Source organism: Amycolatopsis sp. NPDC004772, assembly GCF_053601215.1.
The window spans coordinates 1-57292 of record NZ_JBSGBK010000044.1; the positions used below are offsets into that span (position 1 = coordinate 1).

The following is a 57292-nucleotide window of genomic DNA, read 5'->3' on the forward strand; positions in this document are numbered from 1 at the left end:
GTGCGTCAGACGCACCGAACGCCACATTGGGTGCGTTGGACGCACCCAACGCCACATTGGGGCGCTTGAGGTGACCACATGAAAACGGCGGGTGCTCCGAGGAGCACCCGCCGTCCCAAACTTCGCGTCAGCGTCAGCCGCGAACGACCTTGCCCGCCTTGATGCACGAGGTGCACACGTTCAGGCGCTTGCGCTGGGACACACCCACCTTGGCGTGGACGGTCTGGATGTTCGGGTTCCACCGGCGGTTGGTACGGCGGTGGGAGTGCGAGACCGCCTTGCCGAAGCCCGGTCCCTTGCCACAGACGTCGCACACGGCAGCCACGTCGAACTCCTTTGGATCTGGGTCATAGAAATGAGCCCAGATGCACTGGGCAACTCGACCATAGTAACTACTGCGTTCCGGGCCCCCGGCACCGGGTCGATACGCTGCCCGGGGACCGGTCAGGAGGTTACGGGGTGCGGGTGCTGGACGCGGCGGCGGTGTCGGCCTGGGCGGCGGGCTGTGTGCACAGCCTCGCGAGCCTGCGGCCGGCCATCGACGAGATCAACGTCTACCCCGTCGCCGATTCCGACACCGGCTCCAACATGCTCTTCACGATGACCGGCGCCGCCCGCGAACTTTCCGGAGCCGTCCCGGAAACCGCCGCCGAGGCGCTGAAGATCCTCGCGCGGGGCGCGGTCGCCTCCGCCAAGGGCAACTCCGGCGTGATCCTCTCCCAGGTCGTGCGCGGGCTGGCCGACCGCGCCGAAGGCGACCTGGACGGCCCGTGGCTGGCGGACGCGCTCGGGCACGCCGACGAGGTCGCCACCGGAGCCGTCAGCCGCCCGGTCGCCGGGACCATCCTGACCGTCCTGCACGCCGTCGCCCTCGCCGTGCGCGGGGACACGAGCCCGCTGCCCGAAATCGCCGCGAAAGCCGCGAAAGAGGCCGCGCACGCCTTGGAGAAGACGCCCGAGCAGCTGCCCGCGCTGGCCAGGGCCGGGGTCGTCGACGCCGGTGCCCGCGGCCTGGTCGCCGTACTCGACGCGCTGGTCGGCGTGCTCACCGGCGCCCCCGTCGAGCAGGACCACGCCCTCGAGGCCCCCGCGCACGCCGAGGCCTACGCCTGGGAGGTCATGTACCTCCTGGACGGCGTCGAGGAAGCGAGCCTGCCGACCCTGCGCAAGGAGCTGAGCGGCCTCGGCGACAGCGTCACCGTGGCCGGCGACGGCGCGGGCAGTCACGCCGTGCACGTCCACTGCGCCGACATCGGCGCCGCCATCGAGGCCGGGCTGGCGCTGGGCCGCCCGCGCAGGATCCGGGTCGAGCCCCTGCTCACGCCGACGCCGATCGAGCCGGGCGGCGGCATCGACCGCACCGTCGTCGCCGTCGTCCACGGCGGGGCGCTGGCCGAGCTGCTGCGCGCCGAAAGCATCCCGGTGCTGGCCGTGCCCGACGGCGGGACGCCGAGCGTCGAGGACATGATCGGCCTGCTCAACGAGGCCGCCGGGCAGCAGGTGACCGTGCTGCCGGGCAGCGTCGCCCTCACCGCCGCGGCCGACACCGCGGCCGGGCACGCGATGGCCGCCGGCCGGGACGTCGTCGTCATCCCGTGCGCCTCGCCGGTGCAGGTGCTGGCCGCCCTCGCCGTGCACGACGCCGGGCGCCGCACCAACGACGACGTCGTCGCGATGGCCGAAGCGGCCGCCGCCACCAGGCGTGGCGAACTGCGGATCGCCCAGGAGGAGTCGCTAACCTGGGTGGGCCGGGCCCAGTCCGGTGACGTGGTCGGCCTGGTCGACGACGAGGTGGTGCTGATCGAGCCCGCGCCCGCGTCCGAGACGAACCTGGTCGCGGCCGCGATGAAGGTGCTGAACCGGATGCTGGCGCTCGGCGGGGAGCTGGTGACGGTGCTGAGCGGGGCGGCGGCCCCGCCCGGGGTCGCCGGGGAACTCGCGGAGCAGCTGCGGGTGGAGCACCCGGAGGTGGAACTGACCAGCTACGCCAGCGGCCAGGCGGACGCCGTGCTGCTGATGGGAGTCGAATAGCGGATGGCCGGACTGCGCGACAAGCTGCCGTTGCTGCTGGGCGCCAAGACGGCGAAGGCGCTCGCCACGTCGCTGGACATCGAGACGGTCAGCGACCTGCTGCGCCACTACCCGCGCCGCTACGCCGAGCGCGGCGAGCTCACCGACATCCACGGCCTCGAGCTGGGCGAGCACGCCACCGTGCTGGCGCGCATCGAAAAGGTGAGCAAGCGGCGGATGAAGGCCCGCAACGGCACCATCCTCGACATGGTCATCACCGACGGAAAACGGCGACTGACCTGCGCGTTCTTCAACCAGGCCTGGCGGGAGAAGGACCTCGTGCCGGGCAAGACCGGCCTGTTCGCCGGCAAGGTGTCGGCCTTCCGCGACACGCTGCAGCTGACCAACCCCGAGTACGAGCTGTTCGACGCCGAGAACGAAGCCGAGGCGATGGACAACTTCCTCGCCGCGATCATCCCGGTCTACCCGGCGGCGCAGGGCATGCCGACCTGGTCGATCGCCAAGTGCGTGCGGCAGGTCCTCGACGTCCTCGAGGTCGGCGACGACCCGATGCCCGCCGAGCTGCGGCGGCTGCACAAGCTGGCCGACCTCGACAACGCGCTGCGCGGCATCCACCGCCCCGAGAACTGGGCGCACCTGGAGGCGTCTCGCAAACGCCTGAAGTGGGACGAAGCGATGGCCGTCCAGCTGATCTTCGCGCAGCGGCGCCACTCGGCCATCTCGCGCCCGGCGAAGGCGAACCCGCACGTCAGCGGCGGCCTGATGGACGCCTTCGACAAGCGGCTGCCCTTCGACCTGACCGCGGGCCAGCGGGCGATCGGCGACGAGATCGCCGCGGACCTGGCGTCCGAGCACCCGATGAACCGGCTGCTCCAAGGCGAGGTCGGCTCGGGCAAGACGGTCGTCGCGCTGCGGGCGATGCTGCAGGTCGTCGACAACGGGCGGCAGGCCGCGATGCTGGCGCCGACCGAAGTCCTCGCCGCCCAGCACGCGCGATCGCTGCGGGAGATGCTCGGCGACCTCGGCCAGGCCGGCGAGCTGGGTGCGGCGGAGAACGCGACGAAGGTCACGCTGCTCACCGGGTCGATGGGCGCGAAGGAGCGCAAGAAGTCACTGCTGGAGATCGTCAGCGGCGAAGCGGGCATCGTCGTCGGCACGCACGCGCTGATCCAGGACCACGTCGAGTTCGCCGACCTCGGCCTCGCCGTCGTCGACGAGCAGCACCGCTTCGGCGTCGAGCAGCGGGACGCGCTGCGCACCCGCGGGGCCGGCGACACCAGCCCGCACGTCCTCGTCATGACCGCGACACCGATCCCGCGCACGGTCGCGATGACCGTGTACGGCGACCTGGAAGTGTCGGCGCTGCGCGAGATGCCGGTCGGGCGGTCGCCGATCGCCACCACGGTCGTGCCGGTCGCGGAGAAGCCCGCCTGGTTCGAGCGGATCTGGCAGCGCGTGCGCGAAGAGGTCGGCAAGGGGCACCAGGCGTACGTCGTGTGCCCGCGGATCGGCGACGAGCCGCCGTCGGACAAGAGCGACAAGCGGCCGCCGCTGGCGGTCCTCGAAGTCGCGCCCGAGCTGGAACACGGGCCGCTGCAGGGCCTGAAGATCGGCGTCCTGCACGGCCGGATGCCGCCCGACGACAAGGACGCCGTGATGCGCGCGTTCTCGGCGGCCCAGCTGGACGTCCTGGTGGCCACCACGGTGATCGAGGTCGGCGTGAACGTGCCGAACGCGACCGCGATGGTGATCATGGACGCCGACCGGTTCGGCGTCAGCCAGCTGCACCAGCTGCGCGGCCGCGTCGGCCGGGGCAGCGTGCCGGGGCTGTGCCTGCTGGTCACGGAGACCTTGGACGGCACGGCGACCCGCGAGCGGCTGGCGGCGGTCGAGTCCACGACGGACGGTTTCGAGCTGTCCCGCCTCGACCTGGAGCTGCGCCGCGAAGGCGACATCCTCGGCGCCGCGCAGTCCGGGAAGCGGTCCACGCTCAAGCTGCTCTCGCTGCTGCGGGACGAGGACGTGATCGCCGCGTCCCGGGCCTTGGCACAGGAGCTCGTCACGAAGGACCCGGAGCTGACGAAGTACCGCGGCCTGGCGCAGATGGTCGCCGACGTCGTCGACGTCGAGCGCGCGGAGTACCTGGAGAAGAGCTGATCCGCGCGGCCACGGCCGCCGACGCCCCGGCGATCGGGCAGGTCCACGTGACGTCGTGGCAAGCGGCGTACGCGGGCCTGCTGCCGGCCGACTTCCTCGCGCGTCTCTCGGCCGGAGAACGGGCGGCGTCCTGGGCGCGGCGCATCGGCGAGGGTGTCGGGCAGGTGCTGGTCATCGAAGAGGACGGCGTCGTCGCGGGCTTCGCCGCCTTCGCGCCTTCGCAGCTGTACGCACTGTACCTGCGGCCGGAGTTCTGGGGCCGGGGTCTCGGCCGCGCGCTGCACGCCCGCGTCGTCGAAGCGATGTCCGGTGACCGCGCGATCCTGTGGGTGCTCGCGACCAACGAGCGGGCGAAGGCCTTCTACCTGCGGCAGGGCTGGGCGGACGACGGCGAGACCGCGACCGAGACCCTAGAAGGCGTCACCCTGGACGTGGTGCGGTTCAGCCGTCCGCTGCCGTGAAGACGCCGGCCTTCGCGGCGGCCGCGGCGGCTTTGGCGGCGAGGTCGGCGTCCCGCGGTGTCACGCCCTCCCGGGAGACGAACAGGCGGTAGAAGACCGGCCCGCAGGCCACGCGCACCGGCTCCACGGGATCGGTGCCGGGCGGGACTTCGCCGCGCTCGATCGCCCGGGTCACGGCGGCTCCGGAACGGGCGTGCCGGTCGACGTAGAACTCGCGCAGGGCGTCGGCCGCGCGCGGGGAGAGGAAGGCCGCCGAGATCGACGCCGTGGGCAGCTCGCGCTCGCCCGGGGTGGTGAAGTAGCGCACCAGCTCCAGGTTGATCGCGCGCAGGTCGCCTTCGAGGGTCCCGGTGTCCGGCACCGCCCACTCCTGCTCGGCGCCCATCAGGAGAGCCGCCGCGACCAGGCCTTCGGCGGACTCCCAGCGGCGGTAGAGCGTCGTCTTGTGCACGCCGGAGCGTTCGGCGACCGCTTCGACGGTGAGTTCCAGGTACCCGCGTTCGCCGAGCAGCTCCAAGGTGGCGTTGAGCGCGGCGAGGCGGGTCCGCTCGGTGCGGCCGCCCGGACGCTTGGTCCCGGAAATCTCGGTTGCCAACTGCTACTCCTGTTGCGTTAGTGTGCCCAGTATGACAGGAACCGTCGCCGTTGCCGAAATCGCCGAGCTGATCGGCGACGCCGAAGTGGTCGCCATCGGTGAGAACAACCATCACATCCGCGAGTTCGGCGTGCTGCGCGACCGCCTCCTGCGTCACCTGGTCACCGAACGCGGGTTCACCGTGCTCGGGTTCGAAGGCGGCTTCGCGGAGGGGCACCTGGTCGACGCGTGGCTGCAGGGCGGTCCGGGCGAGGTCGCCGACATCGCGCGGGACGGGTTCACGTTCGGTCTCGGCGACTCGGCCGAGGTGCACGAGATGCTGACCTGGCTGCGCGGCCGGGGTGTCCGGTTCTCCGGGCTCGACGTGCCGAGCTCGGCGGGCTCGCCGGTGCCGTCGCTGCAGGCGTTGCGCGCGGAGGTCCTGCGCGTGGACCCGGCGAATGTGTCCCTTGTGGACAACGCGCTGGCCGCGTGCGAGCCGTATGCGTCGGTGAGCAGCGCGGTCGCGCCGGGGCGCTACGGTGCCATGAGCGTCGAAGCGCGGGATGCCGCGACGACGGCGTTGACCGTCCTCAAAGGACATGTGGAGTCCCTGGGCTACGGCGAGGTGGCCGCGCACCACGCGGAGGGCGCGCTGCGCGTCGACCTGTACCTGCGGGAGCTCGACGCGCTGATGGCGGGCCGCGCGCCCGAGCCGCAGAGCTCGTCGCGGGACACGTACATGGCGGCCTCCGTCCGCCTGCTGCGGCGGCGGTTCCCGGGCGAGAAGATCGTGCTGATGATCCACAACGGACACCTCCAGCGCGTCCCGTTCTCGCCGATGCCGGGCATGACGGCGCCGTCGGCGGGCACCCACCTGGCCGCGGAGCTGGGGGACCGCTATTTCGCGCTGGCCCTGACCGCCGTCTCGGGGACGACGACCGGCCTGGCCCCCGACCCGGCGTACCCGCTGGGGTTCCGGATGTTCGAGCAGGCTTTGGGCGAGCCGGTTTTCGGGAGTGTCGAGGCGACGCTGGCTCCGCAGGCGCCCTGCGTGGTGGCGCACCCCGCGGCGTCGAGCATCCGGCACGCGCACATGACGCCCGCGGTGGACGTCGCGGCCGCGTGGGACGCCGTCGTCTGCCTGGAGAAGCAGGAAACGATTTTCGCGGGCACTGCCGAATAGGTGCGCCCGTTCGGCTGATTGCCGCAACGCGCGCGAAAGGCGTTTCCTACCGGTATGGCCGGGCGGAGGCGGGCGCTGATCGTCGCCAACGGCGAGTACGACAACGCGGGATTGCAGCGGCTGGGCTCGCCCGCGGCGGACGCCGACGCCCTGGCCGGGGTGCTCGCCGACCGGGCGATCAGCGACTTCGAGGTCTCGGTGGTGCGGAACGAGACCGCACACGTGGTCCAGGCGGAGATCGAGGACCTCTGCCTGGAGGGCAAGCCCGACGACGTCCTCCTGATGCACTTCTCGTGCCACGGCTTGAAGGACGACGCGGGCGGGCTCTACTTCGCGGCCCGCAACACGCGCCCGGACCGCCTCAGGTCGACGGCAGTGCCGGCGGACTTCGTGCAGCAGTGCATCCGGCAGAGCCGGTCGCGCAGCATCGTGCTGTTGCTGGACTGCTGTTACGGAGGGGCGTTCGGCCAGGGCGTGGCGGTCCGCGCGTCGGCCGACGCGAACGTCCTGGACAGCTTCCGCGGCGGCCGCGGGCGCGCGGTGATCACGGCGTCCAATTCGATCGAGTACGCGTTCGAGGGGGCCACGCTGGCCTCGGACCAGCCGGCCCAGCCCTCGGTGTTCACGTCGGCGTTGGTGGAGGGCTTGCGCACGGGCGAAGCGGACCGCGACGAGGACGGCTTGATCGCGCTGGGCGAGTTGTACGAGTACTTGTTCGACCGCGTCCGCGAGCGCAATCCCAAGCAGACGCCGAGCCGCGACATCGAGATGCAGGGCGAGCTGTACCTGGCCAAGAGCCGGCGCCGCCGCATCAAGCCTTCCCCGATCCCCCCGGACCTGGCGTCGGCGATCGCGGCGGAGAACCCGTTCACCAGGCTGGGAGCGGTGGCGGAGCTGCGGAGGCGGTTGTCGAGCCCGAACCTCCCGGTGGCCATGGGGGCATTCGAGGCGCTCAGGGCAATGGCTGCGACGGACATCGAGCACGTGGCAGCGGCGGCTTCGGACGCGCTGTCGTCCGCGGTGGTGCGGGTGGACGTTCAGTCGGTCCGCTTGTCGGCGGCGGCGGAGTCGTCGGCGTCGGGGAAGTTGAGGGTGCTGGGCCCACCGGTGGCGCGAGAGGTGCGGTTCGAGGCGGCGGAGCCGTGGATCGCGGTGCGCGAGGTACCGGGCGGGGCGGAGCTTGCGGTGACGGCGGGGTCGTCGGGGGTCAGGAGTGGGCGGGTGGTGGTGAGCGGGCCGACCGGGGAAGTCGTGGTGGCGGTGGAGATCGAGGCGCTGCCGGTGGTGGAGCCCGCCGACCAGCCGGTCACCGCGGCGAACACTAGCCTTGCGCCGGCGGCACCCGAGCGCCCGCACGCCTCCGAACCGCCCGCTGGGGAGCCTGCTGCCGCGAGGGGCACTCGCCCCGCGGCCGCGCCGGTGGTCGCGGCGGAAGCCGTGCCTGCGCCGGTGGCCGGGAAGGCCGAGCCGCCGCAAGCTTCCGAACCGTCCGCCACCGCGCCGGGCGCCGTGGTCGCGCCGGTGGCGGCCGAAGGAGCCGCGCCTGCGCCGGTGGCCGGAAGGGCCGAGCCCCCGCAAACCTCCGAACCGCCCACCACCCAAGCCGTGGCCGCCGAGCCACCCAGCCAGCCGGGGGCCGTGGATCCCGTCGGCGGGTTCGCCGGGGTGGCGGCCGTCGCCGGCTCGGTGTTCGCCGTGGCCGGGTTGCCGCTCAAGTACCGCTGGGACAGCTACACCCTCGCCGAATACCGCCCCGGCATGGAGTACTACGTGTGGCTCGTGGCCGCCTGTGCCCTGCTCGCCGGGCTGCTCACCCTCGCCCCTCGGACACGAGCGCGGACCGGCCCCGCCCTCCTCACCGGCGTCGGGCTCGCCGCGCTTTTCGGGCTGGCGCGGTTCGTCGGCGAGAGCGTCACCCTGTCCGCGGCCACCGCCGCCGGTTCGCCGGACACCGGGATCACCCTGGTCGCGTTCGTCGCCTCCGACTCTTCGGGCACCGGGCTGAACGCCGGCTTCACCTTCGTCCTCCTCGCGCACGTCGCGTGGGTGCTCGCCGGGGCCTGCGCGCTGGTGGCGCTGCGCCGGAACCGCGCCGTCGCGCTGGGGCCGGTGCGCGGGTGGGCGGGCTGGGCGGCGATCGGGCTCGGCGTGCTGCTCGGCGCCGGGTGGATCGCCCAGCTCGTCGAACTGTCCACCTACGACGCCGACAGCGCCGGCCGCAACGCCGCCTACTACGTGCTCGGCGCCCTGCTGGCCGTCCTCGTTCCCGTCGTCGCCGTGGTGCTGAGCCCGCGTCCGGTCGGCTGCCTGGTGCTGGCGTCGGGCGTCGCCGGCCTGGCCGGGATCCTCGGGCCGACCTTCGCCGTGCTGGTGGACTACTCCTCGCTGACCTACGCGGGCCAGGTGATCGCCGTGTCGGCGCTCGTGCTGCTGGCCGTCGACACCGCCGTCCTCGCGCGGCGGAATCAGCCGAACGGGCGACAGGCCTGAGTTGTCCTCCGGCCCCCACCGGGGTACCACGACGATCATGAGGATGCTTCTCGCGGCGGTGGCCGTGCTCGCCGGGCAGGTCTCGACGGGCGGGATGCAGCCCGATCCGCCCAGCTGGGGGCTCGACCGGATCGACCAGCGGACCGGCCTCGACCACGCCTACCACTACGCGAGCGACGCCTCGGGCGTCACGATCTACGTGATCGACAGCGGCGTCGACGCGAAGCACCCGGACTTCCAGGGCCGCGTCGCGCCCGGGCGGGACTTTCTCAAAGGTGGGTCCGACACGTCCGACCTCAACGGCCACGGCACCCGCCTCGCCGGCGTCGCCGCGGGCAAGGACTACGGCGTCGCGAAGGGCGCGCAAATCGTGCCGGTGCGGGTGCTCGACAAGGACGGCGGCGGCGCGACCGACCAGATCATCGCGGGCATCGACTGGGTCGCGCAGAACGCCCAGCAGCCGGCGGTCGCGGTCCTGGGCATCGGCGGCGTGCCGAACGACCAGCTCGACGCGGCGGTCAAGCGCCTGGCGACGGTGGTCCCGATCGCGGTGCCGGCGGGCAGCGAGACGGCCGACGCGAGCGGCTTCTCGCCGGGCCGGGTGCCGGAGGCCCTGACGGTGGCGGCCGCCGACGCCCAGGACCGCCCGGACAAGACCTCGAACTCGGGCCAGGACGTCGACCTGTACGCCCCGGGCAGCGACATCCCGTCCCCGATCGCGGGCGGAACGAGCGCCGGGCCGGAATCGGGCACCTCGATGGCGGCGGCCTTCGCGGCCGGGGTGGCGGCGGTGTACCGGGCCCAGCACCCGGAGGAGACGCCGGCGCAGGTGGACGAGGCGCTGGTCCGCGCGGCGACGCCGGACGCGCTGAAGGAGGTTCCGGACGGGACGGCCAACCGGCTGCTGTACGCGCCGCCGGGCGGCTGAGGTGCGGGGTCGGCTCCGCCGGCTGAGGTGTGGGTCGGCTCCGACGCTGGCTGGGGCGGGGTTGGCGCCGACCGGTCGGCCGAGACGCCGGCCGGCTGAGGTGTCGGGTTGGCGCCCCGGCTGGCGGGGCTCTGGGTGTGCCCGGCTGGCTGGGCAGGGTTGGCGCCCAGACCGGCCGGGTTACTGGGTTGGCGCCCCGTCTGGCTGAGGTCGCGGGGTTGGCGCCCTCGACCGGCAGAGGCGCAGGGTTTGTGCTCCGGATCGCTGAGGCATAGGGCGCGTGCCACCGGCCGGCTGAGGTGCGGGTCGGCGGCCCGGTCGGCCGAGGCGCCGGTGGGCTGGGGTGCCGGGTTGGCGCGCCCGGCTGGCTGGCTGGGCGCGAGGTTGGCGCCGCCGGCTGGTTCCGGTGCGGGGTTGTCCACAACGCGGCCGAGGTGTGGACGGCATGTCTGACCTGCGGCTTTTGCGGCTTCTGTGTCCGTCGGGCCCGATAGGATGGACACGGGGATGGCCCCCGGGAGGGTGGGCCCCGCTCTGGGGCTGGCTCCTAGCCTGGCTCTGCTCGCGGACGGGCTGCCCGAGGGTTCCGGCGCTGCCCGAGCGTTCCGACGCTGCTCAAGGTTCCGGCGCCGCCCGCGGAAGCCGCCCCGGCCAACCAATTGCGCTACGCGCCGTCTGGCGGCGAAGGCCCGGCTCCGGAAAGCTGAACCCCGAGGAGGTGCGCCATGCCCGGATTCCCGCTCGAACGGCGGCAACCCTCGTTCGACCTGGCCGAGCTCGTGGGCCGGAAAACCGAAGACGCCAAGGCGCGCTGCGAGCGTGACGGCTTCCAGGTGGAGCTCCTCGACCAGCACTCCAAGGTCACCCTGGAGCTCAACCCGAACCGCATCCGCCTCACCGTGCGCCGAGGCCTCGTCGAGGACTGCCACCAGGGGTGACCACCGAACCCCCTGGTCCGCATGATGTCCATCACCCGGGACTGAACTCCCGCAGAGCGGGAAGAACCGGGTAACGTGCGTTGACTTACCGATCCAAGAGGGAAGGACCGGGCATGTTCCGCAAGGTTCTGGTGGCCAACCGCGGGGAGATCGCGATCCGGGCGTTCCGCGCCGGCTACGAACTCGGTGCCGGCACGGTTGCCGTGTTTCCGCACGAAGACCGCAACTCGCTGCACCGCCTGAAGGCCGATGAGGCGTACGAGATCGGCGAACCCGGTCACCCCGTGCGCGCCTACCTCTCGGTCGACGAGATCGTCGCCGCCGCGAAGAAGGCGAAAGCCGATGCCGTCTACCCCGGCTACGGCTTCCTCTCCGAGAACCCCGATCTCGCGCGCGCGTGCGAAGAAGCGGGTATCACCTTCGTGGGCCCGAGCGCCGAGATTCTCGAACTCACCGGTAACAAAGCTCGCGCCGTCAAGGCCGCGCGCGAGGCCGGCGTTCCGGTGCTCGGCTCGTCCGAACCCTCCAGCGACGTCGACGCCCTGGTCGCGGCGGCCGACGAGCTCGGCTTCCCCGTCTTCGTCAAGGCCGTCGCCGGCGGTGGCGGGCGGGGCATGCGCCGGGTCGAGGACCCCGCCCTGCTGCGGGAGTCCATCGAGGCCGCCGCGCGGGAGGCCGAGTCCGCCTTCGGCGATCCGACCGTCTTCCTCGAGAAGGCCGTCGTCGAGCCGCGGCACATCGAGGTGCAGATCCTCGCCGACGGCGAAGGCAACGTCATCCACCTCTTCGAGCGCGACTGCTCCGTGCAGCGGCGCCACCAGAAGGTCGTCGAGCTCGCCCCCGCCCCGAACCTCGACCCCGAGCTGCGCGACCGCATCTGCGCCGACGCCGTCAAGTTCGCCCGGCAGATCGGCTACCGCAACGCCGGCACCGTCGAGTTCCTGCTCGACAAGCACGGCAAGCACGTCTTCATCGAGATGAACCCGCGCATCCAGGTCGAGCACACGGTCACCGAAGAGGTCACCGACGTCGACCTCGTGCAGTCGCAGCTGCGGATCGCCTCCGGCGAGACCCTCGCCGACCTCGGGCTGTCGCAGGACAAGATCTACCTGCGCGGCGCCGCCCTGCAGTGCCGCATCACCACCGAGGACCCGGCCAACGGCTTCCGCCCGGACACCGGCATGATCTCCGCCTACCGCTCGCCGGGCGGCTCCGGCATCCGGCTTGACGGCGGCACCGCCTTCTCCGGCACCGAGATCAGCGCCCACTTCGACTCGCTGCTGGTCAAGCTCACCTGCCGCGGCCGCGACTTCAAGACCGCCGTCGGCCGCGCGCGCCGCGCCGTCGCCGAGTTCCGGATCCGCGGGGTCGCCACGAACATCCCGTTCCTGCAGGCCGTCCTCGACGACCCGGACTTCCGCGCCGGCCGCGTCACGACGTCGTTCATCGAACAGCGCCCGCAGCTGCTCACCGCGCGGCAGTCCGCCGACCGCGGCACGCGGCTGCTGACCTACCTCGCCGACCAGACGGTCAACAAGCCGCACGGCGAGCGCCCCAAGACGCCGGACGCCACGATCAAGCTGCCGAAGCTCCCGAAGGACGCCCAGCCCGCGCCCGGGTCGAAGCAGAAGCTCGCCGAGCTGGGCCCGGCCGGGTTCGCCGAATGGCTGCGGAAGTCGCCGCACATCGGCGTCACCGACACGACCTTCCGCGACGCGCACCAGTCGCTCCTCGCCACCCGCGTCCGGTCGAAGGACCTCCTCGCGGTGGCGCCGGTCGTCGCGAACACGCTTCCCGAACTGCTGTCGCTGGAGTGCTGGGGCGGCGCGACCTACGACGTCGCGCTGCGGTTCCTCGCCGAAGACCCGTGGGAGCGGCTCGCGGCGCTGCGCGAGGCCGTGCCGAACATCTGCCTCCAGATGCTGCTCCGCGGGCGCAACACCGTCGGGTACACCCCGTACCCGACCGAGGTGACCACCGCCTTCGTCCAGGAAGCCACGAAGACCGGCATCGACATCTTCCGGATCTTCGACGCCCTCAACGACGTCGAGCAGATGCGCCCGGCCATCGAAGCCGTGCGCGAGACCGGGACCGCCGTCGCCGAGGTCGCGCTCTGCTACACCTCGGACCTGTCCGACCCGGGCGAAAAGCTCTACACGCTCGACTACTACCTCAAGCTGGCCGAGCAGATCGTCGGCGCCGGGGCGCACGTCCTGGCGATCAAGGACATGGCCGGGCTGCTGCGCGCGCCCGCGGCGACCAAGCTGGTCACCGCGCTGCGCAAGGAGTTCGACCTGCCGGTGCACATCCACACCCACGACACCGCGGGCGGCCAGCTGGCCACCTACCTCGCGGCGATCAACGCGGGTGCGGACGCCGTCGACGGCGCGGTCTCGTCGATGGCGGGCACGACGTCGCAGCCGTCGCTGTCCTCGATCGTGGCGGCCACCGACCACTCGGCCCGCACCACCGGGCTGGACCTGCGGGCGATCGGCGACCTGGAGCCGTACTGGGAGAGCGTGCGCAAGATCTACGCGCCGTTCGAGGCCGGGCTGGCCTCGCCCACCGGGCGCGTCTACGACCACGAAATCCCCGGCGGGCAGCTGTCGAACCTGCGCACCCAGGCCATCGCGCTCGGCCTGGGCGACCGGTTCGAGGACATCGAGGCGATGTACGCCGCCGCGGACAGGATCCTCGGCCACCTGGTGAAGGTGACGCCGTCGTCGAAGGTCGTCGGCGACCTCGCGCTGCACCTGGTCGGCGCGGGCGTCTCGCCGGCCGATTTCGAGGCGGAGCCGAACAAGTTCGACATCCCCGACTCGGTGATCGGCTTCCTGCGCGGCGAGCTCGGCGACCCGCCGGGCGGCTGGCCGGAGCCGTTCCGCACCAAGGCCCTGGAGGGCCGGGCCGCCGCGAAGCCGGTCGTCGAACTGTCCGAAGAGGACCGTGCCGCGCTGGCCGCGGAACCGCGCCGGACGCTCAACCGGCTGCTGTTCCCCGGCCCGACGAAGGAGTTCGAGGCGCACCGCGAGGCCTACGGCGACACGTCGGTGCTGCCCAGCAAGGACTTCTTCTACGGGCTGCGGCCGGGCGAGGAGTACCCGGTCGACCTCGAGCCGGGCGTGCGTCTGCTCATCGAGCTGGAAGCGATCGGCGAGGCCGACGAGCGCGGCGTCCGCACGGTGATGTCGACGCTGAACGGCCAGCTGCGGCCGATCCAGATCCGCGACCGCTCGATCGCCTCGGACGTCCCGGCGACGGAGAAAGCCGAAAAGGGCAACCCGAAGCAGATCGCGGCGCCGTTCGCGGGCGTGGTGACGCTGCAGGTCGCCGAGGGCGACACGGTCGAAGCCGGCGCGACGGTGGCGACGATCGAGGCGATGAAGATGGAGGCTTCGATCACGGCGTCGGCCGGCGGCAAGGTGGCCCGGCGGGCGATCACCGCGGTGCAGCAGGTCGAAGGCGGTGACCTCCTGCTGGTCCTCGAGTGAGCGTTGCGCCGGGCGATACGCTCGGCGGATGCTGATCAACGCGGTACCGCAACGGCAGGGCGCGGCCGGGCCGCGCGCGGCGGAGCTGCCGGACGGCTGTGTGGCCCTCGCGGAGCTGGCCGGGCACGTGCTCGGCCGGCCCGTGCACCACGTCCGGCAGACCCGGGCGGTGTCCGAAGTGGACCGTGGGGTGTTCTCCCGCGCGGTGCTGACCGGCCCGAACCGGGCGGCCCAGCTGGCGGCCCTGGAGGCCCCGGGCGGCCCGGTCCTGACGATCGGCGGCGACTGCGGTGTCGAGCTGGTCCCGATCGGCGTCGCGCGGTTCCGCCACGGTCCCGGGCTGGGCGTCGCCTGGTTCGACGCCCACCCGGACCTGAACACGGCTTCGACGTCACCCTCGGGGGCGTTCCACGGCATGGTGCTGCGGTCGCTGCTCGGCGAGGGCGACCCGGAGTTCGCGGCGGACCCGGCCCTGGAGCCGGGCCGGGTGGCCCTCGCCGGGACACGCGCGTTCGACCCGGAGGAAGAGGCGGCGGTCGGCCGGGGTCTGGCGGTGCGGTCGGTGGCCGCGTTGACGGGCGTGGAGAAGCTGTACGTGCACGTGGACTTGGACGTGCTGGACGCGCGCGAGTTCGCGGGCCTGAACTACCCGGAACCGGACGGCTGGACGATCTCGCGGCTGGTGTCGGAGCTCGACGCCCTGGCCCGGTTCGAGGTGGTCGGGGCGGGGATCACGGAGTGCGTGGGGACGCCGCGCGAGGTGGAGGTCCTGGAGCCGGTGGTCGCCGCGATCGGGCGGCTGCTCGGGGGGTAGGGAGCGGTTTCGCGGCCCGGGAGGGGCGGTGCTCGGGCTGCCTTGGGCCGGGAGGGGCGGCGGGCGGGGCTCAGCGGCCGGGCGGCTGGTGCCGGTTCGGCTCGGCGCTCGCAGGCAAGCGGCCCGGGCCGGGCTGGTGGGCGAGGCTCGGTGTGGCCGGGCGGCTGGTGCCGGTTCGGTTCGGCGCTCGCAGGCAAGCGGCTCGCGCCGGTAGGCGCTTCGGCGCGGCCAGGCGGGCCTCGCCGGGGTGCGGCTCAGTGGCTGGGCGGCCCGTGCCCATGGGCGCGGCTCGGCGGGGCGGCCCATGCCGGGGAGTGCGGCTCAGCGTGGCCAAGCGGCCCGGACAGCCTTCACCGCGGCCTCCTCGTCCGCGCCGAGATCCCGGGCCTGGGCCGCGAACTCCGCGGCCGCCGCGGTCAGCAGGGCCTCGCGGTCGGGGCGGCCCGAGGGGACCGTCACCACCGTGCCGCGGGCGCGGGCCGTGGTCACCCAGCCCGCCGACTCCAGCTCGCGGTATGCCCTCGCCACCGTTCCCGATGCCAGGCCCAGGTCCCGGGCCAGCTGGCGGATCGGCGGCAACCTGGTCCCTTCCGGCAGCGCCCCCGTTGTCGCCGCGCGGATCAGCTGGTCGTGGACCTGCCGCCAGGGCGGTACGCCGTTCTCGGTGTCTACGACGATCTTCACGCCGTCGCCGGCCGGTGTCTTGCCGGGGCCGTCACCGCCAGGAACGCCGCCAAGCCGGCCACGACCGCCAGGAACGAGCCGAAGTCGCCCACCGGCCAGCCGATCGCCGTGCACGCGCCGATGCCCAGGCCGACCGCCACGCGCGCACTGCGGCGGCGCAGCGCCAGGTCGGCCCGCGCCGCGCCCACCGCCGGGCGGCGCACCGCCAGCAGCGTGATCGCCGCGCTGACCAGTGCCGTGCCCGCGGCCACCGCCAGCAGTTTCCACTGGGCCGTCAGCCCCAGGTGCACCAGTGATCCCGCGGCCGCCAGCACGCCCAGCACCAATATCCACGCCGGGACGACCCCGAGCAGCGTCCGTGGCGCCAGGTCGGCCTCGCGGCGCGGGCCGCGGGACGGGCGCTGCGCGAACAGCTCGGCGATCAGGCCGCCCAGCAGCAGCGTCGCCAGGATCGAGCCCGTCGTCGTGTCGTCGAGCAGCGGCGGGATCGCCAGGAACAGCCACGGGTACCAGAGCCGGCGCCGCTTGAGGTAGCGGACGGCGAGGCCGACCTCCCCGGCGTCGGGCTCGGCCACGCCCCACCGCTCCAGCAAGCGCTTACCGTGCTTCTGCCCCGGCCAGAGCACGATCAGGATCGCCAGCCCGAGCACGCCCGTGAACAGGGCGACGGCGAGCACGTTGTCCCACGGCATGCGGTTCCTCCTCGGCTTGTATCAACCACATGATACAAGATTGCGGCGTAACCGCAGCGCGGGCCGGTCGTTGGAGGTTCGTCCGTTCGTACGCACGGCACCGTGCAGTCGGCGGGACACTTGTCAGCCGATCGCAGCCAAGTGGCGAAAAATTGTCACCGCGATGACAACAAATCGGTTTTCCTTCACGGGTGTGACACGTTTGGCGTTAGTTTTTCGATGTGTCGGTTGTCATCCGTGCAACAGGCACGGTTACCCGGCCGTGTGATGCTCGCGGCCGGTGTCCCGGGGCGGAGCGAAGGAGCTGCGATGTCGGTGGAGCGCGGATTCGATCACGCTGCACCGCCGCCCACCGCCGCTCTCCCGCGCAAGCTGGCCGACATCCTGCGGCCGGAACTGGCGAGCCTGGCTGCTGAAATCGTCGAAGAAATCCGCGCGACCATCCCGGCGTACGCGCGTCCGCTCGACGGGCCCTACGGCAAGTCGATCCGGGCCGGCGTCGAATACGCGATCACGTTGTTCGTCGCGCAGATCGCCGACCCGACGGTGTCGAAGGAACAGTCCCATGAGGTGCACCACCGCCTGGGGCAGAACGAAATGCGCGAAGGCCGCAGCCTCGACACGCTGCAGTCGGCCTACCGCGTGGGCGCGCGAGTGTCGTGGCGGCGCATCATGCGCGTCGGGCGGCGCAGCGGCCTCTCCTCGGCGGTGATGTCCCAGCTGGCCGACGCGATGCTGGCGTTCATGGACGAGCTCGCGTCCGTCGCGCTCGACGGCTATCTGGAGGCGAAGGCGCGCACGGCGGGGGCGCTGGACACCTGGCGCCGCAAGCTGCTCCACCTGATCCTCGAGACGCCGCCCGCCTCCCCGAAAGCGATTGCCGAGCTGGCCCAGCTGATCGGCTGGCCGGTCCCGTCCGACGCGACGCCGGTCGCGGTCTGCCCCGCGGGCGGTGTCGCCCCGGCCCGCCGGCACGCGGGACTGGACGCCGACGTCCTCGCCGAACTCGACACGCCGGACCCGAAACTGGTCGTCCCGGGCGAGCTGAGCAGCGCCCGCCTGGCGGCGCTGCAGGTGGCGCTGCCGGACTGCCGCCTGGCGATTGGCCCGTGCGTCCCGCTGGCTTCGGTCGCGGATTCCCTGCGCTGGGCCCGGAACGCGCTGCAGCTGGCCGAGCGCGGCGTCCTGGCGGCGCGCCCGGTGCTGCGCGCGGAGGAGCACCTGGCGACCCTGCTGGTCAACTCGGACACGGGCCTGGTCGGCACGCTGCGGCACCGCTTGTTCGCGCCGCTGGCGGACATGACCGGCAAGCAGCAGGAGCGGCTCCTGGAGACGCTGCGGGCGTGGCTGGACAGCCAGGGCAACGTGGTCGAGATCGCCGAGCGCCTCGGCGTGCACCCCCAGACGGTCCGCTATCGCATGCGCCAGCTGCAAGCCACGTTCGGCGACAGTCTCCGCGACCCGGCGGCGCGGTTCGAGATGGAACTGGCGCTGCGGGCGGGTGCTGCCCCGCTGCCGTTGCGGTACCCGGTGAGCGACCTGCTGCCGTCGCCGCGCGCCGGCGGATCACGTCCACAGTGGACGTCGCAGCAGCCGTGACGGCGGAGTCCTCAGTGGACCCGCGGGAGCCCGTCAGGTCACCGGCAGGTCCGGGGTGAACGCGGTGTTCTGCGCCGGGCTGGTCACCTTCAGGGTGCAGGTCATGACCCACGTCACCCAGGTGTTGCTGGGAGCCCGGTGGAACTGCAGGCCCAAGGAGAACGGCGAGCCCATGCGGAACACGACCGCGCCGGGGGTGCCCGCCGTGAACGACTGGGCGCCGCCGTAGAACTCGATCTGCCCGGTGAGCGGGGGCCAGTACTGGTCGGGGATGACGGCGCCGGTGCTCGAGACCGGCGCGGCGTTCGTCGCGGTCACCGGGATCATCCCGCTGCCGCGGACGCCGTCGTAGCCGAGGACGCGCAGCAGGCTGCGCGCGGTGCTGCCGAGGTAGATCGTCCCGGAGATGCCGGTGATCGAGAAGGTGCTGCCGGCCGCGACGGCGTCCGGGCCGGTGAACTCCTCCACCGCGGTCATCTGCTGGGGCGAGACGCCCGGGAGCGTGCAGTTGTAGAGCACGCCGGGAGGTGAGCTGAACGTCGTGTCCGCCCACGCCGGGGCGGCGGTTCCGGTGAGGACGAGGACCGTCGCGGCGGCCGTCGTCAGGAAACGGCGGATGTTCACGTGCCCCTCCAGGTGTGCCTCAGTTCGGGTGCTTCGCGACCGCCTTGTTCGCCGCCGCCCCGGCCGTGCCCGGCGGGGGCGGGAGGGTGTCGGGCGGGCAATTGGTGTGGTCGGGCTCGGTGCACCCGTTCAGGTTGTAGGTGTCGATGAAGGCCTGGTTGCCCCAGCCCGTGCTCATGCCGCTGAGCAACGGCGTCAGGTCCTGGCCGCCGGCACCGCAATCGCGGAAGGGCGGCAGGTAGAAGCCCTTCTCCGGATCGGTCCGGACGTGACCGGTGGTGAACGGGTCGTAGCGACCGGTGATCTCGAGCGACACCGGCTCCTTCGTCACGCAGTCGGGGCCGACGTCGAGCGGGACGCCGTTGACCTTCGCGCTGCTCAGCCTGCCCATCACCTTCAGCTCGGTGCGCAGGTTCGTGTAGCCCTCGTCGTCGGTGAACAGGCCGCCGCCGACCTCGATCATCTTGCTGTTCTGGTAGTCGACGGGCAGGAACTCGACGGTCGCGGTCACCGGCACGAACCCGAAGCCGAGGAACGTGGTGGTCGCCGGCTTGAACACCGCCGCCCCGGAGACCCGGGACTCGCCGGTGTCGATGTTCACCGTGAAGAACGCGTTGAGCAGGATGGCGGGATCGGCGACGACGGTCGCGCCCAGCCGTGCGACGGTCGACCTCGTCATGACGGTGATGAGGCCGAGCGGCACGGTGTATTCGTTCGGCGGCGGATCGTCCTCCAGCGCGGCCGAGGCGCCGAGAGCGGCCTTCTGCTCGGCACCCGGCTTCGCCGGCGGCTGGACGAGGATCGTGCCCAGCGTCGTCTGCTGGTCGGGGTCGAGGGTGCACGCGATCGGCGGGGCCGGTGGCGCCGCGGGGGCGTCGGGCGTCTCGGGCGTGGCCGTGGCGGGCGCGGCCGCGGCGGGAACGGCGGCCAGCGCGAGCTTCGGCGCGGTGACGTCGAAGGTGACCGAGCCGATGGTGTTGATCGCGATGTCCGGCACGGCGCCGGTGGCGGTGAGGGTGACGTCGCCGGTTTCCGGCAGGGGCGTCGGCGCCACGGCGAGGGCGACCGGGATCTGGTCCGAGCGCTCGCCCTGGTGCACGCCGAGGGCGAGCTGCACGGCGCCCTGCAGCGAACCGGCGGTGGCGCCGGCGGGCAGCAGCGAAAGCGCGACGTCGCGGGGGAGGCTGAACTGCGCGGAGTACTGGCCGATCGTCGCCGAGGTGCCGGTCTTCGCCAGGGTGGGCAACGTCGCCGTCGTCGCGACGGTGAGCTTGCGCGAGCCGAGCGGATCGGCGAAGGGACAGGTCACCGAGACCGACGTCGTCGCCGTCTTCTCCGGCGGTTCCGCGGGGGCGGGAGCGGCCGAACCGACCCCGGTCAGTGCGCCGTTGGCCGCGGAGAGCAGGCCGACGGCCGCCAGCGCGGTCACCGTGACGGAGCGGGGCCGGACTCGACGGGGCATCGGTTTCCCTGGTGTGTTCGGAAGCGGGGACGGGAGAACCCGGTGCGGGCCCGGCGAGGGGCCCGCACCGGGAACCGGCGTCAGGAGACGGTGATGCTCGGGCTGAACGCGGTGTTCTGCGCCGGGTTGGTGACCTTCAGGGTGCAGGTCATCGTCCACGGCGTCCAGGTGTTGTTCGCCTTCTTGTGGAACTGCAGGTTCGCCGTGACGGTGGAGCCCATCGACAGCGTGTCGGTGCCCGGCGTCGCCGGCGCGGTGTAGGACGGGACGCTGGACGTCGCGACCTGCGAGATGTTCACCGTGATCGGGCCGCCGGCCGGGTAGATGGTCTGCGGGATGTCGAGCCCGGTGGCCGCCGGCTGCGACAGGGTGCCCGAAGCCGCCGTCACCGGCACCGTGGCGGTGCCCTGGATGCCGTCGTAGCCGACCGCGGTGAGCAGCGCGTGCACACCGGCGCTGATCGTCGCGGAACCGCCCACGTTGACCGGGGTGAGGGTGCCGCCCGCCGCGACGGTGTCGTCCGCGTCGAGGTGCGAGGTGACGAGGACCGGCTGCGGCGTCACGCCGGGGAAGGTGCAGGTGTAGGTCAGGGGCGTGGTGCCACCGGCGGTGTAGGTGACCGTGGCGGCGGCCGCGGTGCCCGCGGTCAGCACCGCGATGGCGCCGACGGCGGTAGCGGTGGTCGCGATTCCGGCGGACAGCCTGCTGAGTCGGGACATACCCATCTCCTTTGATTCAGTACAGTCTCGGCTTTGGCTGATCGATTGCTCGCCGTCGTAGCTCTGTCGATCACGTTCGCCCGCCCCCATTGCCCCGAGCGGCGGGACGTGAATTCACCGACGTGCGAGGTGGAGGTCCATCTGCCGGGAATGAGGCTACTCGCGAGTTCATTACGGAACAAGACTTTGTGGCATCGTCAGTCCGCCGCCTCGGGGCGGCTCGGGTTTCTTGTTCACCTCCGCGCAGGACCGACGGCGCTTTCATCGGATTTTGACAAAGAACCACCGCGTGGCCGAACGGCCGTAGGAACGGTCTACCATTCACGATCTTGCCGAAGCAATCTGGGATAACGAAACGCGAGAAAGGAGGCTACCGTGCCACTTGCTTCACGTTGTGAACGGGTATCGCTCAGGGGAGCCGCATTGACGGTCTCGGCGGCGCTGGCCGTGTCGCTCTGCGCGTCGCCGGCGTCCGCGGCCACCCCGGGCGGGGTGATCGGCTGGGGGAAGCAGGACTTCGGCGTCGTGGTCCCCCCGGCGGAGGCGCTGACCGGGGTCACCGCCGTGTCGGCGGGCTCCACGACCGTGCTCGCGTTGAAGGGCGGGACGGTCCTCGCGTGGGGCGCGAACAACTGGGGCGCCAACGAAGTGCCGGCCGCGGCGCTGTCCGGGGTCGGCCAGATAGCCTCGGGCTGGGGCCACGAGCTCGCCCTGAAGAACGGCCAGGTGCTGGCCTGGGGCAACGACTGGTACGGCCAGACCGACCTGCCCGCCTCGGTGGCCGGCGGCGTCACCGCGATCGCGACGTCGTACCTGCACAGCCTGGCCCTCAAGCAGAACGGCCAGGTGGTGAGCTGGGGCAGCCGGACCGACGTGCCCGCGGCCGCGCAGTCCGGCGTGACCGCGATCGCCGCCGGCTCCGACCACAACCTGGTCATCAAGAACGGCGGCGTGCTGGCGTGGGGGAACAACTCCTACGGGCAGGCGACCGTGCCGGCCGGCCTGACCTCGGGCGTCACCGCGGTTTCCGCCGGTGCCCAGCACAGCCTGGCGCTGAAGGACGGCCGCGTCTACGCGTGGGGCCGCAACAACTACGGCCAGGTGACCGTCCCCGACGCGGCCCTGTCGGACGTCGTGGCCATCGACGCCGGTGCCAACCACAACCTGGCCGTCAAGGCCAACGGCGACATCGTCGCCTGGGGCTCGAACCTGGTCGAGGAAACGGCCCCGTACCTGCTGCCGTGCGGGCCGATCCTCGCCGTCTCGGCGGGGGAGAACGACAGTTTCGCGCTGAAGGAAAACCCCAGCGCGCCGTGCTGAGCGGGCGGGTGGCGGGCGGGGTGCCCGCCACCCGTGTGTCAGCTCGCCGCGTTGGGCGTCAGGGTGAGGTTGATCTTGTTGCCCGGACCCGAAACCAGCGCGCCGAGCGCGAGGTCGGCGACCCAGCAGTTGGTGAACTCCGGGATCGTGTAGTCGGCCGAAACAGTGATCGGCGAGAAGATGTCGATGTCCTTCGCCACCAGGTTCAGTTCGATCGGGGTCTTCGTCTTGCAGGAGCCCGGCACCGTGGGCAGCGGGATGACCGGCGCGAGCAGGCCGACCCAGATGTTGCTGATCTCCATGTTGGCCTTGGCGTGCGTGGTCAGGGTGGCGTCGGCCAGGGTGCCGGTGGCCGGGCCGAGCGGGATCACCTTCACCGTCGCCTTGATCCTGAACAGGCCGGAAACCAGGGAGATGTTCGCCTGCGACGGCGGCAGGCTCAGGTCCGCGCTCAGGCCGACTTCGCCGGTCTCGTCGTTGACGAGCAGGTTCCCGGCCAGGGTGCCGGGGCCGAGGTTCATGGTGCTGCCGGTCTTCTTCACCACGGTGTTGCCGGTCACCGCGAAGGAGACTGGGAACGGGATGACCTCGGCCGACGCCGGGGTCGCGGTGACCACGGTCATCGCCACGGTCGCCGCCGACGTGAGCACGGCCAGTCTCTTCAGCTTCGTTGCCACGGACATGGGTGTCCTCCTTTTGCGTTTCCCGGCCGTTTCCGGGTGCTCCCGGAAACGGTGACGTGCGGTATTGCGGCGGACCGGGTCAGCGGGGTTCGAGCTCGGTGATGACCCAGCCGCCGGTGGTGTGCTCCGCGGTCACGGAAAGCTGCGCCGCGGCGCTGTCGGTCGCATTGTTGTCGGCCCGGACGGCTGATTGATCGAGAAAGACGAGTAACCGCGCGTGACCATTTTCGAGGGTTTGGACGGCGATGGCCGAAACGCGCGAAGTGAGCACGAGTTTCTGTTCCGGAGCTTTGCGCCTGACTTCGGCGAAGAGCTTGTCGTAGGAATCCTTGGCCGGCCCGCGCAGGACGGCGGCGGCGGCCTTTTCGGTGACGTCGGTCCGGTCGTAGGAATAGGAGAAGATCCGGTTCACGGCGAGGGTGACCGCGGAGGTGACATCGGCGGTGGCCCCGACATCGGTGAGCGCCAGGTTCGCGGCGGCGGGGGTGTTCGCGGCGGAGCGGGCTTCGAGGGTGAACCAGACCCCGGCCCCGGTGAGGACAACGGCGGCGGCGAGGAGGAGCACGGGAAGGCGGCGCCAGCCGGGGCGGGGCTTGACGGGGGCGGCGGCGGTCTCGGCGGCTTCGCGTTCGGCTTCGGCTTCGGCGGGCTCATCGTCGGCGGTGGCGGCGGGCTCGCCGTCGAGGGTGGCGGCGCTGCCGGGCTCGGTCGCTTCGCCGTCTGCGGTGGCGGCACTGTCGGGTCCGGTGGGCGGCTCGCCCGCGGTCGCGCGAGTCGCCTCGGCGGCCGGTGGGCCGTCGGCGGTGCCGCCGACGGCCCACCGGCCGTCTGCGGTGGCCGAAATGCTCTCTTCGGCCGCGGCGGCGGGACCATCGGCAGCCCCACCCGCGCCGGTCCCACCCGCGTCGGTCCCGATCGCGCCGGACCCGATCGCGCCGGACCCGATGGCACCGGACCCGATCGCGCCGGGTCCGATCGCGCCGGATCCGATCGCGCCGGACCCGATGGCACCGGGCCTGCTCTCAGCCGTGTTCGCGCTAACGGCCCCAGACTCCGCCGCCGACTCCTCCGCGGCCGTCCTCGTGCGGCTCATCGGGCACCCACCGGCAGCTGGTCGAGCGCGCTCAGCTTCCACCCCTCCGGCGTCCTGCTCAGCGCTGCCGCGAAGCGGTTGCGCTTGACCGCCGGGGCCGTTCCCTGCTTGGCCATCGTGATCTCCACCGAGGCCAGCAGCTTCGCCGTGCCCGCGTGTTCGTCCAGTTCGCTCAGGCCGGCGTCCAGCACGCGGCCCGTGGCCACCGTGGCGTTCGCCGCCAAGGTCTTCTTCGTCGTCTCGTCCGTGCGGGCCAGCTGGTCGTGCAGCGGGCCCGTCGAGGCCGCCAGCCACTTGCCCAGGCCGCCGTCGACGTCGTGGTAGTCCAGCGTGTTCAACTCCGCCACCAGCGTGCGGCCGGCGGTCAGCGCCTCGTCGCGGGCCGTCCCGTACGTCACCGAGGACGCGTGGGCCGCCGCGTACCACGAATAGCCCGACCAGCCCGCGAACACGGCCGCCGACGCGGCCAGCACCACCGCCGCCACCTTCACCGCAGCCACAGCATCTCCTCCAGGCTCGTCGCCGTCGCCTGCGTTCCGAGCCCCAGCGGGCCGGTCAGCCCGCCCGGCAGCACCGCGGCCGGGACCGGCGGGTGCGGCGCGTTCTGCGAGCCGCGCACCGAGCTCGGGTTGCCGTACGGCAACGTGCAGGCCGCGTCGGTGTTGAACGGCATCGGCGAGAGGTCGTTGCTCGGCCGGCGCGGGGTCTTCTCGTAGCCCTGGGTGCACGGCGGCGGGTCGTTGAAGTTCAGCACCAGGCCCATCCGCAGCTGGTCGCCGCGGTCGTTCAACGCCGACCCGACCGTCGCGACCGCGCGGGGCACGTCCGACAGCAGCTGCTCCTCCGCCGCGGTGCGGGTGCCGAACACCCGGGCCGTGGTCAGCAGGTTGGCCAGCAGGATCGGCAGGCCCGGGTCGTTCTCCTTCAGCAGGCCGCCGAGCTCGGACGCCGCCGGCGGGGCGGCCGCGATCAGCCGCCGCAGGTCGCCGTCGGAGCTCGCCAGCTGCTGGGCGAACACCTTGGCGTTGCTGCTGAACGACCGCCACTGCGCGGAGGAGTCGAGCTGCGTCCGCAGCACCGTCGCGCCGTCGCCGATCAGCTTCGACGTCTGCGGCAGGTGGCTGCTCGCCTCCTGGGTGAACGTCGTCGCCGAGTCCATCAGCGTCTGCAGGTCCGGGCCCGCGCCGCGCAGGGCGTCGTCGAGCTCGTTCACCACCGTGCGCAGGTCCTGCGTCGGCACCGACGCGGTGAACGAGTCCAGGTCGGTCAGCAGGCTGTTCACCGGCAGCGGCAGCGTCGTCGACTCGCGCCGGATGACCGAATTGCCGTCGAGGTAGGGCGCGTCCGCCGTGCGCGGTTGCAGGTCGACGTACTGCTCGCCGACCGCCGAGCGGTTCGCGACCACGGCCCGCGAGTCCGCCGGGATGGGCGGGGCGTCGTCGTCGATCAGCAGGTCCGCCTCCGTGCCGGTGACGGTGAGCCGCAGCTCGCCGACCCGGCCGACGGCGACGCCGCGGTAGGTCACCTCGCCGTTGGTGAACAGCCCGCCGCCCTCGGCGAGCTCGAGCTTCACCGTGTAGCTGCCGGACCCGAACAGCCGGCCCAGCCCGGCGTAGTTCGCGCCGACGAACGCGGTCGTGGCCAGCGCGATCACGACGAACAGGACGACCTGGACGCGGACTCTGGTGCTCAGCATCAGCGGCCTCCGGTGGCGACCGGGGTGGTGCTGCTCGGCAGCGGGAAGACGGGCAGGCCCGGCGGGACACCCTCGCCGAGCGGGGGCAGCGGCACGCCGGGCGCCGGGATCATCGACGCGTAGGCGTTGACGTAGTCGCCCTTGATCGCGCCCAGCACCGAGTCCGGGAACGGGAACGTCGGCAGCATCTGCAGCGACTGCGGCAGGTCCTTCCCGGCGTCGGCCAGCTGCTGCAGGATCGGCGCCAGCGCGCGCAGGTCGGCCACCATGTCGGCGCGGCTGCGGTCGACGACGTCGGTGGCCACCGTGCCGAGCCGGTCCAGCGCCTGCAGCATCGACACGAGCTGGGTGCGCTGGTCGGTGAGCGTTTTCAGGCCCGGCGTCAGGTCGGTCAGCGCGCCGGAGATCTGCTCGTGCCGGTTGGCCAGGGTGCCCGAGAGCCGGTTCAGCCCGTCGAGCGCTTCGGTGATGTCCGAGCGGTGCGCGTCCAGGTCGGTCATCAGGGTGTTCACCCCGGAGAGGAACGACCGGATCTGGTCTTCGTTGCCGTCCATCACCTTCGACAGTTCACGGTTGATCGTCTGCAGCTGCCCGATCCCGCCGCCGTTGAGCAGCAGGGAAAGCGCGCCGAAGATCTCTTCGAACTCGGGGTTGCGGTTGGTGCGGTCCAGGGTGATGGTGGCGCCGTTCGCCAGCCGCCCGGTGCCGGCGGTCTTCGTGTCACCGTCCGGCGGGGCCAGCTCGACGAACTTCTCGCCCAGCAGACTGGACTGGCGCAGCCGCGCGACCGCGTTGGCGGGCAGGACGACGTCGCCGTTGACCTCCAGGACCGTTTCGGCCGTCCAGCCGTCCCCGCCGAGGCGGACTTCGCGCACCCGGCCGACCGGGACGTCGCCGACCTTCACCGCGGCCTGCGGCACCAGGTCGAGGACGTCGGCGAACTGCACGGTCACCGAGTACGGGTGGTCGCCGACGTCGGCACCGCCCGGCAGCGGCAGGTCGTAGACGCCCTTGAACTCACCCGCCGAGCAGCCCGCGAGCGTCAGGCAGCCGATGGTGACGACGGCAAGAACCCGTTTCATCGCCCGCCCCCGTTCGTGTACACGTCGCCGGTCACCGGCAGCGGCAGCGGCTGGAGGTAGTAGTCGAAGACGCCGCGGCCGAGCACCCGCCCGGTGGCCGGGTCGACCGACTGGAGCACGTTCGTCACCGCCAGCGGTGCGACGTCGAGCGTTTCGGCCAGGGACGCGCGCTGCTCGACGAGGGTCCGCGTGGTCGTCACCAGGTTGTCCACATTGGCCTTGAGCGCGCCGCGGTTGTCCCGGATGAACGCCTGGACGTCGCCGAGCGCGCGGCCGAGGCCTTCGAGCGCCCGGGCCAGCTCGCCGCTGTTGGCGGCCAGGGTGCCGGAGATCTGGGCCAGCTGCTGGTTGACGTTGCTCACCTGGCTGTCGTTGGTGGCCAGCATGGTGGTGAACTGCTGCAGCTCGGTCACCGTGCCGAACAGGTCGTTCGAGTTGCCGGCCAGCGTGCGGGCCAGCTGGGCGAAGTTGCGGACGCTGTCGTTGAACGCGCGGCCGTTGCCCTGCAGGGTCTGCGCGCCGGTCTTCAGCAGGTCGGACAGCGCGCCCTGGGAGTTGGCGCCGTTCGGGCCGAGGGCCTTGGAAATCGTGTCGAGGCTGGCGTAGAGCTGGTCGAGCTCCACCGGGGTGGCCGTGCGCTGGACCGGGATCGTCGCGCCGTCCGGCAGCCGCGGCCCGCCGCGCGCCGGCTTGCCGAACTGCAGGTACCGGTCGGCGACGACGCTGGGGGCGATCACCAGGAGGGTGGTGTCCTCGGCGACGCCGACCGAGCCGTCGACGCTCATGTCGACCTGCACCTGCTCGCCGCGCGGGGTCACCGAGTCGACCTGGCCGATCCGGACGCCGAGCACGCGGACGTCGGAGCCGGGGTAGACGCCGACCGCCCGGGTGAAGAACGCCGTGACGTGGTGCTGGCCGGAGCCGGAGAACACCCACCACAGCGCCGCCGAGACGACGAGGGCGAGCAGCAGGGCGGCGGCGACGAACCGGCTCGCCAGGACGCCGGCGCGGGTGGTGGTCAGCGCGCTCACTTCGCTCCTCCCTGGGGTTTCGGCGGGGTGCAGGGGTCGTGGTTCTCGGGCAGCAGCCCGCAGAGGTAGGCGTCGATCCAGTGGCCGTTGCCGGTCGTGTTGGTGAGCACCCGGAAGTACGGGCCGGCCAGCTGCAGGCCTCTGGTCAGGTTGTCGTTCTGCCGCTTGAGCAGGTCGGTGACCTGGTTGAGCGACTGCAGGGCGGGCTTGAGCGCGTCGGAGTTGTCCCGCACCAGCCCGCTGAGCTGATCGGCCAGCCGGGCCGAGCCGTCCAGGAGGTCCCGGATCGCGTCGCGGCGGCTGTTCAGCTCGGTGAGCAGCAGGTTGCCGTCGCCGATCAGCTTCTCGAAGTCGTCGTTCGAGTTCGCCAGCGTCGTGGTCAGCTTCCGGGCGTTGGCGAGCAGTTCGGCGATCTGGCTGTCGCGGCCGGCCACCGTCTTCGACAGCTGGCTCAATCCGTCGAGGGCGCTGCGGACGTGCTCGGGGGAGTTGCGGAAGGTGTCCGACAGCGTGGTGAAGCTGTCCGCGAGCTGCTTGGTGTCGATCGCGCCCACGGTGTCGGCGAGGCCGTTGAAGGCGTCGGTGACGTCGTAGGGCGTGACCGTCCGGGTCCGCGGGATCGGCCGGTCCGGGTCCTGGACGTCGTCGCCGGTGGGGTTCAGCGCGAGGAACTTGCGGCCCAGCAACGTCTTGATCTTGATCTCGGCCGACGTGCGGTCGCCGATCCAGGCGTTCTTGACCCGGAAGGAGATCAGGACGTGGTCGTCGGCCAGCGCGACCGTGCGGACCTCGCCGACCTTGATGCCGGCGATCCGGACCTCGTCCTCGGGCTGCAGGCCGGCGGCCTCGGAGAACTCGGCCTCGTACGTCGTGCCGCCGCCGACGATCGGCAGGTTGTCGTAGTTGAAGGTGAGGGTGAGCAGGGCGGCCAGCCCGACGCTGCCCACGACGCCGAGGGTGATCGGGTTGCGTTCCTTGAAGGACTTCACGATCCGCACCTCGCCGTGTCGGTCCGCACTCCGCGCGGGGGCGAGGCTTCGAGCGTGGCGCCGCAGAGGAAGAAGTTCATCCACGATCCGTAGGAGGCGGTCCGGCCGATTTCGCCGAACTTCACGGGCAGGTTGGTCAGGAAACTGTCCACATCGGACTGGTTCTGGGCCAGCGTGCCCGCGACCTGCCGCAGGCCGTCGATGCTGTCCTTCAGCGGCGGGCGGGCCTGCTCGAACAGCCCGGCGGTGGACTCGGTCAGCGCGCCGATCCCGCTGATGGCGTCGCCGATCGCGGCACGGTCCCCGGCCAGCCCGGAAACCAGCTGACGCAGGGTCGACACGAGGTTCGCCAGCGCGTCGCCCTTGCCGTTGACCGTGCTCAGGACCGTGTTGAGGTTCCCGATCACCTCGCCGATCACCTTGTCGCGCGAGGCCAGGGTGGTGGTCAGCGAACCGGTGTGCTGCAGCAGGCTCTCGACGGTGCCGCCTTCGCCCTGCAGCACCTGGACGATCTCGCCGGAGAGCTCGTTGACGTCGTTCGGCGACAGCGCCTGGAAGAGCGGTTTGAAGCCGTTGAACAGATCGGTGAGGTCGAGCGCGGGAGTCGTGCGGTCCAGCGGGATCTCGGCGCCCACGGGCAGCTGCTCCCGGGTGCCGGTGTTCCCGCGTTCCAGCGCGACGTACCGCTGGCCGACCATGTTGCGGTACTTGATGACCGCGCGGACGTCGGCGGGCAGGCGGCGGCCCCGGTCGAGGGAGAACGCGACCACGGCCCGGTTGCGGTCGCCGATGTCGAGGGACTCGACCTGGCCGACGCGGACCCCGGAGATGCGCACGTCGTCGCCGGCGTTGAGCGAGGTCGCGTCGAGGAACTTGGCCGTGTAGCGCTCGTCGGCGCCGACACCGGAGTTCGTGATGGAAATGGCGAGCAGGGCCGTGGCCAGTGCCGTGACGGCGATGAAGACGAGGCTCTTGATCAGCGGGCCGGCGATGTTCCTCACTTGAGCGTCACCTCCGTGCCGCGGTAGAGCGGCCCGACGAGCACGCTGCTCCAGGCCGGGACCTCGGCGGCGGGCACCCCGACCGACGGCGCGAGCAGCGTCGACAGCAGCTGCTCCTCCTGCGGCGAGTTCGGGAGCCCGAGGTCGCCCTGGCCGCCGGTGAGCAGCGGGTGCGCCGCGGTGCCGGGAGCCGCCGCGGCGGTGCCGATCGTGGGGGAGACACCGGACGGGTAGCACCGCGGCTCGCCGCCGCCGGTGAACCGCGGGTCGTCCCGGCCCGGCAGGTACTTGCCGCTGTCGGGCAGGACCGCGACTTCGCCGTGCAGGCCCGGTTCCTTCGTGCCCGCGCCGAGCACCTTGTCCATGGAGCCTCTCAGTGCGTTGAGCGAGCCGATCGTGCAGGCGAAGCTGGGGGAGTACTTCGCCGCGATCTCCAGCGGCGCACGGCTGTCGGCGGCCAGGGAGATGAGGTTGTCCCGGTTGGTGGCGAGGAACGTGGTGATCTCCTGCGACGACGACGTCACCTGCTGGTACACCCCGGCCAGGTCGGCCTGCTTCTCCTGGACCGTGCCGAGCGTGACGGCGGAGTCGGTGAGCGCGTCCAGGAGGTCCGGTGCGATGTCGCCGTAGAGGCGGGAAACCGTCGCGAGGTCCCGCACGTCCGAGGTCAGCTGCGGGAGATCGGGGTTGAACTCCTTGAGGTAGTCCGCGGCGGTGTCGATGGTCCGCCCGAGCTGCTCGCCGCGTCCCTCCAGAGCCGTCGAGACCGCGGTCAGCGTGGTGGCCAGCTTCTGCGGCTGGACCGCCTGCAGGACCGGCAGCAGGTTGTCGAAGACCCGTTCCAGCTCGACCGCGTTGGCCGAACGGTCCTGCTCGATGACGTCGCCGGCGACCAGGTGCGGGCCCCGCTCGCCGTCCGGGATGGACAGCTGGACGTACCGCTCGCCGAACAGCGTCTTCGGCACGAGCAGCGCGGAGACGTTGCGGGGCAGCATGTCCACCTTGCCCGGTTCGAGAGCAAGCGCTATCTCGGCGCCCTGCGGCGTCGCCCGGACGTCGCGGATCTCGCCGACGAGCACGCCGCGGGCCTTGACCTGACCGCCCGGCGAGAGCTGGTTGCCGATCCGGCTCGCCTTCAGCGTCACCGGGACGGTGGTGACGAAGTCCTTGTCGTACACCTTGATGGACAGCGTCACGAGGACGCCCATCACGACCAGGAACAGCACACCCGCGGTGCGGACCCCGGCCTTGTGGCGGGTTTCGCGTCTCATCCGGCCACCTGCACGGTCGTCGTCGCGCCCCAGATCGCCAGGGACAGGAAGAAGTCGAGGACGCTGATCGCGACGATCGCGGTCCGGACCGCGCGGCCCACCGCGACACCGACACCGGCCGGGCCGCCGCTCGCGCGGAAGCCGTAGTAGCAGTGCGCCAGGACCACCACGACGCTGAACACCAGGACCTTCCCGAACGACCACAGCACGTCGCCGGGGGGCAGGAACAGCAGGAAGTAGTGGTCGTAGGTGCCGGCGGACTGGCCGAAGAACCAGACAGTGACCTGCCGCGAAGCGAGGTAGCTCGACAGCAGCCCGATCGCGTAGAGCGGGATCACGGCGAGGAAGCCGGCGATCACCCGGGTCGTCACCAGGTACGGGACACTGGGGATGCCCATGACCTCGAGGGCGTCGATCTCTTCGGAGATCCGCATGGCGCCGAGCTGGGCGGTGAAGCCGCAGCCGACGGTGGCGCTCAGGGCGAGGCCACTGACCAGCGGCGCGATTTCGCGCGTGTTGAAGTAGGCGGAGACGAACCCGGCGAACGCCGACGTCCCGACCTGGTTCAGCGCGGAGTAACCCTGGAGGCCGACGACCGTGCCGGTGGCGACGGTCATCCCGATCATCACGCCGATCGTGCCGCCGATGACGGCCAGCGCGCCGCTGCCGAAGCTGACCTCGGCCAGCAGGCGGACGACCTCGCGCAGGTAGCGGTGCAGGGCCCGCGGCGTCCAGGCGATCGCGCGGAGGAAGAAGAGGATCTGGTCGCCGAGCGTGTCGAGGAAGCCGAACCGGCGGTCGACGGCCTCGCGTACCCGAGCCGTTCTCGGGAGGTCCGTGGTCGTCACTTCTCAGCTCCCCTTGGGCGGGACGAGTTGCAGGTAGACGGTGGTGAGGATCAGGTTCAGCACGAACAGCAGCAGAAACGTGATGACCACGGACTGGTTGACCGCGTCGCCGACACCCTTCGGGCCGCCCTTGGGGTTGAGGCCGCGGTAGGAGGCGACCACCCCGGCGACGAAGCCGAAGATGAGGGCCTTGATCTCGCTGATCCACAGGTCCGGCAGCTGGGCCAGGGCCGAGAAGCTCGCGAGGTAGGCGCCCGGGGTGCCGTGCTGCATGATCACGTTGAAGAAGTAGCCGCCGAGCACGCCGACGACGCTGACCATGCCGTTGAGGAAGACCGCCACGCCCATCGCGGCGAGCACCCGCGGCACGATCAGGCGCTGGACCGGCGAGACGCCGAGCACCTCCATCGCGTCGATTTCTTCGCGGATGGTGCGGGAGCCGAGGTCGGCGCACATCGCGCTGCCGCCGGCGCCGGCGATGAGCAGGGCGGTGACGATCGGGCTGGCCTGCTGGATGATCGCCAGCACGCTCGCCGCGCCGGTGAACGACTGCGCGCCGATCTGCGTGGTCAGCGACCCGATGTGCAGCGCGATCACCGCGCCGAACGGGATCGAGACCAGCGCCGTCGGCAGGATCGAGACGCTCGCGATGAACCAGAACTGCTGGATCAGCTCGCGTACCTGGAACGGGCGGCGGAAGGTCAGCCGGACGACGTCGAAACCGAGCCCGTAGAGCCGGCCGGTCTGCCGCAGTGCGGCCGCCCCCGGGAACGACGCCGTCGTCGTCCGTTCGGCCATTCGTGTGCCTCCAGCGGTTTCGGCGGCACGCCGAATACACCCGAGTCGACCAAGGGGAAATGGTCCGAATGGGGTAACAAATTCCGGCCATTCACGGTCTCGGGGGCACCGTGCCGTTTCCTACTGGTCGGTACGCTAACGACGGCCTTGCTGGGAGACAAGAACTTGAGCAGGATCACGGGGTCACGGGCTGGTAACCACACATTTCTTGTCCGACGCTGACAAACGGTCCCGATCTTGTTGTCAACAGAGGAAAAGAAACTTACCTCCGGCGCGCGTCCCGCCTTGACAATACGTCCCCGCCTGTCAATTCCTGCGTGCTTGAAGGGTCGACACGCGTGTCGACCCTCTGATCACGTGTGTCGACCCTTCCGGCACGTCAGGACTTGAGGGCGGCGAGGAGTTCGTAGGAGCGGATGCGGTCGGCGTGGCCGTGGACCATCGTGGTGACCATCAGCTCGTTCGCGCCGGTGTCGGCCAGGAGCTGCTCGAGTCCCTTTTGGACGGTTTCCGGCGAGCCGACGATGCTGGACCCGAAGCGCTCGGCCAGGAACGCGCGGTCCATCTCGGTGTACGGGTACTCCGCGGCCTCTTCCGGTGTCGGCAGCGCGATCGGGCGGCCGCGGCGGAGGCTGAGGAACGTCAGCCCGGACGGACCGGCCAGGAACCGGGCGCGCTCGTCGGTTTCGGCGGCGACCACGGACACGCCGAGCATCACGTACGGCTCGTCGAGCACGCCGGGCCGGAAGTTCTCGCGGTACAGCTGCACGGCCGGGATCGTGTTCTCCGCGGCGAAGTGGTGCGCGAAGGAGAACGGCAGCCCGAGCCGTCCGGCCAGCTGGGCGCTGAACCCGCTCGAACCGAGCAGCCACACCGGCGGCTGGTTGCCCTCCGCCACCACCGCGTTGACGCCGCGCGCCTCCGAGTGGGTGAAGTAGCCGATCAGCTCCTGCAGGTGCTCCGGGAAGTTCTCCGCGGACAGCCCGCCCGGGCCGCGCAGCGCCAGCGCCGTCCGCTGGTCGGTGCCGGGCGCGCGGCCGATGCCGAGGTCGATCCGGCCGGGGTGGAACGCCTCCAGGGTGCCGAACTGCTCGGCGACGACCAGCGGCGCGTGGTTGGGCAGCATGATGCCGCCCGACCCGACGCGGATGCGCTCGGTGGCGTCGGCGACGTGCCCGATCAGCACGACCGTGGCCGAGCTGGCGATGCCGGGCATGTTGTGGTGCTCGGCCAGCCAATAGCGGTGGTAGCCCAGCCGTTCCGCGGCGCGGGCGAGGTCCAGGGTGTTGCGCAGCGTCTCGCCGACGGTGTTCCCCTCCGAAACCGGGGACAGGTCGAGCACGGACAGCGGCACGTCAGGCAGTGAGCTCACAACCGGGGTCAACGCCCCGGTGCCGCCATTGCTTCCCGCAGGGCCGCCGGATCTCCGCCGCGGAACGTCACGACGCCGTCCGGGCGCACGAGCAGCGCGTCGGCCGGGGCGTCCGGGCAGGTGGCGGTGACGATCTTCACCCCTGGTCGCGCGGCTTCCCGTAGGTCGGCGCGGTCGGCGAAGTCGAACAGCACGGTCCGCGCGGCCCGCATGATCTCCGCCACTCGGGTCGGCTCGCCGCCGACCGTCAGCGGCAGGTCGGGGACGTACGGCAGCTCGTCGGCGTCCCGCAGGAGCCCGCCCAGGTGCCGGGCCGCCTCGGGAAACGCGGCCAGCTCGCCGAAGAGCGTCCGCAGGGCGTCCCCGTCCTCGCCGGTCAGGCGATCCAGGAGGGCCTGGACGCGGGTCTGCGTCAACGTCCGCGCCGCGACCGGGTGCCGTTCGGCGTGGTAGCTGTCGAGGAGGCTGTCCGGCGCCGAACCGCGGACGACGGCGGCGAGCTTCCAGCCGAGGTTGACCGCGTCCAGCAGCCCGACGTTGAGCGACGACCCGCCGGCGGGGAAGAGGTGGGCGGCGTCGCCGGCCAGGAACACGCGGCCGGCCCGGTACCGCTCGGCGAGCCGCGCCGAACTCGCCGTCCGCGACAGCCAGAGCGGTTCGCCGAGCGGCAGGTCGCTCCCGAGGACCCGGCTGACAGCGTCGCGGAACTCCTCCAGGGTCGGCTCGCCGACCGGCTCGGGGGCCACCTCGCGGACGCCGGCGATCACCACGCCGGGCGCCAGCGACGTCACCAGCACGCGCCCGCCGGGACGGCGGTTCCAGCCGCGCGCCAGCCCGGAGCCGAACAGCGGGAGGTTCCCGCGGAAGTGGCCGAGGCGCAGGAGCTCGCCGTCGGTGGTGCCGGGGAATCCGATGCCGGCCAGCTCGCGGACGCGGCTGTGCGCGCCGTCGCAGCCGACGACGTACCGCGCGTCCAGGCGGTGTTCGCCGTCCGGGCCGCGCACGGTGCCGAGGTCGACGAGTTCGTGCCCGCGCCGGATTTCGGCGCCGAGTTCGAGTGCGCGTTCGGTCAGCAGTGCCTCCATCCGCGGCTGCTGCAGCGTCAGTCCGGGCACGGGCGTGGTCACCGGCACCGGCCCGAACGGGAAGCCGGGGAAGGGGCCCGCGAACGCGGTCTCGGCCCGGAACCGGTCCAGCAGCCCCCGGTGGTCGAGCTGCTCGACGATCCGGCCGGCGAGCCCGTTCGCCCGCGGCCGCTCGTCCGGCGCGGCCCGCCGGTCGAACACCACCACCTCGGCCCCGCCGAGCCGCAGCTCCGCCGCCAGCATCAGGCCCACCGGGCCCGCTCCGATCACCGCGATTTCCATGACGCCCTCCCGGCTGTCAGTTCAAACTGACGACCATGTCAGGCTAGACTGACACACCGTGGAAGCGGAAGAGCTTTCGGGACGCGTCTCGGAAACGGACCCGGCGGTGGCGTTGCGGGCGGTGGGTGCCCTGCACCGGCTCGCCGAGCAGGTCGAAGCGGCGGCCGTCGCGCACGCGCGGCGGCAGGGCTGGTCGTGGGAGCAGATCGGGGACGCGCTCGGCGTCGCCCGGCAGTCCGTGCACGCCAAGTACGGGAAGTGAGGCCCTCGTGCTGGACCGGCTGATCGCCAAGAGCCCGTTCGCCGCGGTGGTGACGGCGGCCCTGGAGGAGTCCCGCCGCCGCGGCGACCGGCGGCTCGGCACCGAACACCTGCTGCTGGGCCTGCTGCACGACGCCGGCAGCGCGCGCACGCTCGGCACGAGCCTGGCCGAGGCCCGCGCGGCCCTGGACCGCCTCGACCGGGCCGCCCTGGCGGCGCTCGGCATCGAGGTCGAAGGCCTCCGCCCGCCCGAAGTCCCGCTGCGGCGCGGGAAGCTGACGCCGGGCGCGCTGACGTCCGGGGCGCGCGCGGTCGTCAACGAGGCGATCCGCGGGACACCGCGGCCGCGTGATCCGGCGCAGCTGCTGCGGGTGCTCGTAACGCTGTCACCGCCGGATCCGGCGGCCGATCTGCTGGCCGAACTGGGCGTGTCCGCCGAAGCCGTTCGCCGGCGGCTGGATTCGCCTCCGTGACCGCGCGGGATTGGCTACGGTGGGCCGATCGGAAAATGAACAACAGGAGGACCGGTTGCCGCGTCCCGAGCGCCCCTTGGATCCCGGAGACGATCTGCTGATCGAATTCGCCGCCGATCTCCGGCGGTTGCGCGAGAGCGCCGGGAATCCGACCTACCGCGAGCTGGGACGGCGGGCGCACTACTCGGCCGGGACGCTGTCGGAAGCGGCCGGCGGGCGGAAACTCCCCAGTCTGGCCGTCACCTTGGCCTACGTCCGGGCCTGTGGCGGGACGACGGCGGAATGGGAGGAACGCTGGCACGCCGTCGCCGACGAGTCGCGGGCGGACGGTGCCGATTCACCGCCGGAGCCGGAATCCGGCGAAATTCCGCCGTACGTCGGGCTGGCCGCTTTCGGCCCGGCCGACGCCGGTCGTTTCTTCGGCCGGGAACGACTTGTCGAAAAGCTCGTCGAACGACTCGCGAGACAACGTTTTCTCGCCGTCCTCGGCGCATCCGGCTCGGGGAAATCGTCCCTGCTGCGGGCCGGTCTGCTGCCGTCGGTGAAGGGGCCGGTCGTGCTGCTCACGCCGGGGCACCGCCCGCTGCAGGAGTGCGCGGTCAAGTTCGCCGCCGCGCTCGGCGTGGCCCCCGGCGCCCTGCTCGACGACTTCGCCGCGCACCCGCGCAACCTCGGCCTCGCCGCCCGTCAGCTGGCCGACGGCGAAGACGAGGACGTCGTGCTGGTCGTCGACCAGTTCGAAGAGGTCTTCACCCTCTGCCAGGACGACCGGGAGCGGGCCCGTTTCCTCGACGCGCTCGTCACCGCGACCACCGAACCCGGCAGCCGCACCCGGGTCGTCCTCGGCATCCGCACCGACTTCTACACCCACTGCGCGCGGCACGCCGAGCTCGCCGAGGCCATGCAGGACGCCCAGATCCTGGTCGGCCCGATGACGACCGAAGAGCTCCGGCAGGCGATCTCGCGGCCCGCCGTCGACACCGGCTACCGCGTCGAGACGGGCCTGGTTTCCCGGCTCGTCGCGGACGCCACCGGCCAGCCCGGCGTGCTGCCCCTGCTCTCGCACGCGCTGCTGGAGACGTGGCGGCGGCGCCGCGGCACCACGCTGACCCTCGCCGGGTACGAGTCGACCGGCGGCATCGAGCGGGCCATCGCGCAGACGTCGGAAGGCACCTTCGCGAAGCTCTCGGCGCGTCAGCAGCGGCTGGCGCGGCAGATCTTCCTCCGGATGACCGCGCTCGGAGAAGGCACCGAAGACACCAAGCGGCGCATCGGCCGCGCCGAGCTCGACGCCGACGACGAGGACACCGCCGTCGTCCTCGGCGAGCTGGCCGCGGCCCGGCTGGTCACCCTCGACGACACCGGCATCGACATCGCCCACGAGGCCCTCATCCGCGGCTGGCCGCGGCTGCGCGAGTGGCTCACCGAAGACCGCGAGGGCCTGCGCGTCCACCGGCAGCTCACCGAGGCGACCGGCGCTTGGGAGGCCGTCGACTCCGACCCGGGCTGGCTCTACCGCGGCACCCGGCTGGCGATCGCCCGGGAGTGGGCCGCGCGCCAGGACTCGGCGCTGTCCCAGCGGGAACGGCGGTTCCTCGACGCCAGCCTCGCCGTCGAGCACGCCGAACAGGAACGCGACCGCCGCCGCACCCGCCGGCTGCGCCAGCTGGTCGCCCTGCTCGCGGTGCTGCTGGTCTTCGCCGTGGCCGCCACCGTCTACGCCGTGCGCGCCGAGTCCACGGCCACCGAGCAGCGCAACGACGCGCTCGCCCAGAAGGTGGCCGGGCAGGCGCTGGCCATGCGCGCCACGAACCCCGCGCTGGCCGCGCAGCTCGCGCTCGCCGCGTACCGCCTGGACCCGGGGGCCGACGAGCGCAGCGGCCTGCTCGGCATGTTCGGCTCGCCGTACGCGACGCGCCTGTCCGGGCACACCGGCCGGGTCAACACCGTCGCCCTCCGCCCGGACGGGCAGGTCATCGCCACGGCCAGCTGGGACGGCACGGCCCGGCTCTGGGACACGCGCGACCCGCACCACCCGGTGCCGCTGGGTGTGCTCGCCGGGCACCAGGGCAACGTGAACAACGTCGCCTTCGCGGCCGACGGCCGGACCGTCGCCACCGCGGGCTTCGACGGCACCGTCCGCGTCTGGGACGTCTCGGACCCGGCGCGGCCGGGTCCCGGCACGACGATCGAGCGGCACGAGGGCAAGGCCTACGCCGTGGCCTTCAGCCCGGCCGGACCGCTGTTGGCGACCGCCGACGTCAAGGGCACGATCCGGTTCTACGACACGACCGACCCCGCGCACCCGCGGCCGTCGGGGGAGCTGACCGGGCACACGTCCTACGTCAACAACCTCGCCTTCAGCGGCGACGGCCGGCTGCTCGCCTCGGCGTCGGCCGACAAGACCGCGCGCGTCTGGGACGTCGCTGCGCGGACGCAGCTCGGCGTCGTGGCCGGGCACACCGACGTCGTGCACTCGGTCGCCTTCAGCCCGGGGCGGCCGGTCCTCGCCACGGCGAGCCAGGACCAGACCGCGCGGCTGTGGGACATCGCCGACCCGGCCCACCCGGGGCCGCTGGCGTCGCTGACCACGCACAAGGCGACCGTGCGCTCGGTGGCCTTCACCGCGGACGGGCGCACCCTCGCGACCACCGGCTTCGACCGCACGGCCCGGCTGTGGGACGTCGCCGACCCGCGGCAGCCCCGCGAGCTGCAGTCGCTGTCCGGCCACATCGGCGCGGTCGTCTCGGCGGTGTTCACCCGCGACGGCCGCACCCTCGCGACGGCCAGCGACGACCAGTCGGCCCGGCTCTGGGACCTGCCCGGCCCCGCGATCCCCGCGCACACGGCCCAGGCGTGCCACGTCGCCTACGGGGCCGGGGGCAAGCTGCTGGCCTCCGGCAGTTACGACAAGACGGTGCGGCTGCACGACCTCACCGACCCGCGCGCGCCGCGGGACCTGGCCACGATCGGCGGGTTCGGCGACGCGGTCTGCGGTGTCGCCGTCAGCCCGGACGGCCGCACGCTGGCCACCGGCAGCTGGGACCACACGATGACGGTGCGGGACATCACCGACCCGGCCCGGCCGGGGCCGCCGGTGGTGTTCAACCGGCTCCACGACGACATCGACGCGGTCGTGTTCAGCCCGGACGGCCGCCTGCTCGCCACCGCGGGCGACGGCCACACGGCCCGGCTGTGGGACCTGGCCGACCGCCTCCGGCCGGTGGAGATCGCGAAGCTGGAGGGCCACGACGACGACGTCCACACGATCGCGTTCAGCCCCGACGGCCGGACGCTCGCCACGGCGGGCTGGGACCACACGGCCCGGCTCTGGGACATCTCGGCGCCCCGCGCCCCGCGGCCGCTCGCGAAGCTGGCGGGCCACACGGACACGATCTTCTCGATCGCCTACAGCCCCGACGGCAAGCACGTCGCGACGGCGAGCGCGGACCGCATGGTCCGCCTCTGGGACATCACGGACCCGGGCCACGTACCGCCATCGGAGGTGCTGGACGGCCACGCGGACGTCGTCATGTCGGTGTCGTTCAGCGGCGACGGCCGAACGCTGGCCTCGGGGAGCTACGACCGCACGATCCGGCTGTGGGACGTCGCGTCGGCGGCGCCGTACGCGGTGTTGCCGGAACAGCGCGACCGCGTCTACGTCGCGCAGTACGCGCCGAACGGCCATACGCTGGCGGGAGGAGGCGCGGACGGCACGGTGCGGTTCTGGGAGGCCGACCCGGACCGCGCGGCCGAGCGCATCTGCGCGGCGGTGTCACCGCGGATCAGCGAGGCGGAGTGGAACGACAGCTTCCCGGACCTCGGATACGCCCCGCCGTGCCCCTGACCGGGGTGGGCGTGGTTGTTCGGCGTTGTTGTTCGGTGCTTGAGCGCGGACACCGAACAACCCGGATCGAGTAGACATGCCCTCGGACGATGTCGTCCCACGACGTTCATTTCACCGGGGGTCTGAAGGGCTCCTTCGAGGAAACGGGAACCCGCCACCCGCTCCGCGAAGGGGCCCTTCAGCGTTTCACCGGCTCTCCGGGGACGCCGGCTGGTCTCTGCTCGGCGGTGCAGCTCAGGTTGCTCGGGTGCCCACCACCCCGAAGCCGTGATTGTCACTACGGACGGTGGTACCGCGTCAAGGCGGGAAAGCGTGCCTTGACCCGGCACCACCGTCCGCGTGCTGGCTTCGGATCGGGGCGGTGGGGGAGGCCTGGGCGGGGCGCAAGTCCGGCGTCGGCGTGCGGTTCGAGTTGGTGAAGGGCGCTGCGACTTTGTTGCAGGACCCGCCCTTCCTGGGTGGGGCTTCGGCGAGTCGGTCGCTGCTGCCTGGAGGAAAGGATCCGTGCCCACCACCCCGAAGCTCGATTGTCACTACGGCCGGTGGTACCGCGTCAAGGCGGGAAAGCGTGCCTTGACCCGGCACCACCGTCCGTGTTCTGGCTTCGGATCGGGGCGGTGGGGGAGGTCTGGGCGGGGTGCGAGTCCGGCGTCGGCGTGCGGTTCGAGTTGGTGTAGGGCGCTGCGACTTTGTTGCAGGACCCCGCCCTCCCTGGGGAGGGCTTCGACGAAGCCGGTCGCTGCTGCCCGCCAAGCAGCTCGGTGCCCACCGCCCCGAAGCCGGAATTGTCACTACGGACGGTGGTACCGCGTCAAGGCGGGAAAGCGTGCCTTGACCCGGCACCACCGTCCGCGTGCTGGCTTCGGATCGGGGTGGCGGGGGAGGTCTGGGCGGGGTGCGAGTCCGGCGTCGACGTGCTGTTCGAGCTGGTGAAGGGCCTCGAAGGGCGCTCCGACTCAGCCGCAGGAGCCGCAGCGCCCACCCTCCCTCCCTGGGGGAGCCACCCCGCTCCAGCGTATCGAGGGGGTCCGACTTCGAAGCCGGAAAGCCGCTGCCGGGGCCGGAGCTGTCCCCAGCCCCATCGGGTTGTGGGCAACCCCGTCAGGCACGCCGGCTCTTCGGAACCGACCGGCCTCAGGCCGCCGGGATCCAGTCCGGGTTCGAGGCCAGGACGATCAGCTGCTGCGTCGCCCGGGTCAGTGCCACGTACAACACCCGCCGCCCCGTTGTCGACTCCGTGATCAGGTCGTTCGGCTCCACCAGGACCACCGCGTCGTACTCGAGGCCCTTCGAGTCCAGGCTGCCCACGACCTTCAGCCGCTCGTCCGCCTGCCCCGACAGCCAGCCCGCGATCTCCGGGACCCGGTCCATCGCCGTGATGACGCCGACCGTTCCCTCCACCGCGCCCAGCAGCTCCTTCACCGCCGCCTGGGTTGCCGCTGCCAGGCCCGCTGCCTCGACCGGGCGGACCTCCGGCTCCACTCCGGTGCGGCGGACCGCCACCGGCAGCTCGCCGGACTCCGCGTGCCCCGCCACCACCTTGGCCGCCAGGTCGAAGATCTCCGCCGAGTTGCGGTAGTTCGTGCGCAGCGTGAACCGGCGCCGGGCCGTCTTGACGCCGAATGCCTGGTCGCGGGCCGAAGCCGCCTCCGCCGGGTCCGGCCACGAGCTCTGGACCGGGTCGCCGACCACCGTCCAGCTCGCGTACTTGCCGCGCCGGCCGACCATCCGCCACTGCATCGGCGACAGGTCCTGGGACTCGTCGACGACCACGTGCGAGTACTCGTCGTAGTGCTCCGGCCGCGTCGGCGCGCCGCCCGAGCGCTCCGGCTCGACCTCGATCACCTGGCGCCGCTTGCGCTTCGGCGGGGGCCCGACCAGGACGCGCAGCTCGTCCAGCAACGCCACGTCCGCGATCGACCAGCCCCGTGAGCGGTCCGCGAAGTCCGCGGCCAGCATCGAGATCTCCTGGCGGTTCAGGATGCCCTTCGCCGCCGCGGCCAGGCGCTTCTCCTCGCCCAGCCACTTGAGGATCTGCGCCGGGTACAGCACCGGCCACCAGACGACCAGGAAGCGGTGGAAGTCGATCCGCTCGCCCAGGTCGGTGATCAGCTCGGCGCGGTCGATCTGCCGGCCGTCGTCCTTCGCGTGCTCTTCGGCCTTCGCGGCGAGGGCGTCCAGCAGCAGCTCGGCGGCCCGGATCCGCGACCGGTTCGGCGGCGCGCCCTGCGTGTGGGCCTTGCGGCGCACCTTCTCCAGCTCGCGCGCGCCCAGCTTCAGGACTTCGCCGCGGTAGACGATCCGCATCTCCTCCGGCGCCTCCGGCGGCGTGTCCCGCAGCGCCCGCAGCAGCACCTTCCGCATCCGCAGCGACCCCTTCACGGCGGCGAGCGGCGAGGCGTCCTGCCGCGTCGCCTCCAGGCCGTCGAGGACTTCGCCGAGCGCGCGCAGTTCGACGTTCGTCTCACCCATGGAGGGGAGGACCCGCGAGATGTAGCTGGTGAACACGCCCGACGGCCCGATCACCAGCACGCCCGCGCCGCCGAGCTGGCGGCGGTAGCGGTACAGCAGGTAGGCCGCGCGGTGCAGCGCCACCGCGGTCTTGCCGGTGCCCGGCCCGCCGGTGATCTCGGTGACCCCGCGCCACGGCGCCCGGATGACCTCGTCCTGCTCCTTCTGGATGGTCGCGACGATGTCGCGCATCTTCTCGCCGCGCGAACGCCCCAGCGCGGCCATCAGCGCGCCCTCGCCGACGATCTGCATGTCCTCGGGGACGGCGTCGGCGATCAGGACGTCGTCGTCGACGTCGAGGACGTTCTGGCCCGAGCAGCGGATCACCCGCCGCCGCACCACGTCCATCGGTTCCTCGGCCGTGGCCTGGTAGAACGCCGCCGCGGCCGGCGCGCGCCAGTCCGTCACGAGGTTGTCGAACTCGGCGTCGCGGATGCCGAGCCGGCCGACGTAGGTGCGTTCTCCCTCGCGGTCGTCGAGCCGGCCGAAGACGAGGCCCTCGTACTCGGCGTCGAGCGTCTGCAGCGTCTGGTTGGCGTGGTAGACCATCATGTCGCGCTCGAACAGCATCGACGCCTGCTCGAAGATCGCCTCGCGCTGCGCTCCCTGGCCGATCTCGTAGCCCTTCGTCCGCATGGCCTCGGCCTGGACCCGCAGTTCGTCCAGACGGGTGTACACGCGATCGACGTGGGCTTGCTCGATGGCGATCTCGGCCCGTCTGACCCGAGGTTCGGACACGCATGGCTCCTTGACAGCTTTGGGGTCGCCTCCGAGGGCGAAGAACGACTCTACGCGGTGGCCCGGGCGGGGACACCCGTGTCCCGGTCATCCGCGCGGCAGGCCGTCCCCGCACAATCGGGGGGTGACCAGGATCGTGGCCGGGACGGCGGGCGGACGGCGGCTGAAGGTGCCGCCGAAGGGCACCCGGCCGACGTCGGAACGCGTGCGGGAAGCCCTGTTCAACGCTCTGGAGACGGCGGGCGAGCTGGACGGCGCCCGCGTCCTCGACCTCTACGCCGGCTCCGGCGCGCTCGGCCTCGAAGCCCTCTCCCGGGGCGCGGCGGACGCGTTTTTCGTGGAGTCCGACCGGCGTGCGGTGGACGTCCTGCGCGGCAACGTCGCGGCGCTGCGCCTGGGCGGCACGGTCCGGGCGGGGCAGGTCGAGGCGGTGGTCGCGGCGCCCGCGCCGTCGCCGTTCGACCTCGTGCTCGCCGACCCGCCGTACGCCGTGGACGCGGCCGCGCTCGGGTCCGTGCTGGCCGCGCTGGCCGCGGGTGGCTGGCTGACGGCATCGGCGCTGGTGGTGATCGAGCGCGCGGCCCGCGACGGCGAGCCGGACTGGCCGCCGGGCTTCGAGCCGGCGCGCGCGAAGAAGTACGGCGACACGGCCGTGTTCTGGGCGGAGTACACGGCTGTGGCGTGAACCACGCGGCGGAGACCGGGTGCGGCACGGTAGCGTCCGCGCCATGCGGCGTGCGGTCTGTCCCGGTTCCTACGACCCGGCCACCAATGGCCACCTCGACATCATCGAACGGGCCAGCCGGCTGTTCGACGAGGTCGTCGTCGCCGTCGGGGTCAACCGGTCGAAGAAGGGGCTCTTCGAGGTCTCCGAACGGCTCGAGATCCTCGGCGAAATCACCGCGAAGCTCGGCAACGTCCGGATCGACTCGTGGGAGGGCCTGCTGGTCGATTACTGCCGCGACAACGACATCGCGGCGGTCGTCAAGGGCCTGCGCTCGGTCAGCGACTTCGACTACGAGCTGCAGATGGCGCAGATGAACCGCGAGCTCACCGGCGTCGAGACGCTGCTGATGGCGAACAACCCGGCGTACGGCTTCGTGTCCAGCTCGCTGGTCAAGGAGATCTCGGCGCTCGGCGGCGACATCGAGCGCTTCGTGCCGCCGGTCGTCTACGAACGGCTGTCGGAGAAGTTCCCGAAGCTGAGGCGCTGACCCTCCGTTCGTCGGGACTTCGACCCGGAGTTCACGTCCACGTCTCCTGAAAATCATCCGATCGGGTTACGGTCCGAAAATGACCAACTACCGATCGCGCCTGGCTGCCGTCCTGTTCGCGCTCTTGGCGACGCTGTTCGCCGGGGTCACCGCGCCGTCCCCGGCCGTCGCCGCGCAGAACGCCTGCGGGAACCTGTCCGGCTTCTCGCACACGACGCTCTCGGCGCTGCCCGCCGAAGCGACGACGACGTACCAGCTGATCCAGACGAACGGGCCGTTCCCGTACCCGAAGAACGACGGCGTCGTCTTCGACAACCGGGAAGGCATCCTCCCGGCCTGCGCGTCGGGCTACTACCACGAGTACACGGTGCCGACGCCGGGCTCGAGCACCCGCGGCACGCGCCGCATCGTGACCGGCAGCGCCGGCGAGTACTTCTACACCGGCGACCACTACGCCACCTTCAAGGTCATCGACATCAGCGGTGGCGGCACGACGCACGCCTGTGGCGACCTGTCCGGCCTGGCCAAGATCGGCTACACGCAGCTGTCGTCGGCGGCGAAGACCGTCGTGGACAACGTACGGAACGGCACCTCGGCCGGGTCGACCTACGAGAACCGCGAAGGCGTGCTGCCGGCCTGCGCGTCCGGTTACTACAAGCTCTTCGCCGTCGGCACGAACGACCGCGTGATCTCCGGCAAGGCGGGCGAGCTGGCCTACACGCCCGACCGCTACGCCACCTTCAAGCGGATCGACCTGAATTCCTGAACCCGTGCAACGCGCCGCGCCCCCTCGTCCGTGAGGTACACCGGAAGACGGACGAGGAGGCGCGATGCGGGCTGCGGACGACGCGGATTTCCGGGAGTTCGCCCGGGCGCGCGCCTTCGCGCTGAGACGGACGGCGTACCTGCTGTGCGGTGACTGGCACCTCGCGGAGGACCTCGTCCAGCTGACGCTGATCAAGCTGTACCGGGTCTGGCCGAAGATCACCCGGCGGGGACCCGTCGACAACTACGCCCGGCAGGTCCTGCTGCGCTGCTGGCTCGACGAGTCCCGGCGGCCGTGGCGGCGCCGCGAACGCCGGGACGGCGTCGTGCCGGACCGGCCCGCCGTCCTGAGCGACGCCGGGATTTCCGGCCCGCTCCTGCGCGCTCTCGCCGAAGTCCCGCCGAAGCAGCGCGCCGCCGTCGTCCTCCGCTATTGCGCGGACCTGCCGGCGGCAGCGGTCGCGGACGTGCTGCGCTGCTCGGAAGGGACCGTCCGGAGCCAGGCCGCCCGCGGGCTCGAGACCCTCCGGGGCCTGCTCGAGCACAGCACGGAGAGGAGCGCGTGATGACCGACCTCGAAACCCGCCTGCGCGAGGTGACCGTTCCGGAACCGCCGCTGGGCTTCGACCCCGACGAGCTCGCCGGCCGGGCGGCCCGGGACGTCCGCCGGCGCCGCGCCGGGATCGTCGTTTCGGTGGTGGCGGTGGCCGTCGCGGCCGTCGCGTTGTTCACGCCGAGCGAGCCGCGGGTGCCACCGGCCTCGCCGCCGTCCCCGCCGTCGCTCGCCGAGCAGGCGCGGATCCGGCAGGCGCTCGGCGACGCCGTGACCGGGGTGTTCCCCGGGGTGCGGGGCCTGAGGGTCGGCGTGTCCCCGGCGGACGCCATCGGCCCCGGCCGGATGGCCGTGACCGCCGCCTTCGTCGACGCGTCCGGGCGGCCCGGCGACTTCCAGCTGTCGGTGTACGGCAGGCAGGTGCCGGACGAGCACATCCCGTTCGCCCGGTCCTGCGCGGAAGGGGAGCGGGACTGCGAGCGGATCCCGCAGCCCGGTGGCGCGGTCCTGGTGGTGTACGAAACCGGCTTCGTGAGCCCTGGGGGTTTCACGAAGCTGCGCGGCTTCGTCGGCGTCCTCCGCCGGGCCGACGGCTCGACGGTGACGCTCGTCGACGCCGCCGACGACGCCGCCGACTCGGTGCAGCTCAGCGAGGAGCAGCTCGAGCGGGTGATCACCGATCCGGCGTTCGCGCTGCCCTAGGAACTCCGGCGCCGGGCGTGGTCCAGGGGGACACGCCCGGCGCCGGTCGCGTTCACCGCTTCGGCGCCGGATGCGGGCAGACTGGTCCACAGCGACAGGGGATTGGAGTTGCCGTGTACCGGGTTTTCGAGGCGCTCGACGAGCTCGTGACCATCGTCGAGGAGGCGCGCGGCGTCCCGATGACGGCCAGCTGCGTCGTACCCCGCGGCGACGTGCTGGAGCTCCTCGACGACGTCCGCGACGCACTGCCGGCGGAGATCGACGACGCCCAGGACGTCCTCGACAAGCGCGACGACCTGATCCACGCGGCCCGCAAGGAAGCGGGCGAAACGGTGGCGGGCGCGAACGCCGAGGCCGAGCGCGCGATCGCCGACGCGACGGACGAGGCGGAGCGCATCCTCGCCGACGCGCGGGCCCGGGCCGAGCAGATGCTCGCCGACGCCCACGACCAGGCGGACCGCACGGTGGCGGCGGGCCAGGCGGAGTACCAGAACCTCACGGACCGGTCCCGCGCGGAGTCCGAGCGCATGATCCAGGCAGGCCGCGACGCGTACGACCGCGCCATCGAGGACGGCCGGGCCGAGCAGGCCAGGTTGGTGGCCCAGACCGAGGTGGTCCAGGCGGCCCACGCCGAGTCGGCCCGCATCGTGGACGAGGCCCACGCGGAGGCGGACCGCCAGCGCGCGGACTGCGACGCGTACGTGGACGGGAAGCTGGCGGAGTTCTCGGAGCTGCTGGCAACCACGCTGCGAACGGTGGATTCGGGGCGCAACCACTTGCGCTCACCGGCGAACCTGCCGAGTTCGGGTGGGCGACCGACGCTCTACGACTACCAGGTGTGACGAGTCTCTCGGAGCCGAGCTGTCGGCGATCTGGCTGAGCTGTCCACAACCCGGGCGGGCTGTGGACGGTGGGGCCCTCACCTGCGGTTTTCCCGGCTTTTCGTCGGGTGCCGCCGATAGGCTGGACCTGGGACCGGCCCCCTCGGGAGGGCGGGTCCTGCGGCGCAGTCGGAGTGCCGGGTTCGGCGGCTGCCTCACCGGCTCGAACGGGACGTTGACGCTGGACTGGCACCCCGCCCAGTCCTGCCCCGCCGCCCCGATCCGAAGCCAGCACGCGGACGGTGGTGCCGGGTCAAGGCACGCTTTCCCGCCTTGACGCGGTACCACCGTCCGTAGTGACAATCGCGGCTTCGGGGTGGTGGGCACCCGAGCAACCTGAGCTGCAATTCCGAGCGGAAACCAGACGACAGACCCGCACCACGCAGCAGCGACCGGCTTTGCCGAAGCCCTGCTTCGAGCGGGGTCGGATCCGGCAAGGTTCTGCTGGTGTAAGTGCCTACGCTCCGCGATACCGCCGGCGCGCCCGTCGCCCGAGTAGCCCACCCTCTCCGGCAAAGCCGGAGGACCTGCTGCCCAACCGGCTCGAACGGAACGCGGACGCCTAAACCGGCACCCCGCCCAGGCCTGCCCCGCCGCCCCGATCCGAAGCCAGCACGCGGACGGTGGTGCCGGGTCAAGGCACGCTTTCCCGCCTTGACGCGGTACCACCGGCCGTAGTGACAATCGCGGCTTCGGGGTGGTGGGCACCCGAGCAACCTGAGCTGCACTTCCGAGCAGAAACCAGACGACAGACCCGCACCACGCAGCAGCGACCGGCTTTGCCGAAGCCCCTGCTTCGAGCGGGGTGGGATCCGGCAAGGTTCTGCGCTGGACCACCCGCTGCCTCACCGGCTCGAACGGAACGCGGACGCCCAGACCGGCACCCCGCCCAGTCCTGCCCCGCCACCCCGATCCGAAGCCCGTAGTGACAATCGCGGCTTCGGGGTGGTGGGCCCCCGACCCGACCGAGGCGACCCGACATCCGCCCAACTCAGCAGGACCTCCAGGAAAAGACCAGCAGCGACCGAGCCCCACCAAGGGACCGCCGGGTGCCTGCTCAAAAGGGGTGGCGACCAGTGCGTACCCTGGACTGGATGTCCGAGAACAAGACCCCCCAGCTCGACGACCGCAGCCCGTGGGTGATCGACACCCGTGAGCTCGGCCGTCACGCCGGCCTCAGCCGCGCCGTCAAGCGCAGCGTGCCGGTGGAGACGCCGCTCGGCGTCCCCGATGTCATCACCATCGAAGCCGGCTCCGAGCTGGACCTCGATCTGCTGCTCGAGTCCGTCGTCGAAGGCGTCCTCGTCAGCGGCACGGCCACGGCCACCGCGAAGGGCACCTGCGCCCGCTGCCTCGACCCGCTGACCGAAGAGGTCGAGGTCGAGGTCCAGGAGCTGTTCGCCTACCCCGGGTCGGCCACCGAGGAGACCACCGACGAGGACGAGATCCCCCGGCTGGTCGACGACAAGATCGACCTCGAACCCATCGTGCGCGACGCGATCGTGCTGGCCCTCCCGCTGGCCCCGCTGTGCACCGAGGACTGCGCCGGGCTCTGCACGGACTGCGGCGTCAAGTGGGCCGATCTCGAGCCCGGACACGGGCATGAGATGATAGACCCTCGGTGGGCCGCACTCGTCGAGCGCTTCGACGAGAACGCGGGCGAAAAGCCTGGGCCCAGCTGAGCAAGCCTGACGAGCGCCCCAGCTCGTTCCGGAGGAAAGTTCGCTCGCACGACCGCGAGCAGACCGTCATAAGGAGATCTACTCGTGGCCGTCCCGAAGCGGAAGATGTCGCGATCCAACACGCGCTCCCGCCGCAGCCAGTGGAAGGCGGCTCCGGTGCAGCTGGTGCCCTGCTCCAACCGCGCCTGCAAGCAGCCGAAGCTCCAGCACGTCGCGTGCCCGTCGTGCGGCCAGCACAACGGCCGCCAGGTCGTCGAGCCCGCCTGATCGGGTCGCCGACATGGGGGGCAAGACGCCCGGGGGACCAGTAGCCGATCGGGCGCTGTTGCTCGAAGCGCTCGGGGTCACCTTGGACCCCGAGCTGCTCCGGCTTTCGCTGACCCACCGTTCGTACGCGTACGAAAACGGAGGTCTGCCGCCGAACGAGCGGCTGGAGTTCCTCGGTGATGCCGTGCTCAGCCTCGTCGTCACCGATCACCTCTACACCACACACCCCGACCTGCCCGAAGGGCAGCTCGCGAAGCTCCGCGCCAGCGTGGTCAACATGCACGCACTGGCGCGGGTGGCCCGCGGGCTCGGCGAGGGCGGGCTCGGGGCGCACCTGCTGCTCGGCAAGGGCGAAGAGCTCACCGGCGGCCGCGACAAGGCGAGCATCCTCGCCGACGGGCTGGAAGCCGTCATCGGCGCCGCCTACCTCGAGCACGGCATCGAGATCGCCCGCAAGCTCGTGCACCACCTCTTCGACCCGCTGCTCGCCGAAGCGCCGCTGCGCGGGGCCGGGCTCGACTGGAAGACGAGCCTGCAGGAGCTGACGGCGTCGGCCGGGCTCGGCGTGCCCGAGTACAAGGTCGAGGACACCGGGCCGGACCACCGCAAGGAGTTCACGGCCACCGTGCTGGTCGCCGGCCGTCCCCTCGGCCACGGCACCGGGTCGACGAAGAAGGAAGCCGAGCAGAAGGCCGCCGAGACGGCCTGGCGTTCGCTGTCCGCCGAACTCGAGGCCCAGCAGAAGGCCGAACCGGAGTCCTGATCAGCGGGAACCCTCGTTGACGCTTTGCCGGACCGCTCAGTAGCGTGTGGACATCCGCCGCCCCGTGCTCACTGAGAGGTCTGGCGGATGCGTCTGCTCTTCGTACCCCTGATCGCCGCGGCGCTCGTCGTCGTCCCCGGCTCGCCGGCGTCGGCCGCGCAGATCCGGGTCACCTCCCTGGCCGCGCTGCAGTCGGCGATGGACAAGGCGAACGCCGGGGACACGATCGTCCTGGCCGACGGCTCCTACTCCGCGAGTTCGACGTTGTCGATCCACCGGGCCGGCACCGCTTCGGCGCCGGTGACGATCGCCGCCGAGCACACCGGCAAGGCGACGATCACCGGCTCGAAGACGTTCTCCTTCGCCGGCGGTGTCCACCACGTCGTGCTGCGGGGGTTCAAGTTCCGGGGAAGCGCTTCCCTGAGCGTCCCGGCCGGGGCGTCGCACAACCGCCTGTCCCGCAACGACTTCCAGCTCACCGGCGACGGCAACTGGGTCTCGGTCAACGGTGACGACACCGAGGTCGACCACAACGTCTTCCAGAACCGCACCAGCCAGGGCGTGTTCCTGCAGATCCTCGGCCCCTCGGCCGCCATGGCGCAGAACGTCCGCGTGCACCACAACTACTTCTACAACCACCAGTTCAGCGGCGACAACGGCGGCGAATCGATCCGGCTCGGGCTGAGCAACCACCAGTCCTACTCCGCGCACGCCATCCTCGAATACAACCTTTTCGAGAAGGCCGACGGCGACAGCGAGGCGATCTCGGTCAAGTCGTCGGACAACGTCATCCGCTACAACACCATCCGTGACAGCAAGGGCTACATCGTGCTGCGCCACGGCAACCGCAGCACCGTCGAGGGCAATGTGCTCTTCAACTCCGGGATCCGCTTCCACGGCAACGACCACAAGATCGTCGGCAACTACGTCGCGAACTCCGGCGGGCGGGCGATCGTGTTCGGCTCGGGTGACGAGGCCGACAGCGGACCGACGAGCAAGCTGCACGACCGCCCGGACCGCGACACCGTCGCCTACAACACGGTGCTCGGGTCGAACAGCGTCATCGACGGTGACGGCGGCGACTTCAAGCCGAAGGACTGCGTGGTCGCGGACAACATCGTCAAAGGCACCTCGGGGACGCTGGTGACGCTGCCGAGCGGGTCGACGGTCAAGTACGAGGGCAACATCACCTTCGGCGGCGCCGCCGGGATGCCGTCGCGGAACGTCGACCCGAAGCTGGTCAAGGACGCGGCCGGGCTCTACCGGCTGGCGTCGGGCAGCCCCGCGGTCAACGCCGGTGTCGGGTCGTACCCGTACGCGGCGAAGGACTTCGACCTGCAGACCCGCTCGGGCACCTTCGACGTCGGCGCCGACGAGTACTTCGCCTCGGGAACGACCCGGGTTCCGCTGGCGAAAGCCGACGTCGGGCCCACCGCTCCGTAGGTGCCTTTTCAAGAAATGTCGGACCCCCCGGGCACAATGGCCGCATGCCCGAACTTCCCGAGGTCGAAGTCGTCCGCCTGGGCCTGCAGGCGCACGTCGCGGGGCGGACCATCCGCCAGGCGGAGGTCCTGCACCCGCGCGCCATCCGCCGGCACGCCCTGGGCGCGGAGGACTTCACGCAGCGGCTCGCCGGCACCCGCGTCGAGGCGGCGCGGCGCCGGGGCAAGTACCTGTGGCTGGAGCTCTCCGACAAGGAGGCGCTGCTGGCCCACCTCGGCATGAGCGGGCAGATGCTCGTCCAGCCGGAGGACGCGCCGGACGAGAAGCACCTGCGGGTGCGGCTGCGCTTCGACGACGGCGGGCCGGAGCTGCGGTTCGTCGACCAGAGGACGTTCGGCGGCCTGGCGCTGGACGACCTGAGCGACATCGGCGGTGACGTCCTGCTCCCGGACACGATCGCCCACATCGCCCGCGACCCGATGGACCCGGAGTTCGACCTCGACACGGCGGTGCGCGCGCTGCGGTCCCGGCGCACGGAGGTCAAGCGCGCGCTGCTCGACCAGACACTGGTGTCGGGCATCGGCAACATCTACGCGGACGAAGCGTTGTGGCGGGCGCGCCTGCACTGGGCCCGGCCGACCGAAAAGCTCACCATGGCGAAGGGCCGCGAGCTGCTGTCGGCGGCGTCGGACGTGATGAACGCGGCCCTGGGCGCGGGCGGCACGTCGTTCGACGCACTGTACGTGAACGTGAACGGGCAATCGGGGTACTTCGACCGGTCGCTGGACGCGTACGGCCAGGAAGGGATGCCGTGCCACCGGTGCGGCACGGCGATCCGGCGGGAGCCGTTCATGAACCGTTCGTCGTTCTCGTGCCCGCGGTGCCAGCCGCGGCCACGGGCGAACTCGGGTTGATCGCGGAGGTGGGCCTTTCAGCTAGGATGAATACGCCTGGTAGCTGAGGGAGTGCATCGTGGTCAAGGAGCCCGGAAAGTCGACGCTGGCCGACAAGATCGACCGGCTGTTCCACGTGGTCCGCAGGCCCGATCGGGAGCCGTACAGCAACGAAGAGGTCGCCAAGGCCTGCCGCGAAGCGACGGGCGAGAGCTTTTCGACGACGTACTTGTGGCAGCTGCGCACGGGCCGCCGCGACAACCCGACCAAGCGGCACCTCGAGGCACTGGCCCAGTTCTTCGGCGTGCCCCCGGCGTACTTCTTCGACGACGAGCAGAGCCGGAAGATCGCGGAGGAGCTGGCGTTGCTGGGCGCGCTGCGCGACGCGGGGGTCCGGGACCTGGCGCTGCGCGCGGTGACGTTGTCCTCGGACGGCCTGGACACGATCAGCGACATGATCGACGCGATCGCCCGGAGGGAGGCCGGCCGCCCGAAGAAGGAGGGCTGAGGGTGGCGGTGCGTCCGCCGTCGGAGCCGGCCGCGGGCGCGCACCGCCGGTCCGAGTCCCGGGTCGCCGGTGTGGAACCATGTGCGGCGTCTGCGCGTCGGAATTTCCCCGGCCGCGCAACCACACGCGCTTTGCCGCGTTGAACCTGCCGAAGCCGTTCGGCCGGGGCGTGGCGAGGGAGGCCTGAGAGTGGCGCGACCATCCTTGCGGCGGCGACCGGCCCGGTCACTGTGGAAACGGGCCCGCGAAGTCGCCGATGCCGTGAGCCTGCCCGAACCGTTCGACGCCGAGGGCTTCGTCGCGGCGCTGGCCGCCGAGCGGGGGCGTCCCATCGAGCTGATGCCCGTCAGCGCTCCCGAAGGCGCGCCGTGCGGACTGCTGATGAGCACCGAGCGCGCCGACTACATCCTCTACCCGACCAACACGACCGCCCTGCACCGGCGGCACATCCTGCTGCACGAGGTCGGGCACCTGCTGTGCGGGCACGTCGGCGCCGACGCGGGCGCGGACGGCGTCGCGATCGACGCCGCCGCCGGGCGGCAGCTCATGCCGAACCTCTCGCCCGAGCTCGTCCGGCGCGTGCTCGGGCGCACCACCTACTCGGCCGCCGAGGAACGCGAAGCCGAACTGGTCGCGACCCTGCTCGCGCAGCGCGTGGTCCGGCCGGCCGAGCCGCGCGAACCCGCGCCCGGCGTCCCGGACGGCGTGCGGCGCTTCGATTCCCTGTTCGGCCGCCGCACGCCGTGATCGAAAGCCTCGCCTACTACCTCTGCCTCGCGGGGTTCGCCGGGTTCGGGTACAAGCTGATCGAGGCGCGCCGCAGCCAGCCGCCGCGCACGATGTGGTTCCTCGCCGGGTTCGGCATCTGCATCGCCACCGGCATCGTCGTGCTGACGCCGGCGATGTCGGCCCTCGCCGGCCCCGGCCCGGTGGCCGAGTGGGTCCTGAGCTTGGCCGGCGACGAGCTGAAGCTGGGCGCGATCGGCTTCGCGGTGGCCTTCACCCAGTCGGTGTGGCGCGGCGACAGCGCCCGGCTCGCGCCCCACGCGCTGTTCACCGGGGCGACGATGGTGCTGCTGGCGGTGTGCTTCGCGCTGTCCGAACCGCGGCGCGTCGGCGACGACACGGTCTTTTCGGGCGCGGGCCTGCCGTTCGCGTTGGGCGACAAGGTGTTGTTCCTGCTCTACAGCCTGATCAGCCTCGGGTTGCTGCTGGCGGTGTTCGTGCGCAGCGCGTGGCACGCGGAGCCGGGGCCGCTGCGGGCGGGGCTGTGGTTGCTGGTCATCGGCGTGGGCGCGGCGACCGCGTGGACGTTCTGGGACGTCGACGACGTCCTCCAGCTGGCCCGCACGGCCCGGATCGGCGCCCGCGAAGACCTCCCGTCTTCGATCCTCGCGGCGGTGACGGTCGGTTTCGTGGCCGCGGGGGCGACGCTCAGCGCCTGGTCGCCGGCGGTGTCGTCGCTGATCGGCCGGGTGCGCGCGTACCGTGCGTACCGCCGCATCGAGCCACTGTGGACGGCGCTGCGCACGGCGGTCCCGGGCATCGCCCTCGACCCGGGCCGCGAGCTGGCGGGGGGAGCGGAGTTCGCGCTGTACCGCAGGGTGATCGAAATCCGCGACGGCCACTTGGCGCTGCGAGCCCACTTCGACCCCGACCTCCCACCCCGAGCCGAGGCGGCGGCCCGCCGAGCGGGAGTCCGCGAGACGGAGGTGGCGGCCACGGTCGAGGCGGTGACCCTGGCGGCGGCGATCGAGGCGGGCCGAGCGGGAAGGCGCTTCGACCGCGAGCAGGGACCCGAGCCGGCCCCCGAGCCGCAGCCGGACACGGAGGCGGACGTGGCGGCAGAGGCGGCCTGGCTGGTCCGGGTGAGCCGCGCCTGGCGCCGCCGCGACGCAGTGGTGGACCGGGTCGAGGCGGCCGCGCCCGGCTGACCGGGTACGAGCCTGCACCGCCAGTCGGGGTGGGGCTGCTCGCAGGGGGTGAGCCTGCCGCCGGGGTGAGCCTGCCGCCGGAAGCTCCTCGCCGCGACTGCTGGCCCCGGCTCCGACCGCTTAGCGCGGGTAGCGAGCCCCGTTCACCGTCACCCTCAGCGTGTACAGCGAGCTCGAGGCCGTGATGAACAGCTCGTTGCCTCGCGCGCCGCCGAACGTGAAGTTCGAGCACACCTCCGGGATGCGCAGCTTGCCGATGCGCGTTCCGTCCGGTGCGAAACAGTGCAGCCCGTCGTGGGCCGCCGCCCAGACGTGGCCTTCGCTGTCGACCCTCACGCCGTCGAAACCGCCGCTGTCGCTCGTCGCGAAGATCTCGCCGCCCGACAGGCGGCCGTTCTCGCCCACCGCAAACACCCTGATGTGGCTCGGTGTCTGGCGTGTGTCCGCGATGTACAACCGGGACTCGTCCGCCGAAAACGCCAGGCCGTTCGGGCGGCTGAAGTCGTCCGCCGCGATCTCCACCGTGCCGTCCGGGGCCGCGCGGTACACGTGGCACGCCCCGATCTCGCTCTCCGCCCGGTACCCCTCGTAGTCGCTGTCGATTCCGTAACTCGGGTCGGTGAACCAGATTGACCCGTCCGAGTGCTCGACCACGTCGTTCGGGCTGTTCAGCCTCTTGCCCCGGTACTCCGAGGCCAGCACCGTGATCGAGCCGTCGGGCTCGGTGCGCGTCACGCGGCGGGGACCCTGCTCGCAGCTGATCAACCGGCCCCGGCGGTCCACCGTGTGACCGTTCGCGTACCCGGACGGCTGACGGAAGACGCCGACCTGGCCCGTCGTCTCGTCCCAGCGGAGGGTGCGGTCGTTCGGGATGTCGCTGAACACCAGGTAGCGCCCCGCCGGGAAGTACGCCGGCCCCTCCGTCCAGCGGCAGCCCGTGTGCAGGCGCTGCGTCCACTCGTCGCCGTTGACGCGGGCGAACCGCTCGTCCAGCACCTGGAAGTCCGTCTTGATCAGGTCCATCACCAGCTCCTCATGAGATTCTGCCAAGAGCATGGATCACCGAACCTGATACGGTCAACACGTGGATGAAGTAGATCGCATGCTGCTCAGCGAGCTCCAGCGTGACGCGACGCAGGCGTACGCCGCCCTCGGGAAAGCCGTCGGGCTCTCCGCGGGTGCCGCCCACGAACGCGTGCGCAAGCTCCGGGAGCAGGACGTCATCCGGCGGACCACCGTGGACGTCGACCCGGCCGCCGTCGGGCGCGGGGTCGCGGCCTTCGTGCTCGTCGAAGCGAACGCCTGGATGGGCGACCACCCCGTGCGCGAAGCCCTGGAGGCACTGCCCGAAGTCGTGGAGGCGCACGTCATCGCCGGCCCGGCGTCGCTGCTGGTCAAAGTGCGCACCGCCACCACCGAAGGCCTCCAGTCGTCGCTGCGCCGGCTCTTCGCGATCGACGGCGTCACGGGCACGCAGACCATCGTGGTCCTCGACTCCTTCTTCGAGCGGCCGGTGGACACCCGGAACTGAACGCGACGACCCGAAACGACCCTCCGCCGTGCACACTACTGCGCAATGCGTGGTACCTTCCCAAGCGTAAGACTGGAGGGTGCAGTGGAGATCAGTCAGCTGCTCAAGGGCGTGCTCGATCTCGCCGTCCTCGCGGTGCTCCGCGAGGAAGACGGCTACGGGTACGACGTACTGAGAAGACTCCGGGCCGCCGGCCTGGACGAGGTGGGGGACGCGTCGGTGTACGGGACGTTGCGCAGGCTCTACAAGGCCGGCCTGCTGACCTCGTACGTCGTACCCAGCGAAGAGGGCCCCCACCGCAAGTACTACAGCCTGAACGAGCCGGGCCGGGCGCGCCTCGCCGAGTCGGGCAAGACCTGGCAGAGCTTCGCTTCGACGATGAACGTGCTTTTGGGAGAGGCAGCATGAGCGACAAGCCGACCGCCGTGCGGGTGTATCTGGCGCGGGTCCGGACCGCGCTCGCCGACCTGCCCGCGAGCGAGATCGAAGAGATCCTCGAGGACGTCCGCCCGCACCTGGCGGAACTCGAAGCCGAACTGGGGGAGGGCGCGCGCGTCGAGGCCCTGATCGAACGGCTCGGCTCGCCCGAGAGCTACGCCGCCGAGCTGCGCGCGTCCGGGGGCTACCCGGCGCCGGGCGAGGGGGCGACGCAGATGCTCACGACGCCCGCGCCCAGCCTGCTGAAGCCGCGGATCGCGTTGTGGGGCCTGGTATTCTGCGCGCTGGGGCTCGCCATGCTCGCCTTCGGCGCCACCGTCTCCCGCAGTCCCGACGCCTTCGTCGGCCTGTTCCTGTTCGCGCCGGTCTTCCTCGTCAGCCTCGTGCTGCTGCTGCGCGGCGGGGTCGAGCCGGTGCTGGCCCTGCCGGAAGCCGGGTGGCTGCGCGCCACGATGGCCAAGGGCCGGGATCAGGAGGACACCGGCAA

General features: G+C 71.9%; 53 protein-coding genes (1 of these 53 cut by a window edge). 31 read left to right on the plus strand and 22 right to left on the minus strand.

Annotated elements, in window-relative coordinates; translation table 11 throughout:
* Positions 1–133: 133 nt before the first annotated feature.
* Positions 134–325: a 50S ribosomal protein L28 gene (gene rpmB / locus ACWEF6_RS24810; RefSeq protein ID WP_176172341.1), complete on the minus strand. Its 192-nt coding sequence runs from the start codon at positions 323–325 to the stop codon at positions 134–136.
* A 134-nt stretch (positions 326–459) separates the two neighbouring features.
* On the opposite strand from rpmB, the gene ACWEF6_RS24815 reads away from it, so the two are divergent.
* The 3 genes from ACWEF6_RS24815 to ACWEF6_RS24825 are packed head-to-tail and all read left to right on the plus strand — an operon-like array spanning position 460 to position 4649.
* Positions 460–2031 (plus strand): DAK2 domain-containing protein, encoded by a 1572-nt coding sequence (locus tag ACWEF6_RS24815; RefSeq protein ID WP_449685134.1) that lies wholly within the window; start codon positions 460–462, stop codon positions 2029–2031.
* A gap of 3 nt (positions 2032–2034) precedes the next feature.
* The gene (gene recG, locus ACWEF6_RS24820; protein ID WP_449685135.1) at positions 2035–4188 is read left to right on the plus strand and encodes an ATP-dependent DNA helicase RecG; all 2154 of its coding nucleotides are present in this window, start codon (positions 2035–2037) and stop codon (positions 4186–4188) included.
* A 47-nt stretch (positions 4189–4235) separates the two neighbouring features.
* A complete protein-coding gene (locus ACWEF6_RS24825; RefSeq protein WP_449685136.1) occupies positions 4236–4649 on the plus strand; it encodes an N-acetyltransferase family protein in 414 nt (137 codons plus the stop codon).
* Here the strand turns inward: ACWEF6_RS24825 and ACWEF6_RS24830 are convergent.
* Positions 4630–5244, minus strand: a complete 615-nt coding sequence (locus ACWEF6_RS24830; RefSeq protein ID WP_449685137.1) for a TetR/AcrR family transcriptional regulator — start codon at positions 5242–5244, stop codon at positions 4630–4632. The two genes, ACWEF6_RS24825 and ACWEF6_RS24830, sit on opposite strands and share 20 nt — an antisense overlap.
* A 31-nt stretch (positions 5245–5275) precedes the next feature.
* On the opposite strand from ACWEF6_RS24830, the gene ACWEF6_RS24835 reads away from it, so the two are divergent.
* The 6 genes from ACWEF6_RS24835 to ACWEF6_RS24860 all read left to right on the plus strand — a co-directional run bounded on the left by ACWEF6_RS24835 (position 5276) and on the right by ACWEF6_RS24860 (position 15070).
* Complete coding sequence (locus ACWEF6_RS24835; protein ID WP_449685138.1) at positions 5276–6409, plus strand: erythromycin esterase family protein; 1134 nt, start codon at positions 5276–5278, stop codon at positions 6407–6409.
* Between the two features lie 54 nt (positions 6410–6463).
* Positions 6464–8899, plus strand: coding sequence for a caspase, EACC1-associated type (locus ACWEF6_RS24840; RefSeq protein WP_449685139.1), 2436 nt, complete (start codon positions 6464–6466; stop codon positions 8897–8899).
* A 43-nt stretch (positions 8900–8942) separates the two neighbouring features.
* A complete protein-coding gene (locus ACWEF6_RS24845) occupies positions 8943–9827 on the plus strand; it encodes a S8 family peptidase (protein ID WP_449685183.1) in 885 nt (294 codons plus the stop codon).
* 725 nt (positions 9828–10552) lie between these two features.
* The gene (locus tag ACWEF6_RS24850; protein ID WP_449685140.1) at positions 10553–10765 is read left to right on the plus strand and encodes a hypothetical protein; all 213 of its coding nucleotides are present in this window, start codon (positions 10553–10555) and stop codon (positions 10763–10765) included.
* A gap of 113 nt (positions 10766–10878) precedes the next feature.
* Positions 10879–14256, plus strand: coding sequence for a pyruvate carboxylase (locus tag ACWEF6_RS24855; RefSeq protein ID WP_449685141.1), 3378 nt, complete (start codon positions 10879–10881; stop codon positions 14254–14256).
* 28 nt (positions 14257–14284) lie between these two features.
* Positions 14285–15070: an arginase family protein gene (locus ACWEF6_RS24860; protein WP_449685142.1), complete on the plus strand. Its 786-nt coding sequence runs from the start codon at positions 14285–14287 to the stop codon at positions 15068–15070.
* A 321-nt stretch (positions 15071–15391) separates the two neighbouring features.
* Here the strand turns inward: ACWEF6_RS24860 and ACWEF6_RS24865 are convergent, their stop codons facing one another.
* On the minus strand, positions 15392–15754 hold the full coding sequence (locus tag ACWEF6_RS24865) for a GntR family transcriptional regulator (protein ID WP_449685143.1): 363 nt from the start codon (positions 15752–15754) through the stop codon (positions 15392–15394).
* Positions 15751–16446 carry a hypothetical protein gene (locus ACWEF6_RS24870; RefSeq protein WP_449685144.1) on the minus strand — a complete coding sequence of 232 codons (696 nt, stop codon included), beginning with the start codon at positions 16444–16446 and terminating at the stop codon, positions 15751–15753. The genes ACWEF6_RS24865 and ACWEF6_RS24870 overlap by 4 nt, the downstream gene beginning before the upstream one ends.
* 309 nt (positions 16447–16755) lie before the next feature.
* Between ACWEF6_RS24870 and ACWEF6_RS24875 the strand changes: the two genes are divergently transcribed.
* Positions 16756–18045 carry a PucR family transcriptional regulator gene (locus ACWEF6_RS24875; RefSeq protein ID WP_449685145.1) on the plus strand — a complete coding sequence of 430 codons (1290 nt, stop codon included), beginning with the start codon at positions 16756–16758 and terminating at the stop codon, positions 18043–18045.
* 33 nt (positions 18046–18078) lie between these two features.
* Here ACWEF6_RS24875 and ACWEF6_RS24880 read toward each other — a convergent pair whose 3' ends face one another.
* The 3 genes from ACWEF6_RS24880 to ACWEF6_RS24890 form a co-directional block, all read right to left on the minus strand.
* The gene (locus ACWEF6_RS24880; RefSeq protein ID WP_449685146.1) at positions 18079–18669 is read right to left on the minus strand and encodes a DUF6801 domain-containing protein; all 591 of its coding nucleotides are present in this window, start codon (positions 18667–18669) and stop codon (positions 18079–18081) included.
* Positions 18670–18688: 19 nt separating this feature from the next.
* The gene (locus ACWEF6_RS24885) at positions 18689–20131 is read right to left on the minus strand and encodes a DUF6801 domain-containing protein (RefSeq protein ID WP_449685147.1); all 1443 of its coding nucleotides are present in this window, start codon (positions 20129–20131) and stop codon (positions 18689–18691) included.
* Between the two features lie 80 nt (positions 20132–20211).
* A complete protein-coding gene (locus tag ACWEF6_RS24890; protein WP_449685148.1) occupies positions 20212–20850 on the minus strand; it encodes a DUF6801 domain-containing protein in 639 nt (212 codons plus the stop codon).
* A gap of 423 nt (positions 20851–21273) precedes the next feature.
* Here ACWEF6_RS24890 and ACWEF6_RS24895 point away from each other — a divergent pair, with 423 nt between their 5' ends.
* Positions 21274–22170 (plus strand): RCC1 domain-containing protein, encoded by an 897-nt coding sequence (locus tag ACWEF6_RS24895; protein WP_449685149.1) that lies wholly within the window; start codon positions 21274–21276, stop codon positions 22168–22170.
* Positions 22171–22208: 38 nt separating this feature from the next.
* On the opposite strand, the gene ACWEF6_RS24900 is transcribed toward ACWEF6_RS24895, so the two are convergent.
* From ACWEF6_RS24900 to ACWEF6_RS24960, 13 genes are all read right to left on the minus strand, one after another.
* Positions 22209–22853, minus strand: coding sequence for a hypothetical protein (locus ACWEF6_RS24900; protein ID WP_449685150.1), 645 nt, complete (start codon positions 22851–22853; stop codon positions 22209–22211).
* 79 nt (positions 22854–22932) lie between these two features.
* Positions 22933–23946: a hypothetical protein gene (locus ACWEF6_RS24905; RefSeq protein ID WP_449685151.1), complete on the minus strand. Its 1014-nt coding sequence runs from the start codon at positions 23944–23946 to the stop codon at positions 22933–22935.
* Positions 23943–24446 (minus strand): hypothetical protein, encoded by a 504-nt coding sequence (locus tag ACWEF6_RS24910; protein ID WP_449685152.1) that lies wholly within the window; start codon positions 24444–24446, stop codon positions 23943–23945. Before ACWEF6_RS24910 ends, ACWEF6_RS24905 begins: the two co-directional genes overlap by 4 nt.
* Entirely contained in the window at positions 24434–25642 is a 1209-nt protein-coding gene (locus tag ACWEF6_RS24915; RefSeq protein WP_449685153.1) for an MCE family protein, read from the minus strand. The genes ACWEF6_RS24910 and ACWEF6_RS24915 overlap by 13 nt, the downstream gene beginning before the upstream one ends.
* Positions 25642–26724, minus strand: coding sequence for an MCE family protein (locus ACWEF6_RS24920; RefSeq protein ID WP_449685154.1), 1083 nt, complete (start codon positions 26722–26724; stop codon positions 25642–25644). The genes ACWEF6_RS24915 and ACWEF6_RS24920 overlap by 1 nt, the downstream gene beginning before the upstream one ends.
* The gene (locus ACWEF6_RS24925; RefSeq protein WP_449685155.1) at positions 26721–27755 is read right to left on the minus strand and encodes an MCE family protein; all 1035 of its coding nucleotides are present in this window, start codon (positions 27753–27755) and stop codon (positions 26721–26723) included. The genes ACWEF6_RS24920 and ACWEF6_RS24925 overlap by 4 nt, the downstream gene beginning before the upstream one ends.
* Complete coding sequence (locus ACWEF6_RS24930) at positions 27752–28744, minus strand: MCE family protein (RefSeq protein WP_449685156.1); 993 nt, start codon at positions 28742–28744, stop codon at positions 27752–27754. Before ACWEF6_RS24930 ends, ACWEF6_RS24925 begins: the two co-directional genes overlap by 4 nt.
* Positions 28741–29745 carry an MCE family protein gene (locus ACWEF6_RS24935; RefSeq protein ID WP_449685157.1) on the minus strand — a complete coding sequence of 335 codons (1005 nt, stop codon included), beginning with the start codon at positions 29743–29745 and terminating at the stop codon, positions 28741–28743. The genes ACWEF6_RS24930 and ACWEF6_RS24935 overlap by 4 nt, the downstream gene beginning before the upstream one ends.
* A complete protein-coding gene (locus ACWEF6_RS24940; RefSeq protein WP_449685158.1) occupies positions 29742–31016 on the minus strand; it encodes an MCE family protein in 1275 nt (424 codons plus the stop codon). Before ACWEF6_RS24940 ends, ACWEF6_RS24935 begins: the two co-directional genes overlap by 4 nt.
* Positions 31013–31864: an MlaE family ABC transporter permease gene (locus ACWEF6_RS24945; RefSeq protein ID WP_310974598.1), complete on the minus strand. Its 852-nt coding sequence runs from the start codon at positions 31862–31864 to the stop codon at positions 31013–31015. The genes ACWEF6_RS24940 and ACWEF6_RS24945 overlap by 4 nt, the downstream gene beginning before the upstream one ends.
* Positions 31865–31867: 3 nt before the next feature.
* Positions 31868–32662 (minus strand): MlaE family ABC transporter permease, encoded by a 795-nt coding sequence (locus ACWEF6_RS24950; RefSeq protein ID WP_086843216.1) that lies wholly within the window; start codon positions 32660–32662, stop codon positions 31868–31870.
* A 379-nt stretch (positions 32663–33041) separates the two neighbouring features.
* On the minus strand, positions 33042–34034 hold the full coding sequence (locus ACWEF6_RS24955) for an LLM class flavin-dependent oxidoreductase (RefSeq protein WP_449685159.1): 993 nt from the start codon (positions 34032–34034) through the stop codon (positions 33042–33044).
* An 8-nt stretch (positions 34035–34042) separates the two neighbouring features.
* The gene (locus ACWEF6_RS24960; protein ID WP_449685160.1) at positions 34043–35401 is read right to left on the minus strand and encodes an FAD-dependent monooxygenase; all 1359 of its coding nucleotides are present in this window, start codon (positions 35399–35401) and stop codon (positions 34043–34045) included.
* 58 nt (positions 35402–35459) lie between these two features.
* Between ACWEF6_RS24960 and ACWEF6_RS24965 the strand changes: the two genes are divergently transcribed.
* Genes ACWEF6_RS24965 through ACWEF6_RS24975 form a run of 3 tightly spaced genes read left to right on the plus strand, consistent with a single transcriptional unit; the run spans position 35460 to position 39982 of the window.
* Complete coding sequence (locus tag ACWEF6_RS24965) at positions 35460–35663, plus strand: hypothetical protein (protein WP_449685161.1); 204 nt, start codon at positions 35460–35462, stop codon at positions 35661–35663.
* A gap of 7 nt (positions 35664–35670) precedes the next feature.
* On the plus strand, positions 35671–36135 hold the full coding sequence (locus tag ACWEF6_RS24970) for a Clp protease N-terminal domain-containing protein (RefSeq protein ID WP_449685162.1): 465 nt from the start codon (positions 35671–35673) through the stop codon (positions 36133–36135).
* Between the two features lie 55 nt (positions 36136–36190).
* The gene (locus ACWEF6_RS24975; RefSeq protein ID WP_449685163.1) at positions 36191–39982 is read left to right on the plus strand and encodes an nSTAND1 domain-containing NTPase; all 3792 of its coding nucleotides are present in this window, start codon (positions 36191–36193) and stop codon (positions 39980–39982) included.
* Between the two features lie 1134 nt (positions 39983–41116).
* Here the strand turns inward: ACWEF6_RS24975 and ACWEF6_RS24980 are convergent.
* The gene (locus tag ACWEF6_RS24980) at positions 41117–43231 is read right to left on the minus strand and encodes a HelD family protein (protein WP_449685164.1); all 2115 of its coding nucleotides are present in this window, start codon (positions 43229–43231) and stop codon (positions 41117–41119) included.
* Between the two features lie 124 nt (positions 43232–43355).
* Here ACWEF6_RS24980 and rsmD point away from each other — a divergent pair, with 124 nt between their 5' ends.
* From rsmD to ACWEF6_RS25050, 14 genes are all read left to right on the plus strand, one after another.
* Positions 43356–43916 carry a 16S rRNA (guanine(966)-N(2))-methyltransferase RsmD gene (rsmD, locus tag ACWEF6_RS24985; protein WP_449685165.1) on the plus strand — a complete coding sequence of 187 codons (561 nt, stop codon included), beginning with the start codon at positions 43356–43358 and terminating at the stop codon, positions 43914–43916.
* A gap of 43 nt (positions 43917–43959) precedes the next feature.
* Positions 43960–44445: a pantetheine-phosphate adenylyltransferase gene (gene coaD, locus ACWEF6_RS24990; RefSeq protein WP_449685166.1), complete on the plus strand. Its 486-nt coding sequence runs from the start codon at positions 43960–43962 to the stop codon at positions 44443–44445.
* 79 nt (positions 44446–44524) lie between these two features.
* Positions 44525–45211 carry a ribonuclease domain-containing protein gene (locus tag ACWEF6_RS24995; protein WP_449685167.1) on the plus strand — a complete coding sequence of 229 codons (687 nt, stop codon included), beginning with the start codon at positions 44525–44527 and terminating at the stop codon, positions 45209–45211.
* Between the two features lie 64 nt (positions 45212–45275).
* Positions 45276–45776, plus strand: coding sequence for a sigma-70 family RNA polymerase sigma factor (locus ACWEF6_RS25000; protein WP_449685168.1), 501 nt, complete (start codon positions 45276–45278; stop codon positions 45774–45776).
* A complete protein-coding gene (locus tag ACWEF6_RS25005; protein WP_449685169.1) occupies positions 45776–46465 on the plus strand; it encodes a hypothetical protein in 690 nt (229 codons plus the stop codon). Before ACWEF6_RS25000 ends, ACWEF6_RS25005 begins: the two co-directional genes overlap by 1 nt.
* A 113-nt stretch (positions 46466–46578) precedes the next feature.
* On the plus strand, positions 46579–47307 hold the full coding sequence (locus tag ACWEF6_RS25010) for a DivIVA domain-containing protein (RefSeq protein WP_013223687.1): 729 nt from the start codon (positions 46579–46581) through the stop codon (positions 47305–47307).
* A gap of 1133 nt (positions 47308–48440) precedes the next feature.
* Positions 48441–49028, plus strand: coding sequence for a YceD family protein (locus ACWEF6_RS25015; RefSeq protein ID WP_449685170.1), 588 nt, complete (start codon positions 48441–48443; stop codon positions 49026–49028).
* Between the two features lie 84 nt (positions 49029–49112).
* Positions 49113–49295 carry a 50S ribosomal protein L32 gene (gene rpmF, locus ACWEF6_RS25020; protein ID WP_003090635.1) on the plus strand — a complete coding sequence of 61 codons (183 nt, stop codon included), beginning with the start codon at positions 49113–49115 and terminating at the stop codon, positions 49293–49295.
* A gap of 13 nt (positions 49296–49308) precedes the next feature.
* A complete protein-coding gene (gene rnc / locus ACWEF6_RS25025; RefSeq protein WP_310974586.1) occupies positions 49309–50058 on the plus strand; it encodes a ribonuclease III in 750 nt (249 codons plus the stop codon).
* Positions 50059–50145: 87 nt separating this feature from the next.
* Positions 50146–51501 carry a polysaccharide lyase 6 family protein gene (locus ACWEF6_RS25030; protein WP_449685171.1) on the plus strand — a complete coding sequence of 452 codons (1356 nt, stop codon included), beginning with the start codon at positions 50146–50148 and terminating at the stop codon, positions 51499–51501.
* Between the two features lie 44 nt (positions 51502–51545).
* Positions 51546–52415: a bifunctional DNA-formamidopyrimidine glycosylase/DNA-(apurinic or apyrimidinic site) lyase gene (gene mutM, locus ACWEF6_RS25035; protein ID WP_449685172.1), complete on the plus strand. Its 870-nt coding sequence runs from the start codon at positions 51546–51548 to the stop codon at positions 52413–52415.
* A 58-nt stretch (positions 52416–52473) separates the two neighbouring features.
* Complete coding sequence (locus ACWEF6_RS25040) at positions 52474–52902, plus strand: helix-turn-helix domain-containing protein (protein ID WP_449685173.1); 429 nt, start codon at positions 52474–52476, stop codon at positions 52900–52902.
* A 261-nt stretch (positions 52903–53163) separates the two neighbouring features.
* Positions 53164–53649, plus strand: coding sequence for a hypothetical protein (locus tag ACWEF6_RS25045; protein ID WP_310974583.1), 486 nt, complete (start codon positions 53164–53166; stop codon positions 53647–53649).
* The gene (locus ACWEF6_RS25050) at positions 53646–54836 is read left to right on the plus strand and encodes an MAB_1171c family putative transporter (protein WP_449685174.1); all 1191 of its coding nucleotides are present in this window, start codon (positions 53646–53648) and stop codon (positions 54834–54836) included. Before ACWEF6_RS25045 ends, ACWEF6_RS25050 begins: the two co-directional genes overlap by 4 nt.
* Before the next feature lie 120 nt (positions 54837–54956).
* Here the strand turns inward: ACWEF6_RS25050 and ACWEF6_RS25055 are convergent, their stop codons facing one another.
* The gene (locus tag ACWEF6_RS25055) at positions 54957–55859 is read right to left on the minus strand and encodes an SMP-30/gluconolactonase/LRE family protein (RefSeq protein WP_449685175.1); all 903 of its coding nucleotides are present in this window, start codon (positions 55857–55859) and stop codon (positions 54957–54959) included.
* A 61-nt stretch (positions 55860–55920) separates the two neighbouring features.
* Between ACWEF6_RS25055 and ACWEF6_RS25060 the strand changes: the two genes are divergently transcribed.
* The 3 genes from ACWEF6_RS25060 to ACWEF6_RS25070 form a co-directional block, all read left to right on the plus strand.
* A complete protein-coding gene (locus ACWEF6_RS25060) occupies positions 55921–56367 on the plus strand; it encodes an Lrp/AsnC family transcriptional regulator (RefSeq protein WP_449685176.1) in 447 nt (148 codons plus the stop codon).
* 84 nt (positions 56368–56451) lie between these two features.
* On the plus strand, positions 56452–56775 hold the full coding sequence (locus ACWEF6_RS25065; protein WP_086843254.1) for a PadR family transcriptional regulator: 324 nt from the start codon (positions 56452–56454) through the stop codon (positions 56773–56775).
* A protein-coding gene (locus ACWEF6_RS25070; RefSeq protein WP_449685177.1) for a DUF1700 domain-containing protein crosses the window boundary here: on the plus strand, positions 56772–57292 show its 5' end (the start). 685 nt of this gene lie beyond the right edge of the window; the window shows 521 of its 1206 coding nt (coding positions 1–521); its start codon is at positions 56772–56774; its stop codon lies off the right edge, out of view. Before ACWEF6_RS25065 ends, ACWEF6_RS25070 begins: the two co-directional genes overlap by 4 nt.

Excerpts from the sequence above, each read along its gene's own strand:
- recG (WP_449685135.1), top strand. The coding sequence starts at position 2,035 with ATGGCCGGACTGCGCGACAAGCTGCCGTTGCTGCTGGGCGCCAAGACG.
- ACWEF6_RS24835 (WP_449685138.1), top strand. The coding sequence starts at position 5,276 with ATGACAGGAACCGTCGCCGTTGCCGAAATCGCCGAGCTGATCGGCGAC.
- ACWEF6_RS24840 (WP_449685139.1), top strand. The coding sequence starts at position 6,464 with ATGGCCGGGCGGAGGCGGGCGCTGATCGTCGCCAACGGCGAGTACGAC.
- ACWEF6_RS24845 (WP_449685183.1), top strand. The coding sequence starts at position 8,943 with ATGCTTCTCGCGGCGGTGGCCGTGCTCGCCGGGCAGGTCTCGACGGGC.
- ACWEF6_RS24850 (WP_449685140.1), top strand. The coding sequence starts at position 10,553 with ATGCCCGGATTCCCGCTCGAACGGCGGCAACCCTCGTTCGACCTGGCC.
- ACWEF6_RS24855 (WP_449685141.1), top strand. The coding sequence starts at position 10,879 with ATGTTCCGCAAGGTTCTGGTGGCCAACCGCGGGGAGATCGCGATCCGG.
- ACWEF6_RS24860 (WP_449685142.1), top strand. The coding sequence starts at position 14,285 with ATGCTGATCAACGCGGTACCGCAACGGCAGGGCGCGGCCGGGCCGCGC.
- ACWEF6_RS24870 (WP_449685144.1), bottom strand. The coding sequence starts at position 16,446 with ATGCCGTGGGACAACGTGCTCGCCGTCGCCCTGTTCACGGGCGTGCTC.
- ACWEF6_RS24875 (WP_449685145.1), top strand. The coding sequence starts at position 16,756 with ATGTCGGTGGAGCGCGGATTCGATCACGCTGCACCGCCGCCCACCGCC.
- ACWEF6_RS24885 (WP_449685147.1), bottom strand. The coding sequence starts at position 20,131 with ATGCCCCGTCGAGTCCGGCCCCGCTCCGTCACGGTGACCGCGCTGGCG.
- ACWEF6_RS24890 (WP_449685148.1), bottom strand. The coding sequence starts at position 20,850 with ATGTCCCGACTCAGCAGGCTGTCCGCCGGAATCGCGACCACCGCTACC.
- ACWEF6_RS24900 (WP_449685150.1), bottom strand. The coding sequence starts at position 22,853 with ATGTCCGTGGCAACGAAGCTGAAGAGACTGGCCGTGCTCACGTCGGCG.
- ACWEF6_RS24905 (WP_449685151.1), bottom strand. The coding sequence starts at position 23,946 with ATGAGCCGCACGAGGACGGCCGCGGAGGAGTCGGCGGCGGAGTCTGGG.
- ACWEF6_RS24915 (WP_449685153.1), bottom strand. The coding sequence starts at position 25,642 with ATGCTGAGCACCAGAGTCCGCGTCCAGGTCGTCCTGTTCGTCGTGATC.
- ACWEF6_RS24920 (WP_449685154.1), bottom strand. The coding sequence starts at position 26,724 with ATGAAACGGGTTCTTGCCGTCGTCACCATCGGCTGCCTGACGCTCGCG.
- ACWEF6_RS24940 (WP_449685158.1), bottom strand. The coding sequence starts at position 31,016 with ATGAGACGCGAAACCCGCCACAAGGCCGGGGTCCGCACCGCGGGTGTG.
- ACWEF6_RS24950 (WP_086843216.1), bottom strand. The coding sequence starts at position 32,662 with ATGGCCGAACGGACGACGACGGCGTCGTTCCCGGGGGCGGCCGCACTG.
- ACWEF6_RS24960 (WP_449685160.1), bottom strand. The coding sequence starts at position 35,401 with ATGGAAATCGCGGTGATCGGAGCGGGCCCGGTGGGCCTGATGCTGGCG.
- coaD (WP_449685166.1), top strand. The coding sequence starts at position 43,960 with ATGCGGCGTGCGGTCTGTCCCGGTTCCTACGACCCGGCCACCAATGGC.
- ACWEF6_RS24995 (WP_449685167.1), top strand. The coding sequence starts at position 44,525 with ATGACCAACTACCGATCGCGCCTGGCTGCCGTCCTGTTCGCGCTCTTG.
- ACWEF6_RS25000 (WP_449685168.1), top strand. The coding sequence starts at position 45,276 with ATGCGGGCTGCGGACGACGCGGATTTCCGGGAGTTCGCCCGGGCGCGC.
- ACWEF6_RS25005 (WP_449685169.1), top strand. The coding sequence starts at position 45,776 with ATGACCGACCTCGAAACCCGCCTGCGCGAGGTGACCGTTCCGGAACCG.
- ACWEF6_RS25015 (WP_449685170.1), top strand. The coding sequence starts at position 48,441 with ATGTCCGAGAACAAGACCCCCCAGCTCGACGACCGCAGCCCGTGGGTG.
- rnc (WP_310974586.1), top strand. The coding sequence starts at position 49,309 with ATGGGGGGCAAGACGCCCGGGGGACCAGTAGCCGATCGGGCGCTGTTG.
- ACWEF6_RS25030 (WP_449685171.1), top strand. The coding sequence starts at position 50,146 with ATGCGTCTGCTCTTCGTACCCCTGATCGCCGCGGCGCTCGTCGTCGTC.
- mutM (WP_449685172.1), top strand. The coding sequence starts at position 51,546 with ATGCCCGAACTTCCCGAGGTCGAAGTCGTCCGCCTGGGCCTGCAGGCG.
- ACWEF6_RS25055 (WP_449685175.1), bottom strand. The coding sequence starts at position 55,859 with ATGGACCTGATCAAGACGGACTTCCAGGTGCTGGACGAGCGGTTCGCC.